Genomic DNA, 57,671 nt, shown 5'->3' on the forward strand with positions numbered 1-57,671 from the left:
CATCACCTCGCGCATGTTCGGCCTGACGTTCAAACCGCGCCAGGACGCGCCGGTGTGGCACCCGGACATCGAGGTGTACGACGTCTACGAGGGCGCCACGCTGCTGGGCCGCATCTTCCTGGACATGCACCCGCGCGAGAACAAGTACAAGCACGCGGCGCAGTGGGACTTGTTCAGCGGCAAGGAGGGAAAGACGCTCCCCGAGGGCGTGCTGATGTGCAACTTCCCCAAGCCCGGCGCCGAGCCCGCGCTCATGCAGCACAGCGACGTCGAGACGTTCTTCCACGAGTTCGGCCACCTGATGCACCACATCCTCGGCGGCCACGGGCGCTGGGCGGGCCTGTCCGGCACGCGCACCGAGCTGGACTTCGTCGAGGCGCCCTCGCAGATGCTCGAGGAGTGGGCCTGGGCACCGGAGTCGCTGCAGACCTTCGCGAAGCACTACCAGACCCAGCAGCCGCTGCCCATGGACATCATCGGACGGATGAAGAAGGCCGACGAGTTCGGCAAGGGGCTGTGGGTGCGCCAGCAGATGTTCTACGCGGCCACCAGCCTCAACTTCTACAACCGCGACCCGAAGGGCCTGGACACCACCGCGCTCATGAAGCAGCTCCAGGAGCGCTACACGCCCTTCAAGTACGCCCCGGACACGTACTTCCACCTGTCCTTTGGCCACCTGGATTCGTACTCGGCCGCCTACTACACCTATATGTGGTCGCTCGTGATCGCGAAGGACCTCTTCACGCCCTTCCAGACCGAGGGGCTGATGAGCCCCGCGCCCGCCATGCGCTACCGCCACGCCGTGCTCGAACCGGCCGGCACCCGGGATGCCGCACTGCTGGTCAAAGACTTCCTGGGCCGAGAGTACGGCTTCGAGGCCTATGAGCGCTGGCTGAACGGCACCTGAGGCTGGCCCGGTGCGTCGTCGCCCCGCGTCGTAAAAAAGCGGGGCCCCGTGCCGTCAAAGGCGCGGAGCCCCGCCAGTGTCAAAGCGTGAACAGCGCCTCGCCCCAGAGGGCGAGACGTGCGCACGTCCTCAGTGAACGGTGGCCTCGGATACCTCGGGCTGCAGGGTGACGCCTTGAACTTCGTCCATGCGCACCTGCACCGCGATACCCTGCCGCCTGTACTGGGCCAGGGAGTCCGCCACGGCGTCCAGCATGCGCTGGTAGCGATCCTCGAGCTCCACAGCGATCAGGAGCATCGTCTCGCCCGCATCCTCGACGCCTGGCCGGTGCACCCGGCACCGCTGGAACCGCGCCCAGCGGCCATTCTCCATCTTCACAAGCTCGCCGTCGTAAGCCATCGCGCAGTCCCCCGTGGGTTGAGTGAGCTTCAGGTGGGGAGCACTGTAAGCACTTATTAACCCCGCGTCATCCCCCCTCTTGAAAATTCGTCAATTCCCTCGAATTTCAAAGGGTTGGAGGGCCACCCCGCACCTTCTTGCGATCCCTTTTGGCCATAGGAGGTGAAGTTTGTAAATTTGCCAGACTGTAAAGCTGTTGATGGCCGACCTGCCGCGTCAACTGGCCAACAAGCCAGTCGGGCGCCCTCCGACCCGCCGCTTGCTCCACAGGGGTGACCCCGAGGGGCGCATCCCTTAGATTGGAGGAATGAAGGTGCCACTGCTGTTCCGCCGCGACCGGAGCATCCTCAAGCGGCCGGACGCCCAGGATCAGATGGAGAAGCTGCTCGCGGACTCCCTGAGAACGCTCGGGCAGGTGTGCGCCAAGGTGGCGGACCTCATCGAGGCGCAGCGCCTGGAGCGCCAGGGCTACTCCCAGCAGAACGACTTCCTGCGGCGGCTGGATCAAGAACAGGAGCCGGGCCCGAAGAAGGAGTAGCCAGGCGCCCGCCCTCCCCATGTCCCTTTCCGACGAAGTCCCCACCTGCCTGGGAGCCATCTCCTCCTGGTTGGATCCACGCAGCCGCCCGGTGCCGCTGCCCGCGCTGAATGACGAGGAGGGGTTGAAGCTCCCAGAGGGGCTGCCGCCCGTGGTGGATGCCCATGTCCACCTGTTCCCGGATGGTGTCTTCGAGGCCATCTGGCGTTGGTTCGAGCAGTACGGCTGGCCCATCCGCTACAAGCTGCACACGCCCGAGGTGGTGGCCTTCCTGTTGTCGCGCGGGGTGAGCCGGGTGGTGGCGCTGGCCTACTCACACAAGCCGGGCATGGCGCGCATGCTCAACCAGTACATGGCGCAGGTGGTCCGCGCCGAGCCGCGCGTGGTGGGGCTGGCCACGGTGCTGCCTGGAGAAGAAGGCGCGGCGGACATCCTCGCGGAGGCCTTCGCCGCGGGGCTCCACGGTGTGAAGCTGCACTGCCACGTCCAGTGCTTCGCTCCGGACGCGCCTGAACTGCACGAGGTGTATGCCGCCTGTGCCCGGGCGGGCCGGCCTCTGGTCATGCACGCGGGCCGGGAGCCCTCGAGTCCCCACTACAAGTGTGATCCGCACGCCCTATGTTCGGCCGAGCGGGTGGAGCGAGTGCTGAGGGATCATCCCACCCTCAAGCTGTGCATCCCCCACCTGGGGGCGGACGAGTTCGACGCGTACGCGCGGCTGCTGGAGCGCTACGACACGCTCTGGCTGGACACGACCATGGCCATGGCGGACTACTTCCCCCTGCCCCTGCCGCGCCGGGCGCTGGACGTGCGTCCCGAGCGCATCCTCTACGGGACGGACTTCCCTCACCTGCCGTACGCGTGGGATCGAGAACTGAAGCAGCTGCTAGGGTTGAAGCTGGGGGACGAGGTGGAGGCGGGGCTGCTGGGGCAGAACGCACTGCGTCTTTACGGGGTGGCAGACTGAGGGGAACACCCCTGCGAGGCGAGTGGCTGTTGAAAATTGGATCCCCCCCTTCCGCTATGGGGAAATCGATCCCATCTTGGTCCCCATAGAATCACCACACCCCCGCTGCTTGTCTTACTGAGGCCTCACCATGTCCCACATCCTGGTCGTCGACGACGACGCGAGCCACCGCACGCTCATCTGCGATGCCCTCGAGGAACTGGGGTACCGCACCGTCCAGGCCTCGAACGGCCGGGAGGCGCTGGACCTGCTGGAGGGAGACATGCCCGCCGCGGTGCTGTTGGACCTGCGGATGCCCGTGATGAGCGGGTGGGGCTTGCTCGACGCGCTGAAGAAGATGCCGAGGGCGCGCAACCTCCCCATCATCATCATCTCCGGCTACGGCTTCGAGTGGGAGGCGGAGCTGGTGGGCGCCGCCGGCTACATCTCCAAGCCAGTGGACCTGGACAAGGTGCGGATGACGGTGCAGCAAATCGTCGGTCCGCCCGAGATGTCGCTGATGCACTGAGCCGCGCGCTCTGCGTGGGCCCGTCGGCTCGGCTTGTGTAAAGATCTCCTCTTCAGGGGTGCCGACGGGTAGCCCTGTCCGCCTGAATACGGGCACCCGGGAGACGACCATGACTTCAGAAGTGAAGACCAGGAAAGAGCCCGCCCTGCCTCGGTTCGGACGGCTCCTGCGCTACGAGGACGGCATGCTCCTGCGCGCGGCGACCGAGGACGAGCTGAACGCTTCGAAGAAGGCCGCGGAGGCCAACGGCGGCAAAGGAATCATCCGCGTCAACGGAGTCCGCTGCTACGTCGAGCCGTAACGCGCACGAAGCCGCAGTCTGGTTTGGCGACTTCACTCATTCCCAAACTCACCCTCGTCCAGGTTCGCGACACCCTGTGCAAGCCAGGCGCAGACGTGAACAAGAATCACTACCACGTCGGCCCGTACTGCAACCTCGTCGTGGATACCGCCGCGCAGGCACATCGGAGCCTGAGGCCGAAAGTCTCGGCATCCTGAATCTCGTGCTGGGCAGGCAACCGCACGAGGCACTGCCCGCCTCCTGAAATCCCAGGGGGATTGTCGGCAGGGGCTTGGTCGGCCGAGACTGGGCGTCACATGTCGCCCTCCCCCTCCGACCTGGCCGTCGACGCCCGCGGGCTCGTCAAACGCTTCGGCAGCTTCACCGCGCTCAACGGGCTCAACATCCAGATCCCCCGTGGCGCCTTCTACGCCTACCTGGGCCCCAACGGCGCCGGGAAGTCCACCTCCCTCACCATCCTCACCGGCGTGTATGGCCCGGACGCGGGCAGCATCCAGTTGCTGGGCTTGGATGCCGTCAAGCAGCCCATGGAGGTGAAGCGCCGCATCGGCATGGTCCCCGAGGAGCTCAGCCTCTTCGAGCGTCTCACCGGCCGGCAGTACCTCACCTTCTGCGGCCGCATGTATGGCCTGTCCGGAGACGAGGCCGCCGCTCGCGCCGTGGAGCTGCTGGAGCTCACCGAGCTCACCTACAAGGCCGGCGCGCTCGTGGCCGAGTACTCCAAGGGCATGCGCCGACGGCTGGCCATCGCCGCAGCGCTCATCCACGCGCCCGAGCTCGTCTTCCTGGATGAGCCCTTCGAGGGTATCGACGTACTCGCCGCCGGTGTCATCCGCGAGTTGCTGCGAGAGCTGAGCCGACGCGGCGTCACCCTGCTGCTCACCACCCACGTGCTGGAGATCGCCGAGCGCCTGGCCACCCACGCGGGCATCATCCGCGGCGGGCAGATGCTGGACCAGGGCACCGTGCAGGAGCTCATCACCCGCTACGACTCACCCTCCCTGGAGGCCGTCTTCGAGAAGCTCATCTCCGTGCCTGCGGCGCGCAACGCCCGCCTGTCCTTCTACGGAGAGGCCCCCGCCCCGGTGGTCCCCCTGCGCCGGGAGTCCGCGTGAGCCCGCCTCCTGTTCCTGGCTTCTTCCGCCACCTGTGGCTGCTATGGGGCCTGCGGCTGCAGATCGGCCTCAACCGTGGCTCCGGCCGCCCCAGCAAGCTGCTGGCGGTGGCCACGTTCCTCGGCTCCAGTGCCCCAGCGCTCTTCTTCGGGCTCATGTTCTTCGGGCTCATGCGGCTGCCTCCCGTGGCCCAGAGCAACGTGTGGCCGTACTTCATCCTCAACCTGCTGTGCTTCGTCACCGCCTCCGTGTGGGTCACCTGGCCGCTGCTGTCCGCCGGTGTGGATGATCACTCGGAGCTGAGCCGGTACGCGCCCTTCCCCATCTCTCCCTTCCGGCTTCTCATCTCCTCCAGCGTGGCCAGCCTCTTCGAGCCGCGCGCGCTCGTCTTCTACGCACCACTTACCGGTGCGGCCCTGGGATACGCCTCCGTCAACTCCATGCGTGCCCCATGGGTCGCCGTCGCGAACTACATCCTGTTCGCCCTGCTGTGCGCCGCATGGAGCCGCGTGGCCCTGCATGCCGTCATCAACGTGCTGCGCGCGAAGCGCAGTGCCGAGATCATCGGTGGCGGGCTGTTCGCCTTCCTGTTCGCCGCGTCGTTCATCCCCCCTGTCGACACCTCGTGGCTCACCGCCGTGGGCGAGGCGGGCGTGGGCGCGCTGAACATGGACCTCATCATCAACGCCGCCGTGGCGCTGAGCCGGGTACCGCCCGGCTTCTTCGGAGACTCCCTGGGACAGTTGGCCCACGGACGCCTTCGCCTGGCCCTCATCGAGTCCTTCGGGCTGGCGCTGTTCACCGCCATCGGGCTGGCGGTGGCCTATGCGCTGCTCCTGCGCTTTCACAGACAGGCGGGACGCGCCGGGCCCTCGATGAAGGAGTCCGGTGATCGGGATCCGTTCGCTCGGACGCAGACGCGGTTCCGGACGATCCTCACCCGGGAGGCATTGGACTTGTGGCGCAACCCGCGCGCGCGGCTGCTCACCGCCGTGCCCTTCGTGCTCGCCATCCTCCTGAAGCTGCTGTCCGGGCGGGATTTGTTCGTGTACATGCTCGGGCAGTCGGCGGATGCGTGGCTGATGGGCGGGCTGTCAGTCTATGCCGCCGTCGTCATCTCCTCCACCTTCTCGCAAAACACCTTCGCCTATGACGGGCAGGGCTTCGCCATCTTCCTGGCCGCCCCCATGGAGTTGGCGGATGTGCTCCGCGCCAAGAACCTAGTGCAGGGCGTGGCCGGCCTGGGCATGGCACTGGCGGTGGGCCTCTTCTACCGCTTCTACTTCGGCTTCGGCACGGGCGTGGACTTCCTGTGCTCCATGGCCTCGGTGGCTGCGCTCGTCCCCGTAATGCTCGCCGCGGGCAACTTCCTGTCGCTCTACTTTCCGGTGAAGTTCCACGCCAGCCTCAAGCGGCGCGACAAGCTGCCCCTCACCGCTTCCATGCTGGGCATCGTCGCCGCCAGCGTGGGCTGCATGCCTTTCGGCTGGGCCCTGCGGCTTGCAGGCAAGTCCGGGCCGACGCCGCAGACAGCGGCAATGATTGCCCTGTGCGCCGCGCTCTACGCCGTGCTCTACCGGCTGATGCTGCCCCTGGCCCTGCGTCTGCTGGATCAACGCCGGGAGATCATCCTGCGCGCCGTCACCCGCGAGTAGCCAGGCTGCCCAGGAGCTCCCCAAACACAAAGGGCCCGGCGCACAGAAGCGCCAGGCCCCGGGGTGTTGCTCGCCGACAGCGTACAGCTCAGTACTTCAGCCCGGGGATCAGCGCGCCGGACGTCCAGCCGCGGCCATTGGCGCTGAAGATGTCCACACCGTAGGCCTTGCCGCGCGCCTCGATGGTGCGCCCGTCACCCAGGCTGATGGCCACGTGGCCCGGCCGATAGAGCAGCGCGCCGCGCGTCTTCAGCGCCTTCTCCACGGAGATATCCGTCCCCTTCTGCTTGAAGTAGGGCACCTGGTTCATCGTCCCATCCGGCACATCCACACCCGCCTGGTGCGCAGCCCACTGAACCAGTTCCGAGCAGTCGAAGGTGTCAGGGTTGGGATCGTTCAGCTTGGTCTCGGCACCGAAGACGTACTTGTCGCCCCGCTGCGCCAGCGCCTTCTGCACGAACTCCTCGGCCGTGCCCTTGCCGGCAGGCTTCGGGGAGGAAGGAGTCGTCGGGCTCGAGCCGCCCGCGCCCTTCAACTTGCCCCAAGTCTGCGGGCCGACGATGCCGTCAACCGAGATGCCCTTGGCCTTCTGGAACGACAGCACCGCCGCCTTCGTCTTCGGTCCGAACTGGCCGTCCACGGGGCCCGGGTTGAAGCCCTTGCTCTTGAGCAGGTTCTGCAGATCACGCACCGAAGCGCCCTTGGAGCCCTCTCGCAGCGTCGGCTGGGAGGAGGTGGTGCGCGCCGTCAGCGCCGTGGCGCGGGAGGAGGAGAGAGGGGCAACCATGCCTGCAACCTCGTGTAGGAGATGACTTACACGGGTTATCGACGGCGAATTCTCAAAGTTGCGGAAAAAGGGCGGGATCAGCCACCGGCCAGCCAGCGCAGCCCCCATGCGGTCAGCAATCCCAGGTAATTGCCCAGAGCGATGCCCGCCAGGCCCAGCGTCAACCCGGGGCCCACCAGTGCGCGATTCTTCAGGGCCGCAGCCACCGGGCCAATCTGCGCCGGCCCGTAGATGGTGGCGGTAGAGCAGATGAGCGTGCTGTCCGCATCGATGCGCAGCAGCGCCGAGAGCGCCGTGTGGACGACGATGGCCAGCCCCATGACGCCCCAAACAAAGAGGACCAGGCTCGTACTCCCCCCGCCCAGCACGCGCGCGTCCGCCAGCGAGCCCATGGCCACACAGAAGATGAGCAACAGGTACTCGCCCAGCTCATAGGTGCCCGCCAGCGAGCGCACCCGCTGGGACAGGGACGCGGCAATGCCCAGGGTAGTAATGCCGAGTAGCGCCGGACTGGCCTCCAGCTTCCCGAACGCGAGCACCGTGCCCCCTACGGCCACCGCCGCGATGAGCACCGCGAGCCCGAAGCCCCGTCCCATGTCTCCAAGGTGGTGCCGCGTCCACCCAGAGAGCTGCTCGCCCGGGTGCTCGAAGGCCTCGTGGTGGGGCGCGGCGGTGAAGGGCCGCATGAAGCGCAGGAACAACCGCTGCGCGAAGGTCAGCAAAAAGATGAGGTACACGCCGCCCGCGATCAGGTCCGCCGCGTTGAGCAGCACGAACGTCTCGCTGCGAGCCTCCAGCACGCGCCCGATGGCCGCCATGTTGGCCGTGCCCCCCACGTACACGCCCACGAGCATGCCGGCGATCTTCCACCACTCGTCCGTCTGCCCCCGGAAGAACCAGCCCACCAGGCCGGCGGAGAACACCGCGGCGAAGCATGCCAGCACGAAGGAGATCAGCAGCGAGCGCGCCAGCCTTGGCCACTGCCTCACATCCGAGGAGAAGAGCAGCAAGGGGATGGCCAGGGGCACGGCGGCCTCGCTCACGCGCATGGACGCAGCCTCGGACAACCGCACTCCCGGCAGGTTCGCCACGAGGATGCCCGCCACGTAGCAGAGCGTCACCGGGCCGAAAAACTTCGCCGCGCGATAGCGCTCGCCCGCCCAGAGGGCCACTGCCGGAAAGAGGAGGCACCCCAGCACCTGAAGGACTGTCATCGGCACGCTCCCCGCTCAGCCGCGGTCGAACATCCCGTCAAGGAAGTCCATCAGGAAGCCGTCCACCTGCTTGCGATCAGGGATGGCGCCAACCATGCCGTACATCGCCGCGCTACCCTCGGGCGCTGGCTCTCCGGCCGCAAGCCGAGAGGACAGCTCTCGCAAATCCTTGAGCAGCGTGTCCGCGATGCGCTCGTGCGCAGGAGTGATCATGCAGTGCAGGGCAGGAGGGTTCTGCTGCCGGTCCAACTTCCACCCACAGGCCTCCATCGCGTCCGCCAATTCGTACACGTTGAGCGAGTCCGAGGCGAATGCGAAGACACCCACGTGCGGCTTGCCGAGCACCCGCAGGCCCGGGATGGCGTTGATGCCGGCGATCAGCTTGTCCGTCGTCGCGAGGACACGCCGCGCGTGATCCAGATAGCCCTCTTCCCCCAGGTAGTGCATCACCGCCCAGGCTGCGGCGATGGCGCCGCCGGGCCGCGTGCCCGTCATGGAGGGCGAGACATACAACCCTCCCGGCCACTCCGAGTAGGTGTAGAACTGGTGCCGCCGCAGCTCGCGGTTGCGGTGCAGCACCAACGATGCACCCTTCGCCGCGTAGCCATATTTGTGCAGATCCGCGGAGATCGTCGTCACGCCCGGCACCGAGAAGTCGAACGGCGGAATGTCCCGGCCGAGCTTCTTCGCGAACGGGAGGAAGAAGCCTCCCAGGCACGCGTCCACGTGGCACAGCAGGCCGCGCGACTGCGCCAGCGCCGCGAGCTCGACGATCGGATCCATCACCCCATGCGGATACGGAGGCGCGCTCCCTACGAGCATGGCCGTGTTGGGGGTGATGAGCCGCTCCACGTCCTGGAGATCCACCCGAAGGTCCGGCCCCGTGGCCGCGTGCCGGATCTCGATGTCGAAGTAGTGCGCAGCCTTCTCGAAGGCCGGGTGCACCGACAGGGGAGCGATGATCTCCGGGCGGGCAATGCCCTTCTCGTTGCGGGCCCACTCGCGCGCCGTCTTCACCGCCATCATGATGCTCTCGGTGCCGCCCGTGGTCATCGTGCCAACCACGTCGTCATCGCCGTGGAAGAGCCCCGCGGCCATGGACACCACCTCGGACTCCATGCGGCGCAGCGAGGGAAAGGCCATCGGCGACAGGCCATTCTCCGCCATGAACTCGCCGTAGGCTTCCTTCAGCAGACGGGAGTGCTCGTCGTCCACGTAATAGACAAGGCTGAACGTGCGGCCATCCTTCCACCGCGCGTCCTCGGTGCGCAGCTCACGCAACTCCTTGAGCACGTCATCCTTCGAGCGCTTCGACTTGGGCAACGACTTCGGCATCCAATCCTCCCGCACGGCCAGACCCGCGTGAGAGCCGAATACCATCAGCGCTCTGGGGGCACGTATCCCCTTTTCGCGTCTTCCGTCTCGGGGTTTCCCCTCATGAATTCCGTCAGGGTATCGACCACCTCCCGCAGGAACTCCTCCGGCACGGATGCCCTCATCCAGACTCCACCGGTGGTGTCTTCTTGACCCTCCCCTGGTGTATCCCCCTCGGGGAAGGGCGCGGGGAACAGGGATTCCTTCACGGGCGGGCTCACGGCTCGCACACCGTGGCGTGAGCACTCTTCACGCGCGCGGTGTTCCTTGTGGAGGCAGGAAGCAAAACCTGGCCCTGGCGCTTCGCTCGAGAGGAGGCCGGCCGCCTCACAGGCTTGCCTGTACTGGAGACCTCGACTCCTCGAGAGCCGGCAGCCCATTGGTGCCTGCGACGCAGCGCGCGAATGATGAGCCCCGCCACCACGGTCGCGCCCAGGCTGATCAACAGCACGGGCGGCGGCCGGGAGCCGGGGACGCTACGGGGAACAGCCATGAGGAGCCTCCAACAACAGGGGGGGACTCCCGCTCCCCTGCACCGGCGATGCCTGAAGCTGCCTCCAGGAAAATCGCGGTTCTACGGCTTTGAAAACCGGAAAGCGCCCTGAAATGGGGCCCCAGAATCGAGCATGCTTCGAATTGGGGCACCCGGGAGGTGCACTCGCCCCGAAGTGGGGCATACCATCACACCATGAGCGTGAATGGATGGCTCCAGGAGTTCCGGGCGCTCCACAAGCGGGCCCGGCAGAAGCAGCTCGGCGATGACGAGAAGCAGCTCTATCTCCAAGCGCGCGAGCAGTTCGCGCGCGCGCTGACCGCGGCCCAGGGCATGACGCTGAAGCCGGGGGAGATGGCGCGCCAGACGTTCCGCGTCGCGCAGGCGATGCAAATCGAACTCAGCCTCAACGCGGGCATCATGCGAGCGATGACGCTGGATGTCTCCAAGGGAGGCTTCTCGGTGGTGCTCGGCAAGCCCCCGGGCGAGAACGAGATGGTCGGCTTCACGCTGAGGATGCCGGATGGGATGGACCCCATCATCGGCCGGGCCAAGCTGGTGGCCTCCAAGAAGCAGATCGGCAACTACCGCCTCTCCTTCGCCTTCCAGGGCATGTCGGACTACGACCAGGAGCGGCTGGAGACGGTGCTGTTCGACGCGGCCCTCGCCCGCATCCCGGGCTGAGCCACGAGCCTGCTGGGGCTGGTGAACCGGCGCTCGTCAGGAACGAGGGGGCGAGCGCGTGGCTGTTCCTGCGCCTGGCAGTTGAGGCCTTACAAGCTCTCCGGTTTCGCTGGTTCGAATCCAGCTCCCTCCGCTTCATGGAGGGATGGCCGAGCGGTCAAAGGCATCAGACTTCAACTCTGACAAATCGACACCACGGCTTCATCACTCGGGCGCACCTTTTCCCTTCCTTCCGGCTCGCTGAGGCTCGCGGCGCCGCCTGCTCCAGGCGGGCACCCCGCCTCGCGCTCGTGACACGAAATGGTCGCGGCTGTTCTCCCGCCGCGCCACCTTCGGTATAGGTCAGGGCGCCATGCCGATGATCGCGTTCTCCACCATCAAGGGCGGAGTCGGGAAGACCACCCTCTGTGTCCATGTCGCCGCCGCCCTGGCCGATGCGGGCCATCGGGTGCTGTTGATGGATCTCGACCCGCAGGCCCATGCCTCACTCGTGCTGGGACTGGATCCCGCGGATGCGCCGTGTGTGGCGGACACGTTCGGCCCCCGGCCTCGCCACCGGATGGATGAGGTGGTGGTGGCCTCGCCCAAGCGCCCCAACCTCTTCATTGCCCGCGCCCAGCCGCGCATGGCGGCCATGGAGCGAGAGCTCTTCCAGTGGGGGCACCGCCTGCAGGCCGTCCCCCGGGCGCTCAAGACGCTGAGCTGGACGCCGGACGTCATCATCGCCGACACGCCGCCGAACCTGGGCGCCTTCACCGAGGCCGTGCTCCACCACGCCGATCTGGTCGTCGCCCCTGTGCCCACGGGTGCCTTCGCCCTGCAGGGCCTGGGAGAGATCGAAACCGCCTGGAAGGATGCTCGCGAGGAGGGCGGAGCGCTGGTGGCCGTGGTCAACCTCTGGGATCGCCGGACCACCGCCACCAACGATGCGATGGATGCCGCGCTCAAGGAGTCCACTGTTCCCGTGCTGCGCGCGCGCATCCCCCGCTCGGAGGCCATCAACCAGGCCGGACTGGGTTACGAGGTGGTGTTCGATACCAGTCCAAGCGCACCCGGTGTGGAGGAGCTGCGCGAGCTGGCGAAGGAGCTTGGCCGCCGTGTCGGGCTGCGCTGAGTCCAAAGCGCCCCGCTCGCATGGGTAGCACGCAGGGAGCCAAGCACCCCGGCCGGAAAATCCCACGCCGTCACATCCGCTGAACAGGCCCTTCTATCGCGGCGAGAACTCCGCCGATGTATTTGGCGGAGATAGCGGGTGGGGACTCACGGGAGCCGTGTGCCCTCGCCAGGGAGCGTGGCCCCATGATGCAAGCCCAATCCTCCGCCCCGCCTGGCTATACCGAGAGCGTCGTGCCGTTCCGCGCGGGGGACGGCCGAGCACTCAACCTGCACCACATCCGTGGACCGCGAGAACCCACTCAAGGGCCCGTGGTGCTCATCCACGGCGCGGGCGTGCGCGCCGACATCTTCCGCGCTCCCGTGAAGCAGACACTCGTCGATGCGCTGCTGGCAGCGGGCTACGACGTGTGGCTGGAGAATTGGCGCGCGAGTATCGACGTGGAGCCCAGCGAGTGGACGCTCGATCAAGCGGCCGTCCACGATCACCCGAAGGCCATCCAGACGATCGTCCGGGAGACTGGCCGGGACGAGGTGAAGGCTGTCATCCACTGCCAGGGCTCGACGAGCTTCATGCTGTCGGCCATGGCGGGGCTCGTCCCCCAGGTGAAGCTGATCATCAGCAACGCCGTCTCGCTGCACCCGGTGGTGCCGCGCAGCGCCCGGCTGAAGGCCCGCTACGCCGTGCCCGTGGTGTCACGGCTCACGCACTACCTGGATCCGCAGTGGGGCCTGCACGCGGAGGGCTTCACGCCCCGGGTCATCACCCTGCTGGTGAAGGCGACCCACCACGAGTGTGACAACACCGTGTGCCGGCTGGCGAGCTTCACCTATGGCACGGGGTTCCCGACGCTCTGGCGCCACGAGAACCTCAACCCCGAGACGCACGAGTGGCTGAAGCACGAGTTCGCCAAGGTGCCTCTCACCTTCTTCCAACAGATGGCCGAGTGCCTGCGCGCCGGGCACCTGGTGCCGGTGGAGGGCTACCGCGAGCTGCCCGAGGACGTGGCCGAGCGCCCACCCGAGACAGACGCCCGGTTCGTCTTCCTCGCCGGAGCGCTGAACCAGTGCTTCCTGCCCGAGAGCCAGCGGCGCACCTATGAGCGATTCTCGAAATACCGGCCCGGCTACCACGCACTGCATGTGATTCCGGACTACGGGCACCTGGATGTCTTCATGGGCCAGGACGCGGCCCGAGATGTGTTCCCCCTGATCCTCGCCGAGCTGGGCAAGCCGGTGTGACGGAGACCGCCATGTGGATGATGCCGAGGCGAATCAAGCAGCAGACCGGACGCTTCTCGAAGGTGGACGGCATTCCCTATGAGCTGCCCATCAACTCGCGCTCCTCTCCGGCGTTGATGGCGGCCTTCACCCTGGATGTTCGAAAAGCCGCGCAATTGCTGCCCGGCAATGAGGTGCACCCGCTGCGGCTCTGGGGCAACAAGGGCGCACTGCTCGTCACCGTCATTGACTACCGGGACACGGACATCGGTCCCTATATCGAGTTCAGCGTGGCCATCGCCTGTACGCACGGCCGCAAGCCCGCGCCTCCCGTGCTGCCCCTGCTCTTCCAGAAGCACTATGGGCTGGGCCAATACGTGGTGGATCTGCCGGTGAGCTCGGAGATCTCCGTAAAGGGTGGCAAGGGCATCTGGGGCATGCCCAAGCACCAGGCGAACCTGGACTTCCGCATCGGCGAGCGCACCATCAGCAGCCAGTACGACCAGGATGGGAAGCTCGCGGTGCGCATCGAGATCGACCGGCCTGGGAAGGCCTGGCTCCCCTTGCGTGCCAGTGGCGCCAACTACTGTCAGTTCCGCGGCATGCTGATGAAGTCCTTCATCTACTTCCGCGGCAAGTTCGCCTTCTGTCTCGGAAAGAAGGCCTCGGCCCGACTCACCCTCGGAGATCATCCGCGCGTGCAGCCGCTCAAGCAGTTGGGCCTCGCCTCCAAGCCCTTCTTCGTGGGCTTCTTCCCCCAGTCGAGCGGCGTGCTGGACGACCACTTCGAGGCCTGGTTCCTCAGCCATCCTCAGCTCCCCGAGAGCCAACCAGAGGGACTCGAGAGCGTGGTAGGGCTCGGCCTGAGTCAGAAGTGGCTGGCGCCTCCGAGTGCCGAGGACCGGCAGCCCACCGTCGCGCCCCTGCTTCCCTCGGCGATGGGCGCGCTGGAGCAGGTGGACGCGCTGGAGGAGCGAGAGTCCTCCGAGCAGCGCCGGGTCGACGCCCCCGCGGATGACGCCAGCCAGGGAGCCCACCCATGAGGCGCACGCTCCTGCACACGCTCAACGCGTGTCTGCTGTTCCTCTGTACCTCCATGTATCTGGGGACGGGCTGGTCGTTGGTGCTGTTCTCGTTCCCCATCGCGCCCCAGCTCACGGTGGACAACTACTATCTCCAGTTCGTCCCTCAGGTGACCGCTGCCACCCGGTTCTTCACCTGGATGACGCTGGTGATGCTGGTGTCCGCGGTGGTGCTGTTCCTCTTCGAGCGCAAGAGCCCCCTGCGCTGGTATCCCATCGCCATCTTCCTCGCCGTGGTGGCCGCCACGCTGCTCACCCGGTTCCTCATCTTCCGGTACAACGCGGAGATGGCCTCGGGCATCCGCGATCCCGAGCGCCTCCGCGAAGTGCTCTCCGCGTGGATGACGACCAACCGCATCCGCGTGGGGCTGTGGACCGTCCAATGGCTCGCGATGATGGGCTACTTCGCCCACAAGGTGCTGCGAGCCGGACAGCCCGTGCGCACCCAGACCTCGGCGCCGACGCGTGAGGTGTCAAGCCTCCGTCCGTGGAAGGAGGCTCGCTCATGAACGCACGCGCTGAGCGCTGGCTGCGCCGGATCCTGGGTGCCATCGCCCTGGCCACGGTGGTGAGCGGCGCAGTCCAGCTCGTCGTGCCTGGCTTCGAGCTCGGGTTCCTCCAGGCCGAGTCCACTCCGACGAGCCGCCACTTCTTCGCCATCGTCGGCATGTTCATGGTGCTCTTCGGCGGCCTGCTGCTGCACGCACTGGTGCGTCCCAAGGAGAACCCCGCCGCGTTCCTTTGGGCCGGCCTCCAGAAGCTAGGCGCGTGCGCGGCGGTAGGCCTCGGCGTAGCGAGGGGAATCTTCTCTCCACTCGCCCTGGGCGTCGCGGGGTTTGATTTCGTCTCCGGCGTGCTCGTGCTGGGCTACCTCGCCCACATGCGCCGCGCCGAGCAGCTGGCCGAGGCACCTCCGCCGCTCAAGTCCGCCCCCGCGGCAACGCCTCCCCCTGAGCCACGTCCGGCAGTTCCTGCGAGTATGGGCTCCTCCGAAGCAGAGGGGCGCAAGCGAGCACTCATCCTCGCGGGCGGAGGCATGCGCGTGGCCTGGCAGGCGGGTGTCCTGCGCGCCATCCAGGAGGAGGGGCTCCGCTTCACGCACGCCGATGGCACCTCGGGCGGCATCATCAACCTGGCAATGCTGCTCTCAGGCCAGTCGCCTCAAGAGATGTGCGATCGCTGGCGGACGCTGCGCGTGAAGGAATTCGTCTCCTTCGTCTCTCCCGAGAAGTACCTCCGGGCCTGGGACATCGAAGCCCTGGGCGACGCGGATGGAATCACCCACTACGTCTTCCCTCACCTGGGCATCAACTTGGACGCCATCCGAGCCAGCACCGGGATGGAAGGCACCTTCAACGTCTGCAACTTCACTCGGAAGACGAACGAAGCCATTGCCCACTCCCGCGTGGACCTGGACATGCTCGTCGCGGGCATCTCGCTGCCCATCTTCATGCCTCCGGTCCGCAAGGATGGAGCGCTGTATATGGACTCCGTCTGGATCCAGGATGCCAACCTGCTCGAGGCGGTGAAGCGCGGGGCAGACGAGCTGTGGGTGCTGTGGTGCATCGGCAACACGCCCGCGTACCAGCGCGGTGTGTTCCACCAATACGTCCACATGATCGAGCTGAGCGCCAATGGTGCCCTCTTCGCGCAGCTCGAGCGCATCCAGGAGATGAATGAGCGCATCCGCGCCGGAGAGGTGGTCCATGGCCACAGCCGGCCCATCGTGGTCCACCTCGTCAAGCCCGAGCGTCCCCTGCCGCTCGATCCGGACTTCTACGCCGGCCATGTCACCGCCGGCACGATCATCGACTGGGGGTACGCGGACGCATGCCGCTACCTCGCGAACCGCAGCGACGCAGGCCTCCCGCTCACACCGGAGATTACCCAGATGAACACTCCCGCACCCGACCTCACCTTCCGCGAGATGATGTCTGGCCCCCTCGCACTCAACGAGACCGACCCGACCGTGGGCGCTGGCAAGGGCCGCCATACGCCCTTCACCTTCCACGCCACCATCAGCGTGGATGACATGGAGGCCTTCATCAGAGACCCCGCCCACGCGGCCCGGCTCTCAGCCCACATCTCCTACCCACCCTTCGGAGAAGACATCCCCGCGAAGCGCGGGAGCTTCAACCTGTTCAAGTCCGGCGATGACCCGAACACCCGGCTGATGACGTACGGCATGGCCTTCGAGCACGACGGCCGCGAGTACTACCTGGAGGGCACGAAGACGATTCATGACGACCGGGGACCAGACCTGTGGCGAGACACCACCCGGCTGTACTGCCGGCTCCACGAGGGCTCGGACGAACGCGGCCCGGTGGTGGGCGCGGGCGTTCTCAAGCTGGGCCTGGGAGACCTGCTCAAGCTCGTCTCCAGCATGCGCTCGTCCCGAGAGGGAGCCGAAGGCGTCCGAGCGGTGATGCATTTCGGGCAGTTCTTCCTGGGCACGCTCTGGGACATCTACGCCCCCATGGCCCACGAACCCGATGCCGTGGCGCCCGTCTCCCCTCCGTGAGCCAGGAGCCCTGCCATGAACCCGAGACGCGAACACTTTGATGCCATCATCGTCGGCTCCGGCTTCGGCGGCTCGGTGATGGCCTGGCGGCTGGCCGAAACGGGCCTGCGCGTCTGCGTCCTGGAGCGCGGCAAGGCCTATCCGCCCGGCTCGTTCCCTCGGAGCCCCTACGCCATGCGCCGCAACTTCTGGGATCCCAACCAGGGGCTCCACGGGCTCTTCCACCTGTGGTCCTTCCGGGGGCTCGGCGGCGTGGTGGCGAGCGGGCTGGGCGGGGGCTCGCTCATCTACGCCAACGTGCTGCTGCGCAAGGAAGAGAAGACCTTCGTCCGAGAGAACCTGCAGGACGGCGGATACGAGTACTGGCCCGTCACCCGCGAGGATCTCGATCCGCACTACGACACCGTGGAGGCGCTGATCGGGACCCAGCGCTACCCTTTCGAGCACGAGCCCTATCGCCACACCGCGAAGACGCTGGCGATGAAGCTCGCGGCTGAGCGGATGGGGCGCCAGGATGACTGGCAGCTGCCGCCACTCGCGGTGACGTTCGCCAACCCGGGTCAGGCACCCATCCCGGGCGAACCCATCCAAGAGCGCTACCCGAACCTGCACGGACGCACCCGGCTGACGTGCCGGCTGTGTGGCGAGTGTGACCTCGGCTGCAACTACGGCAGCAAGAACACGCTGGATTACACCGCGCTGTCGGAGGCGAAACGGCTGGGCGCGGAGCTGCGCGTGCGGTGCGAGGTGAAGCGGTTCTGGTTCGAGGACGGAGAGCACGTCGTCGAATACGTGGACTACTCGGAGGTGCGCGAAGGAGAGCGGCCCGAGATTCCCACGTCGATGCTGCCGCGCACGGTCATCTCGGCGGACAAGCTCATCCTGGCGGCGGGGACGTTCGGATCGGCGTACCTGTTGCTGAAGAACCGGGACGCGTTCCCCGGGCTGAGCGAGCAACTGGGGACACGGTTCTGCGGCAATGGAGACCTGCTGGGGTTCCTCTTCAAGTGCATGGATGCGAGCAAGGGCAAGCGGGAGCCGCGCATCCTGGATGGAGGCCATGGCCCGGTCATCACCAGTGCGCTCCACATCCGCGACGCCACGGAGGGAGGCACGGGCCGGGGCTACTACGTCGAGGACGCGGGCTACCCGGAGTTCATCAACTGGCTCTACGAGGGCAGCGATCAGTTCGCCCTGCTGAGGCGCTTCGCGCGCCTGGGGCGGAAGATCATCAAGGGGTGGCTGGGCCTCAGCCAGGACACGGACACGAGCGCGGAGATCGCCCAGTTGCTGGGGGATTGCGTGGGCTCGGCCAGCTCGCTGCCGCTGCTCGCCATGGGCCGGGACATCCCCAATGGACGAATGACGTTGAACCGTGACGGGATGCTGGACGTCGACTGGCGGCTGAGCAGCTCCTCCAGCTACTTCCAGCGCGTGCGCCAGACCATGGCGGAGATCGCGGACGCGCTGGAGGGAAAGATGATCCAGAACCCGCTGAGCTACCTGAGCCGCGTCATCACCGTACACCCTCTCGGAGGCTGCCCCATGGGCCGCACGGCCTCGGAGGGAGTGGTGGACTCCCATGGAGAAGTCTTCAACCACCCCGGGCTGTACGTGGCGGATGGCGCGGTGATGCCAGGGCCCACGGGACCCAATCCCAGCCTGACGATCGCCGCCCTGGCCGACCGCTTCGCCGAGCACGTCATCGAGCACTCCCGGCGCATCACTCCTTCCCGCATTCCTGCCCCGGAGGCGACATGGTCTCCACCACCAATGTGATTGTGGCTCCCGCTCCGCCGAAGCCCCCGCGGCGCAAGCGCCACCCGGGCCGGCCAATGGTGTCGTGGCTGGATCCGCTCATGCTGGCCCGAGCAGGTGTCCAAGCCGCCATCTCGTCCACCATCGGCAAACAGGCTGACCGCCGACTGCTCGATGCGCTGGCGGCTCCAAAGGTGGAGCCGTCTGACTTCTCCGTGGATGACGAGGGCAAGCCCCGCGAGGAGCTGTGGCTCGACTACGTGTCGGACATGGGGGACGGCTGGGACTCCACGTACGCGGTGGCCCAGACGGTGGCGTGTCCCACGCTCACGCTGCGGGACGAGACGGGCGCCACGCATGAGACGCGAGGCGGAGAGCTGCTCGTGCTCGGCGGAGATGAGGTGTACCCGACCGCGAGCGTGAAGGCCTATGAGGAGCGGACACTCGAGCCCTGGCGGGCGGCGATGAGCCGACAACGCCCCCCGCCCCATGTCTTCGCGGTGCCTGGGAATCACGACTGGTACGACGGACTGGTGTCCTTCACCCGCCTGTTCTGTCAGGGGCGAACCCCCGCAGGCTGGCAGACACACCAACGGCGCAGCTACTTCGCGGTGAAGCTGCCTCATGGATGGTGGCTCATTGGTACGGACATGCAGCTCGAGTCGGACATCGACGAGCCGCAGGTCAGCTACTTCCAGGAGATCGCCCGGCAGATGCGCCCCGAGGACCGGGTCATCCTCTGCCTGGCGGAACCAGCGTGGCTGCTCGCCCAGGTGCGGCCGCTCGATGGCCGCTCCTATCTGGAGAACAACCTCACGTTCCTGGAGGATGAGGTGTTCGGGAAGAAAGTGAGCGTCTTCCTCGCGGGAGACCTCCACCACTACCGGCGCCACGCGGACGACGACGGCCGGCAGAAGATCATCGCGGGCGGAGGAGGCGCCTTCCTGCACCCGACCCACGTGCCTCGGAAGGAGCAGGCGCTGCAGGATGGCTTCACCGCTCGCAAGAGCTTTCCTGAGGCCAGGGACTCGCGGCGGCTGAGTTGGCGCAACCTGGGGCTCGTGATGAGCAACCCGCGGTTTGGCGTGCTTACGGGCCTGCTCTACATGCTGCTGGCCTGGGCGCTCGCGGTGAACATCGGCTCGGCGAACGTCCCCAAGGCGCTGGGGCTCGTGCTGAGCACGGCGCTGTCGAGCCCCGGCATCGTGCTGCTCTCCACGTTTGTCATCCTGGGATTGATTGCCTTCGCGGACACTCGCTACGGGCGGTGGCGGTGGCTGGTGGGGCTGCTGCACGGGCTCGTGCACATGACGGCGGCGTTCCTGATCGCCTGGGGCGTGGCCCACCTGATGGGCTCGGAGCTGGCACTGTCGTTCCGCAATCCCGTGAGGGACATGCTCAGCGCCGTGCTCATCTTCGCCGGTGGCTTCCTGGCGGGGCCGACGATCATGGGGCTCTACCTGCTCATCTCGTTGAACGTCTTCAGCGCCCACCCCAACGAAGCCTTCTCCTCACTGGCCATCCCAGACTGGAAGAACTTCATCCGGATGCGCATCGCGCCGGACGGACGCCTGTGGATCTACCCGATCGGGCTCCGCCGGGTGCCTCGCGCATGGAAGCCGGGAGAAACGGCTCGAGACCCTGAGTGGGTGGCGGACCCGAAGGACACGCGGGCCACGCCACCCTCGCTCATCGAGCCGCCGCTCGTCATCCCGTAGCTCAAATCGGAGCGGGGGGCATCAGGTACTCCAACAGGGTCCACGCCGTCTTCCATTCGGGCGAGCGCTGGGCGATCAACTGGTGCAGCCACTGCGCGAGCTGCGGCGGTGGAGGTACACCCCGGGGCTCGAGCGCGACCTTCGTGCTGGCCAGCAGGCGCGGGATGCATGCCGGCGGCGCGCTCCACACCTGGCTCAACCCCTTCTCCCACTGCCCCTGACGGAACAGAGCATCGATCTCCTCTACGAAGACCTCGGGCATGCGCTGCCAGAGTTCCTTGCGGATCGCCGGATCGTGCCCGTCCGGCCGCCCGGCCTGGATGGCCTGCCGGACCTGATCAGGAGGAATCCGCTGCCAGAGCGCGCGGAAGGGCTCGAAGCTCCAGGGCTCCATCTGCTGCGCCCACACCCGGACGAAGGCCTCCCAGTGCTCCGGCCGGAAGTACTGGCTGACCTCCTTCTCACCCAGCAGGAACCGGAAGCGCTTGGTGGCCAGCACCTCGATCGCCTGCGTCGGCAGGAACTGCCAGAAGATGGCGGCGTGGCCCTCCTCCGGGCGCAGGAACTGGGGCAGCTCCGCGGCACCCGACGCGAACCAGGCCGTCCAGATCTTCCGGACACACTCCTCCCAGTCCACCCCTCGCCGCCGTGCGTACTCCGGCAGCATCGCGCCCAGCGCATGCCAGGACACGCTCTGATTCAGCTCGTTCAACTGGAACGTCTGCTGCTGAAGCTGCCGGAGCAGGCGCTCGGGCTGGAACAGGAGCGGAACCACCGTCGAGGGCACCGTCGGCGGGCCCATCCCCTCCAGCAGCCTCCCGCCCAGCAACAGCAGCGGCATGAGCCACTGCTCCGGCATGCGCCGATCGTGTGTCGAGCGGTACGAGGCCATGTACACCAGCCACCTGCGCGCCTCTGAGGACGGCTTCGTGCACCAGGAGTCGAGCGACAGATTCGACCCCGGAGGCAGGGACTCGGACAGCGCCAGGAGGGCGCCGTACCAGATGCGGCGATCGACCAGCGGAGACTCCCGCATCGGAGCCACCTCATAGGCGATGCGAGGCCGGGGAAGGCCCGAGGCGTCCGGCACGACAAGGGCCCGCTGCAACCGGAGCGCGCCCAGCCGCAGCTCGTCCGGCACGGCGCGGCCCTCGAGCACGAGCAACCCGAGCACCCGGAAGCAGGCCTCGATCGCGGCGACCCAGGCGGGAGAGCGCGGGTCGGGCTTCGCGAGGACACCTCGCACGAGCTCGAAGTCGTTGCGCCGACAGCGCTCGATCAGCGCCTCGAACACCGTCGCCGCGTGCTCCTGGCGCAGGAGGATCTCTCCCCATGCATGGGGCCCCTGCTCCAGCGTCTCGAGGATGCACTGGGTGAGAACCCCCTCGAGTACCCACGGGGGCTGGAAGGCATACTGCTGCGGCTGACGCTCGCGCAGCAGCTCGAGCTCTCGCAACGTCCTCACCATCCGGAACGCATCCAGCGGCAGGCGGTTGCGAAGCTTCTCCATGCTCGTCCGATCCACCTTGAGCCCCTGGCGCTCCAACTCCTGTACCCACTCGAGGTCCGTCTGGTCCGGCCGTGAATGCGACAGCGCGTGCCAGGCATCCAGCGGGCGCGCCTCGAACCAGGGCACCTCGCTGTTCAGGAGCAGGCGCCGGCCCAGGGTCTGAAGCTCCTTCCAGAGCAGCTCCTGGGGCAGCTCGGCACCCTCGGCCAGTTGGATGCGCATGCGCAGGAAGAGCCGGACCATGTCCGCCGAGCTGCGCGCCTTGGCCAGCGGCCCGGAGGGATCTCCGCGCCGGGCAAAGGTAGCGAACAGGCCGATGAGCCCCAGGGCCGTGCCCGGGTTGTCCACCATGGCGAGCACGCCCGGAGTCTCCTGCAACCACCGCTGGCAGGCCTCCGCATCGAAGCCGTCGACAGTGACGCGCTCGGCCACCCACTCCACCAGCTCGCGCAGCCACGAGTGGACCTCCGGGCTGTGCACCACGGTCCACGGCTGAGAGAGCCCGGAGAGCTGCGCATCAACGAGATCGCGCACGCTCCGGTTGACGCGCTCTGCCTCGGGTTCCGGGGCGCGCGGGGGGGCCACCTCGGTGGCCACGCAGACCTTGAGATCGAACGGCCACGGGGCTCGCAGGGGAGCCCCTTCCGCGGAGGCCAGCTTGAGGAAGACGGCGCCGCGCTCGGGGAACAGCGCCTCGGCCTCGGCCCACGTCTGGGCCTGGATGAAGACAGCCAGCCCCCGGGCCTCGAGCCACTGGCCGACAAGGGTCCGCCCCGAGCCGATGGGAGCCTGCCACCAGAGCGGCCACGTGCTGGGATCCCTCACCTGGGCGGGGATGCCCGGGGGCAGCGGCTCGCGACGCAGATCAATGGAGCGCGTGGGCACGTCGCGGAGACGGATGCGCGAGCCACTCTGGGCCCGGGACGGCTGGAGCTGCGTGAGCTGCGCGTCCACCTCTTCCCGAGTCGTCTCCAGGACTTCGGCGAGGGCCTGACGGGCGCCGGGGCGCTGCTCGAGCCACTCCAGGGCCTCGCCTCCGTCGAACTTCCCCAGGTACGTCGCGAGCGAGGTTTCCTTGATGCGCTCGTTCCGAGGCCACGACCGGGCCTTCCTCAACTGCTGAGCCAGCTCGACGAAACTCTGCACAGGTACCTCCAGCTCCTCCATCCGGTCGCGAATCCAGCCCATGTGGAGCTCCTCCCCAGGGAGCACTATATTCAAGCCATAGCCAATTGATAGCCAATTGACTCCAGATTGGCCACGAAGCTGACGCACGGAGTGGCTCCCGGCGGGAGGCCTCGCTCACCTGGACTGAAGGAGAGGCGGGATCAGAGGGCGGAGCTGTTGATGCCGGTGCGCAAGGCGGCCTTCATGGCCAGGAGGAGCCGGTTCGAGAGCTGCTCGTACACCTGGGCGTCCGGGCCATCGAAGCCCATGTCATTCCACGAACCCATCCCGCCAAACACATCCGACGCCAGGGCGGCGTTGACGAGCTGCACGGCCGGCACGGGCAATTTCTGGAGCAGCAACAGCTCGAGGACATCCTCAAGCGGTTGGGGTTCGAGGGACAGGCGCAGCAGGCAGCGGCGGAAGTGTTTACTCCAGAACTTCAGCTCACGCTGTTCGGCGAACGTCTTCACGGCCTGCAGCGCACTGGCGAGCTCGGCCCGGCAGGAGTCGACGTTGCGCTCGGCCAGGGACGCGTCGCCCGGGCCCACGGGGAAGTACTCGAAGGAGAGGCTGGTGGAGCCCGGGGCAGGGGTGAAGAACGTGTTCCACTTCACCGTCTCGTCGGGCTCCACCTCGTGGCCTTCGCCTACGGGCTCCACCTCGACGCTCAGCGGCATGGCGCGCTGGATGATCTCCTGCATGTCGTCGAGCGAGCGGGATTCGAGGAAGGCGCGGAGGCTGCGTCCCTGGAGCTCGGAGCCCAACTCGCGCGTGAGCGCCGCCTCCCAGGCCTTCGCCTGCCGGCGGCCGAGAAGGAACTCGAGCAACTGGGCGCCGGAGATTTCATAGAGGCGCGGACGCACCTCGCCGGGCATGAAGCACTCGGAGCGCTGTCCCTGGGTGAAGAGGAGGAGCCCCACGCCGCCGCCGCCCATGAAGCCCTCCCGGATGTGGGCGGGCAGCTCGCGGACGCCCTGCTGCGGGTGGGTGTCCCAGGGGCCTGGAGCGAACCACAGGCGAGCTTCGGGCGAGGCCCGCGCCTGGAGCCACTCCTGGAAGGACATTCTTCCGCCCTGCTCGTCCCGCATCGTCACCCGCGAGTACAGGCGGCTCTGCGCGCGCAGGCCGATGCTCATGAAGTCTTCGACTTCTTCCCAGCGAGCCGAGCCCGGCTGGCGCAGCGCTCGGTTGCCGGTGGTGACAAGGACCGTGGTGCAGACATCGGTGGGGCGCATGGGCGAACCTGTACCTCCTTGGAGAGCCATCGACGAGCGTCAGCACGACCTGTCAGCCCTGACGCTCCGGCAATCCGAGCGCCTTGCGCACCTCAACCGTCGAGCGCCCCGCCCAGTGGCGGCGGTGGTTCTCCACGAGGGCGAAGCTCCGCGTCTCCATCCGATCCAGGTAGAGCGTGCCGTCCAGGTGATCCACCTCGTGCTGGAGGATGCGCGCGTACCAGCCCCGAGCCGAGATGGAGACAGGCTTGCCGTTCTCATCCAGCGCCTCCACGCGCACGCCGCGCGCCCGAGCCACCAGCGCCGAGTACCCGCTGACGCTCAGGCAGCCCTCGAAGAACTCCACGGGCGTGGGATCCTCCACCACCAGGCGCGGGTTGATGAGCACATGGAAGTCCACCGGCTTGCGCTCGCGTGCGGCCAGCTCTTCCGGAGAGACACCCGCCTGATACTCGGCCCGATCCTCCACCACGACGACACGCAGCCCCATCCCCACCTGCGGTGCGGCCAGCCCCACCCCGGGCGTGTCCCGCATCGTGTCGCGCATGAGCGCAATCAGTGATTTCACCTCGGGGTTGGCAATCTCCTCGGGCGTCAGCTCCCGGGCCCGCTGCCTCAATACGGGCTCTCCCGCCTGGACGATCTTGAGCACCATCGGCATCGCAGCGCCTCCGCGTGTACGTGTGGAACTGGCAAGAGCCTGCGCCGTAGCTGACCTTCAGCGTGCGTGCAATGCCATACACTCTCCGGCGCGGTTGTCATCTCCCGGACGGCGAGGTGTCCGCCTCACGCCCAGCGGTGATCTGCTAGAAGGGGGCCATGCCCATCGCAGAGCTCAATGGACAGGGAATCTTCTTCGAGGATTCGGGAGGCCCCGGCCGCCCCGTCATCCTGGCGCACGGCTTCCTCATGGACAGCCGGATGTTCGACCCGCAGGTGGAGGTACTCGCCCCCGAGTTCCGCGTCATCCGCTGGGACGCGCGAGCCTTCGGGCGCACCCGGTGGGATGGCAAGCCCTTCTCCCTGTATGACCTGGCCGCCGACTGCGTGGCGCTGCTCGATCACCTGGGCATCGACAAGGCCGTGGTGGGTGGCATGTCGCAGGGAGGCTACTGCGCGCTGCGCATCGCCCTGCGCTACCCCGAGCGCGCGAAGGCGCTCGTGCTCATGAGTACCCGCGGCACGAACGATGACGAGCAGGCGAAGGCCAGCTACGTGCAGGCGGCCCAGGTCTGGTCCTCGGTGGGCCCCGAGCCCATCGTCCAGGCTCTCGCGGGCCCCCTCCTTGGCGACCCGCGCCTGTTCCCCACGTGGCTGGAGCGCTGGCGTCAGGTGCCCTCGGCGAACTACCTGGCCGCCGTCCGCAACCTCACCGACCGGGACGACATCACCGCTCGGCTGAAGGAGATCCGCTGCCCCGCCTTCATCACCCATGGGCTGGAGGACACCGGAACTCCCCCTTCGGATGGCGAGTTCCTCCACAAGACGCTGCCGGGCAGCGTCCGCTTCGTCCCCGTGCCCCAGGCCACGCACGCGGCCAACCTCTCGCACCCGGAGGTGGTCAATCCGCCGCTGCTCGAGTTCCTGCGCACCTACGCATGAGCCGGGGAACGGCGTGAGCCTCGCCGCCCGAGCCCTCAGTAGGCCACGCCATACGTGGCGGCCTGAGTCCTCACGCTCTTCATCACGTTGTCATCGAAGCTGTCCGACTTCTCCGCCACGTTCTTCTCACGCCACGTGTCGCGGTCCGCCGCCAGCTTCGCCGCCTTGGCCTCCAGCACCTTGCGCTCATCGGCGAGCTGCTTCACCTTCGCCGCCTGCTCCTCCTTCTTCAGCCCCTGCAGCGCCGCCGGGAGCTCCGCCGACTTCACCGAGGCCAGGGCCTCGGGCTTCTCCACCAGATCCACCGCCCCGCCCACGGCCACGGGCGCACTGCTCGCCGCCGGAGCGGCCATGGCCGAGCCCCCGGAGCGCGCCTTCTTCATGTAGCTGATGCGCTCGGCGGCCTGCTCCGGCGCCAGCGTGGCCATCTGCGACGCGCGGTCCATGTTCTGCGCCTGCACGTCCGCCGTGCCCGTGTACAGCGTCTTGGTGGCGATCTCCGCGTTCACCTTCGCCAGCTCCGCGTCATACGGCGTCGCCACCGCCAGCATGCCGCCCTCCTGGCCAATGGTGTCGAACGTGCCATCCGTCAGCTTCGCCGCGTACCTCCACGCCGTCGCCGTCTCCTCATCCCCGCCGCAGCGCACCGTGTTCACCACGATGTGGCGCTCCTTGGCCTGCCTCGACCAGGACTTGAAGCTCCACTTCTCCTCACGCGCGGCCGGCGGCGCATCGCCCACCAGGAAGATGACCTTCATCGTCTCGCGGTTGTCGCTCCAGCTCATCTTCGACACCGCCTCGCCCAGCCCGCGGCCCACGTGCTCGGGAGTGTCCCCACCGCCATCCGCGCTGAACTGGCGCAGGTGGGTGAACACCGTGTCCAGGTCCTCGCTCAAGTCGAAGCGCTTCGTCACGTACTCGTCCCCCACGTCCCGGTAGCCCACCAGCCCCACCTTCAGCCGAGGCGTCGGCTTGCCCGTGGCGATCCGCGAGGCGATGGAGAAGATCTTCTGCTTGGCGCCCTCGAGCAGCCCGGACATCGAGCCCGTCGTATCCAGCACGAAGACCACCTCGATCTGCGGCCGGGCCTCCTTCTTCGGAGCCTCCTCGGGCGCCTTCACCTGCGCGGGCTGCTCCTGCTTGGGAGCGGCAGCCGCGGCGGGAGTCTCCGCGAAGGCCAGGGGAGCAGAGAGCGTAACAGTGGCGAGCGCGGCGGCCAGGACAGGCCGCGCGAGGAATTTCAGGGACATGGAAGGCTCCAGGGGAAGTGTTCCCCAGAAACGGACGAGGGCGCGGAAAGGTCTATGCCCTCCCGCGCCCTCCTATCTCCGCCTGTCTCACGCTGGCGCTCAGGCCAGATCGAAGAGCAGCGCCTCCACCGGCTCGTTGGCCGTGAGGACCAGCGAGCTCTCGTTGGAGATCGCCGCGCCGTCACCGGCGTTGAGGGCCACGCCGTTCAGCGTGGCCGAGCCCCGAGCGATCTGCACCCAGGCGTGTCGGCCGGGATTCAGCGTGTACTCGGCCTTCTCGCCCTTGCCCAGCAGCGTGCTGTTCAGCGTCATGTCCTGGTGGACCGTCACCGAGCCTTCACGCCCGTCCGGAGAGGCCACCACGCGGAACCGGCCCTGACGCTCCTTCTCGGAGAACGCCTTCTGCTCGTAGCTGGGCTCCAGGCCTCGCCGCTCGGGGATGATCCAGATCTGCAGCAGGTGCAGCTCCTGATCAAAGCGGTTCTGCTCGCTGTGCAGCACACCCGTACCGGCGGTCATGCGCTGCACCTCGCCCGGACGGATGACGCCGTGGGTGCCCATGCTGTCGCGGTGCTCCACCTGCCCACCCAGGACGTAGGTGATGATCTCCATGTCCCGGTGCGGGTGGGTGCCAAACCCGGTGCGCGGCGCCACGCGATCCTCATTGATGACGCGCAGGCTGCGGAAGCCCATGTTGTCCGGGTCGTAGTAATCCGCGAACGAGAACGAGTGATAAGTATCGAGCCAACCGTGGTTGGCGTGGCCTCGGGCTTCAGCGGGTCGAACGTTGATCATAGGGTGCTCCTTCGTGTTGCCTGTCTGAGATGCCCCCGCCCTCTTGGCGTTGCGGGCCGCTCAGGCTTCCCTGGCGACACCCCGTACAAGAGCAAGCCCATTGCCAACCCATAACCCCCTGAATTCAGGCTGAAACGAATCAGCCCCATCCGCCCACACTCTCAAATTGAGAGAGAGAACCTCTCCAAGCGAGAGCGCCCCACCCAGCAGGGGGCCAACCGTGGGCCGAGGCGCCTGTGCCCTCCGGGAGGCCAGCCTCGTCCCCCCCGCAGTGCCTGTAGCACCGGGATTGACGACACCGGAGATGCGCCGCGAACGCCCCGATTGCTTGGAACAAAGCCACCAGACGTAGCACGTCGTTTCTATTCGGTGCGAGCGCGGTGATCGTCTCTCGTTGGCCAGGAACCGGCCCTTGGGCGATGCCCGTGGGACCAGGGCGCAGGGTCGTGACAGTCGGGATCACACCACGAAAGGCGTACAGGAGCACTCCACATGAGAGCGAAGGCCTATCAACTCGTCGAGTGGCAGAAGCCGCCGGAGCTGCGCGAGGTGGATGTTCGAGACCCCGGTCCGGGCGAGGTGCTGCTCAGGGTGGGAGGTTGCGGGGCTTGCCACACGGACCTGACGATCATGGGGATCCCCCCGGGGTTCATGCCGTACAAGCTTCCGTTCACGCTGGGGCATGAGACGGCGGGATGGGTGGAGGCGGTGGGGGCGGGAGTGACGGGACTCGAGCGCGGGCAGGCCATGCTCGCGTATGGCCCGTGGGGCTGCGGTCGCTGCAAGCCGTGCAGACAGGGCAGCGAGAACCACTGCGAGCGAGTGGTCGAGCTGGGCTATCACGGAGGAGGGATGGGGCGAGACGGAGGCATGGCTCACTACGCCATCGTGCCGTCGTCCCGGCTGCTGGTGCCGTTGGGCTCGTTGGATCCGCGGGACTGGGCGCCCCTGGCGGACGCGGCGCTGACGCCGTACCACACCATCAAGAGGATGCAGCCACAGCTGGTGCCAGGCACAGCGGCGGTGATCATCGGTGTGGGAGGGCTGGGGCAGATGGCCGTTCAGCTGCTGCGCGAGCTGACGCCCGCTCGCGTCATCGCCGTGGACATGTCGGCGGAGAAGCTATCGCGGGCGAAGGAGCTGGGCGCGGACAACGCCGTGCGCGCGGACGACAAGGCCCAGGAGCACATCCGCGAGCTGACGCAGGGCCAGGGCGCGGAGCTGGTGATGGACCTGGTGGGCTCGGATGCGACGCTGAAGCTGGCGGCCAGCGTCGCGCGAGCGCGGGGGCTGATCGCGTTGATCGGCCTGGGAGGTGGCGTCCTTCCCTTCCACTTCTTCGGCGTGCCGACCGAATGCCAGGTGGTGGCGCCTTTCTGGGGAACGCTCCCCGAGATGCTGGAGGTGGTGGAGCTGGCCCAGGCGGGCCGCCTCCGCATGACGGTGGAACGCTTCCCGCTGGAACAGGTGGCGGACGTCTACCGACGCATGCATGAGGGGACGCTGAAGGGGCGCGCGATCATCACCCCGCACGGATGAGCCCCGGTGCGCAACGCCGCTCCAAACGCTAGGGTACAGCCCACATGAGCACCTCCCCCGCCCGCCGACAGGCCGCACTGGCAGCCCTCGCGCTCGACGACGAGGCCCTGCTGAAGGCCTGCGACGTGGAGTACTTCATCGCCTCCGGCCCCGGCGGCCAACACCGGAACAAGACCGAGAGCGGCGTGCGCCTCACCCACCCGCCCACTGAGCTGTCCATCACCGCCACCGAGCGCCGCAGCCAGATCCAGAACAAGGGCGTGGCGCTCGAGCGCCTGCGCGAGGGTCTCAAGGCGCTCACCTTCGTGCCCAAGGTGCGCCGCGCGACGAAGCCCTCGAAGGGCTCGCAGAAGCGCCGCCTGGAGAACAAGAAGCTCACCGGCCAGAAGAAGGCCCTGCGCGGCAAGAAGGACATCTGGTGAGCCCCCCGCGCACGCTCGAAGACGCCATCGCCCTCGCCGTGGAGGCCCACCGGGGCCAGCGAGACAAGGCCGGGCAGACCTATATCCTCCACCCGCTGCGAGTGATGATGCGCCTGGAGACAGACGCCGAGCGCATGACGGCCATCCTCCACGACGTGGTGGAGGACACCCCGTACACGCTGGAGCGCCTGCGCGAGCTGGGCTACCCGGAAGAGGTGCTCGGCGCGCTGGACTGCCTGACAAAGCGCGAGGGCGAGTCCTACGAGGGCTTCATCGAGCGCATCCGCCCTCACCCGCTGGCACGCAGAGTGAAACTCGCGGATCTGGAAGACAACATGGACGTGCGCCGCCTGCTGACGGTGGGTGCCAGGGAGACCGAGCGGCTGGCCCGCTACCGCGCCGCCTGGGCTCGCCTGAAGGAGGCATGAAGTCAGCCAGTCCGTCGTCCGCCACCAGCCCGCCTACCCTTGCTCAACCCTCCCCCCATTGAGACCTTTCTACCGAGGTCTCCCGGTAGGGGAAGTGAGCCAGGCCATGTCTCGGAATGCTCCAGGGTGGATGGGTGTCGGCAGGGCTCGGAGCACTCCCAGGAGCGCGTGGAGGTGACCGAGTCCGGCGCGAGCCCTCCTTCGCTGGAGGTGGTCGGGGGAATCACCGAGGAGCAGTCGCGCTTCTTCCTGGAAATCATGGTGGCCAGCGCACCGATCGGGCTGGCCTTCGTGGATCTGGATCTGCGCTTCGTCTACATCAACGACACCCTGGCGGAATACAACGGAGTGCCCCGCGCCGCGCACCTGGGCCGCAAGGTGAAGGACATCGTCCCGCGGATCTGGGAGTTCATCGAACCGCACTACCGTCTTGTCGTGGAGCAGCAGAGGCCCGTGCTCAACCTCCAGCTCACCGGAGAAACCTCCCGAGCCCCTGGCGTGCGCCGCTCGTGGCAGTGCAGCTACTACCCCGTCCGGGACGCGGCGGGCACGCTGTGCGGAATAGGGACGGTCGTCACGGAGGTCACCGAGCAGCGCCGGGCCGAGGAGGCACTCCGGGCCAGCGAGCGGCGCTACCGCTGTCTCGTGGAGTCCATGCACCAACCGGTGTGGACGCTCAATCTCCGCGGAGAGATCGTCGAGCCCGCTCCGCGCTGGCGCGAGTTCACGGGCCAGCAGGATGACGAGTACGTGCGCCATGGGTGGCTCACCGCCATCCACCCCGATGACCGGCCGCGGATGATGAGCGAGTGGCGCCACGCACTGGCAGAGCGCGTGCCCTACCAGACCGAGCTTCGGCTCCAGCGCCACGATGGCTTGTGGCGCGACGTCATCCTGCGGTGCGTCCCCGTCCTCCAGGAGGAGGGCTCCGTGATCGAGTGGCTGGGCGTGGCCGAGGACATCAGCGCGCGCAAGCGGGCCGAACGTGCGCTCCAGCAGGCCACCACGGAGCTCCAGCACAGCGAGGAGCGCTACCGCACCTTCATCAACCAGAGCACCGAGGGCATCTGGCGCATGGAGCTGGCACCCCCCATCTCCGTGGCGCTCCCCGAGGAGCAGCAGCTCGAGGCCATCTTCCGCAGCGCGTACCTGGCCGAGTGCAACACCGCCATGGCGAAGATGCACGGCCTGCAGGCGCCCATCTCTCCAGTGGGGCGGCGGCTGGACCAGTTCCTCACCCGCTCCAACCCACGTGACGTGGAGTACCTCCGCGCCTTCATCCGCAGCGGTTACCGGCTGGAGAACTCCGAGCTGAGGCAGGTGCACTCGGATGGCAGGCCCCAGGTGTTCCTCAGCAACCTGGTCGGCGTGGTGGAGGACGGCCATCTCGTGCGCGCCTGGGGGACCCAGCGCGACGTGACGGAGCAGTACATGGCTCAACTGGCCCTGGAATCCAGCCAGGAGGAGGCCCGGCACAACGCCCAGCAGCTCCGCGTCATCACCGACGCCTTGCCAGCACTCGTGAGCTACGTCGATCGCGACGAGCGCGTCCTGTTCTGCAACCAGGCCCATGAGAGCTGGTTTGGCGCCAGGGGGGAGCAGTTGGTCGGCAGAACAGTGCGGGAGATCTTCACTGAGCGCTACCCACGGGTGAGGGAGTGGGTCCGCAGGGCGCTCTCGGGCGAGACCGTGCGCTACGAGGCCGCCTACACACGCAAGGACGGACAGCCTGTCTATGTGCAGGCCACCTATATCCCCAGCCGTGACGCCCGAGGCGAGGTGCAAGGCTTCGTGGCTCACCTCCACGACATCACCGACCGCAAGCGGGCGGAGCTCGAACTGGAGGCACAGCGCTCCCGGCTCGAGGACATCCTCATCAACTGCCCGGCCCCCATCTGCATCTTGAGCGGCCCCCAGCAGGTCTTCACCCTGGCCAATCCCATCTTCCAGAAGCTGTCAGGGATCCCGAAGCTCCTGGGGACCTCCATGCACGAGCTGATGTCGGACGAGGATGGCCGCTCCTATTCCGAACGGGTCCGCCGCGTCTACGAGACGGGAGAGCCCCTCTTCCAGAAGGAGTTCCGCGCGCGCGTCGGTGCCTCGAGCCGGCACCCCGGTGCGTCCGATGGCATGGAGGAATACCGGCTCTTCGACATCCTGCTCCATCCCCTGCGTGACGCCCAGGGACAGGTGGACTCGGTCATGAGCTTCTCCATCGATGTGACGGAGCAGGTGGAGGCCCGGCAGAAGATGGAGGAGTGGGCAGCCCACCTCTCCCACCAGGAGCAGTGGCTGCGCTCGGTGCTGGACGTCATGCCCGTGGCGCTGCTGCTGCTGGAGCCTGGCACCGGGCGGGTGCTCTTCGCCAACCAGACCGCCCACCGGATGGCGGGGGGGACCTTCCCTATGGGGGTGCCCTCGACGCAGTACGGCACGGTCTACGAACTGCTGCACGAGGACGGCACTCCCATCCCCACGGAGTTCGTCCCCGGAGTGAGGGCGGCGCGAGGAGAACAAGTCCGAGGCGCGTCCTTGACCTGGGTGACGCCCGCGGGGCGCTACTGCCTGCTCATCGACTCCGAGATACTCCCGGCGGCCCATGGTCACCCGTCCACCGTCCTGCTGACGCTCCAGGACGTGAGCCAGCTCAAGCACACGCAGGACCAGCTCCAGAAGGCCGTGCAGCTCCGGGACGAGTTCCTCACGGTGGCCTCGCACGAGCTGAGAACGCCGCTCACTCCCCTGCAGCTCAAGCTGCAGTCCCTCATGCGAGACTGCGCGGCCGAGCTGCCTCCCGAGCAACTGCGCGAGCGCGTCCGCAAGACGGCCGCGAGCGCCACCCTGCAGATCCACAAGCTCGTGGAACTCATCGGCGATCTGCTCGACGTCTCCCGGCTCTCCGAAGGCCGGCTGTCCCTGTTCATCGAGCCGGTGGACCTGGCGGACCTGGTCCGGGAGGTGGCCGAGCACTTCGAGTCCGAGTCCCGCCGCGTCCGGGCACCGCTCGTCATCCTGGCCGAGGCGCCCGTCATCGGGTTCTGGGATCGCCTGCGGCTGGAGCAGGTCGTCGACAACCTCCTCTCCAACGCACTCAAGTACGGGCCGGGCAGGCCCGTCACACTCCGGGTGGAACTCCGGGGGGACAGGGCCCAGCTCACCGTGAGCGACGAGGGCATTGGCATCGCGTCCGAGAGCCTGCCGCGCATCTTCGAGAAGTTCGAGCGGGCCGTCTCCCCCCGCCACTACGGCGGCCTGGGCCTGGGCCTGTACATCACCCGACAGGTCATCCACGCGATGGGAGGCACCATCCAGGTGGAGAGCCAATTGGAGCGAGGGGCCACCTTCACCGTGGAACTGCCGCTCACGGGGGCCGGAACCCCACCCAGGGGGGCCGCCAGCGCTCCTCTCCCGGGCCGGAAGGCCTGAGAGCGTGCCATCGGCAGGCGCCTTGCCGCAACAGCGCTCTTGTCCTTCGGCCCGAGCACGGCTAACTCGCTCCCCCGACTTGGAGCAAGGGAGAGCGCCATGCAGGTGGTCAGTGTGAAGAAGGCCCTCGCGGGCTCGGTGCCCGCGGGCTCGAAGGTGGAGATCCGCGGCTGGGTGCGCACGCGCCGTGACTCGAAGGCCGGCATCAGCTTCGTCAACGTGCACGATGGCTCGGTGTTCGATCCCATCCAGGTGGTGGCGCCCAACACGCTGCCCAACTACGAGAAGGAGATCCTCCACCTCACCGCGGGCTGCTCCGTCATCGCCCGTGGCACGCTGGTGCAGTCACAGGGCAAGGGCCAGACCTTCGAGGTCCAGGCGGATGAAGTCCAGGTGCTGGGCTTTGTGGATGACGTGGAGACCTACCCCATCCAACCCAAGCAGCACACGCTGGAATTCCTCCGTGAGGTGGCGCACTTGCGCGTGCGCACCAACACCTTCGGAGCCATCACCCGGGTGCGGCACTCGGCGATGCAGGCCGTCCACCGCTTCTTCCACGAAGAGGGTTTCTTCTGGGTGAACACGCCCATCATCACCGCCAGCGACGCCGAGGGCGCCGGGCAGATGTTCCGCGTGTCCACGCTGGACGCCGTCAACCCGCCGCGGACTCCCGAAGGGAAGATCGACTGGCACAAGGACTTCTTCGGCAAGGAGGCCTACCTCACAGTTTCCGGCCAGCTGAACGTGGAGGCCTACTGTCTAGCCATGTCCAAGGTGTACACGTTCGGGCCCACGTTCCGCGCGGAGAACTCGAACACCACGCGCCACCTGGCCGAGTTCTGGATGATCGAGCCAGAGATTGCCTTCGCCAACCTCAACGACGACGCGGATCTGGCCGAGCGCTTCCTGAAGTATGTCTTCAAGGCCGTGCTGAACGAGTGCGCGCCGGACATGAAGTTCTTCGAGGAGCGCGTGCAGAAGGGCGTCACGGAGCGCCTGGAGAAGTTCATCAACTCGAGCTTCGAGCGCATCGACTACACGAAGGCCATCGACATCCTGAAGGGCGCGAAGAAGAAGTGGGACTACACGCCCGAGTGGGGCAATGACTTGCAGACGGAGCACGAGCGCTACCTCACCGAGGAGCACGTGGGCCGGCCGGTGGTGGTGATGAACTACCCGGAGAAGATCAAGGCCTTCTACATGCGCATCAACGAGGACGGCCAAACCGTGGCGGCCATGGACGTGCTGGCGCCTGGGATTGGCGAGATCATCGGCGGCAGCCAGCGCGAGGAGCGGCTGGATGTGCTGGACCAGCGCATGGCGAAATTTGGCCTGAAGCCCGACGGCTACCAGTGGTACCGGGATTTGCGGCGCTACGGCACGGTGCCGCATGCGGGCTTCGGACTCGGATTCGAGCGCCTGATCGTCTACATCTGCGGCCTTCAGAACATCCGTGACGCCATTCCCTACCCGCGCGTTCCGGGCTGGGCGCAGTTCTGAGGTGGCTGTAGTATCCGGGCCCGTCAGGGTCCGGATGTTGGACTGGCATTGAGGGGGGACATGTGGCTCGTGAGCATCGGCTCGTCTTCGAGCTGCAAATAGGACCGCTCGCGGCGGCGGATGTCGTCGCGACGCGGCTGACGGGTGAGGAATCTCTCTCCGAGCCCTTCAACTTCCAGCTCGACTTCTTCCCCGTATCCCAGGAGCCGCTGGACACGAGCGAGCTGCTCGGCACGCAAGCGAGCCTCTCGGTGAGAAATCCCGAGGGGGCCGAGCGCTTCGTGCACGGCTGGGTGGAAGAGGTAGAGGATCTCGGCCCCCGGAATGGGCGGCCTGAATACCGCGTCCGGCTGGTGCCCCAGCTGAGGCAACTGCGACACATCCGGCGCAGCCGCATCTTCCAGCACCTCTCCGTTCCGGACATCGTCTCCAAGGTCTTGAAGGCGGGACAGGTGGATTACCGCCTGGCGCTCTCGGGCAGCTATCCGGCTCGGGAGTACTGCGTGCAGTACCGCGAGTCGGACCTGGACTTCGTGCGCCGGCTTCTCGAGTCGGAGGGCATCTTCTTCTTCTTCGAGCACGGCCCGGACTCACACGTGATGGTGCTGGGAGACGCGGCCGGCGCGCACGAGCCGCTCGCGGGAGAGTCCACCCTGCTCTTCCGCGCGGAGACGGGCCAGGCGCCCACGGTGGGCGAGCACATCACCCACGTGGCGCGCACGCACCGTCTGCTGCCGGGAAAGGTGGCGCTGCGGGACTTCGACTTCGAGCGCCCCACCCTGGACCTGACGACACAGGCCCAGGAGAGCCAGGAGGTGACGGGGCTGGAGATCTACGACTACCCGGCTGACTACGTGCAGCCGGGCGAGGGCAAACGGCTGAGCAAGGTGCGGCTGGAGGAGCTGCGCTTCGGGGTGCGGACGCTGGCGTGTGCTGGGACGTGCCACCGACTGCTGCCCGGAGCCACCTTCTCGCTGGCCGAGCACCCGGAGGCAGAACTCAACGGGGACCTGCTGGTGGTCCGAGTCCGCCACCAGGGCCAGCGCCAGGAGATCGCCGGGGATGCGGAGGCAGTGGAGGGCTCCTATCGCAACGAGTTCGAGACATTGCCGGCGGGAGTGCCGTACCGGCCGCGGCGCAACACTCCCCGCCCTGTGATTCCTGGCATCCAGACGGCCACGGTGGTGGGGCCCGCGGGCGAGGAGCTGCAGCCCGACTCACACCACCGCATCAAGGTCCAGTTCCACTGGGACCGAGAGGGGCAGCGGAACGAGCAGAGTTCCTGCTGGGTGCGCGTGGGGCAACCGTGGGCGGGCGAGGGCTGGGGTTCGAGCTTCATCCCCCGCGTCGGGCAGGAGGTGGTCGTCCGGTTCCTGGAGGGCAACCCGGACCGGCCCCTGGTGGTGGGGGCTGTCTACAACGGGAGCAACCCGCCCCCGGTGGCGCTGCCAGGCGAGAAGACGAAGAGCACGCAACGCACGGACTCCAGCCCTGGGGGCGGAGGCTTCAACGAGGCGCGCATCGAGGACGCAGCGGGCGAGGAGGAGGTCTACCTCCATGCGCAGAAGGACGAGAACCTCGAGACGCTGAACGACAAGACCCAGACCGTCCGTGGCAACGAGACGCTCCTTGTGGAGAAGGACCGCTCGCGGCAGGTGAACGAGAACCAGTCGCTTTCGGTGAAGCTGGAGGATGACTCCACCATCGAGGGCAACCAGTCGCTGAGGGTGACGGGCAACCGCGAGACAAGGGTGAAGGAGAGCCACTCCGAGGAGGTGGACGGCAGCCAGAACATCACCGTGTCGATGGCCCACACGCTGAACGTGAAGGAGGCTGTCGCGATCAACGTGGGTGCGGCGGCGGCGCTGACGATTGGCGCGGCCTACTCGGTGAACGTGGCGCTGGCCTACAACAAGGCGGTGGGAGGGGCCCGGCTGGAGCAGATTGCTGGATTGAAGAGTGAAGACGTGGGGGTCGACCGAACGGAGACGATCGGTGGCAACCGCGGCAGTGATGTTCTGGGCGAGGTGGAGGAAGTGGTGAAGGGCAAGCTGGTCCAGGAGGCGGGCCAGGATCGCAAGGACGAGTCGGGCCGACACACCTTCACCGAGGTGAAGCAGGAGACAGGTTTCAGCTCGAAGGAGATGAAGTTCAAGGCGGACGAGTCGGCCGTGGTGGTGGGCGACGAGCTGGCTCTGCTGATCGACAAATCCGGCACGGTAAAGATCTGGGCGAAGGACCTCACGGTGGACGGCTCGAAGATCAAGCTCAAGGGGAGCCAGATCGAGAAGAAGTCCGGTGGTGGCAACCAGAGCAAGTCCTGCCAGGAGGTGCTGGATCCCTCGGTAGCGGAAGAGCTGGAGACGCATGGCCCTGGCAACAAGGGTCCGCTCTCGCCGCAGGACGCCGCGGCCTTCAAGGACGGCAAGTACACCGTGAAGGTGCTCACCAAGGACGTGCAGGTGGAGCGGCTCCATGGCGGCGGAGCCTTTCCGCAAGGCCGTTGGGTGACGGGTGGATCTCGGCCTCTGGGGTTGGAGGGGAAGATCCGCATGGCGCTCCGCCCCGAATGGGGGAATGCGGCCTCTCAATCCAGCTCCTTCACGCTCAAGGCCGGCACCAAGGTGTACGAGGGCATCGTGGCCGGCCAGGGCACGGGCTATGCCGGAGGCGCGACGCAGATCCTCGTCCACGTGCCTCAGACCATTCTCGACAAGGGAGGTGCCGCGACAGGTGCCTTCCTCAAAGCAGTGTTCCTTTAGGAAAGGCGGGCAGACGTGGGATTGCTACCCAAGCGTTCCATCCTCTCCAAGCTGCACTCGGGCAAGCAGTTCGATTCGCTCGACGAGGTGCAGGAATTCGAGAGGAGACTGGCGGCTGAGTTGGAGAAAGGCACGGTGGAACGCATCCCCGTGGGGAAGCTGTATTCCCATACCACGCCCGAGGAGTGGTACCGGGAGCGGGAGGCCGGAATCGTCTATCGCTACATCCCTCCCGAGTTCCCCCTCAAGGGGCGTTGGGAGCGGGTGGAGAATCCAGAGGAACGCTCCTACTTCGAGCAGTTGAGCCGGGAAGATCAGCCCACGCAGGAGCAATACGCGCAGCTGTCAGCGGAGCTGGAGGAGCGCTGGCGCCGCGGCGAAATCGAGCGTGCGCTGAACACGAACTCGAAGATCGCGGGGACGTGGATCTACCACCATCCCCCCTCGGACGAGACGTTCGAACTCTATCCACCATTGCAGTCCACGAAGCGAGCCATCTGGCAGAAGATCTTCCGCTCCGAGAAGGATGGGAGCTGGCCCGGAGAGTTGAAGAAAGACATTCCACCGGCCCGGGGCGGGACCGAGCGCGAGAGGAAATGAACCATGGCCATTGCCACTGCGCCGTTGGCGGCAAACCAAGCGGAGTTCGAGTTCGAGTGCGGTCCCCACCCGGCTGGAGAGCTGGCCGTGCTGGGCTTCACGGTGGAGGAGTCGCTCTCGGCGCCCTATCAAGCGGAGATCGATCTGGTGCCCGGGCCGGACATCGAGGTGGACGGTGCGGGCCTGCTAGGACAGGACGCTCTGCTCACAATGCAGTTGGGAGATGGCTCGGCGCGCTTCGTCCACGGCATCATCGGCCACGTGCGTTGCTGGGACGAGGGCACGGGACCGGAGCGCAAGCGCTGCCGGGTGCGCGTGGTGCCGAAGCTGTGGACACAGCGCCACGTGCGCCGCAGCCGCATCTTCCAGGAGATGACGGCGCCGGACATCGTGAAAAAGCTGCTGGGAGAGGCGGGGGTGGCGTACCGGCTGGCGCTCTCGGGCAGCTACCCGAAGCGCGAGTACTGCGTGCAGTACCGCGAGTCCAACCTGGACTTCATCTCCCGGCTGCTGGAGGAGGAAGGCATCTTCTACTTCTTCGAGCACGAGCAGGGCGCGCACACGCTGGTCCTCGGGGATTCGCCCTCCGCGCACGAACCGATCCTCGGTGAGGCGCGACTGCTCTTCCGGGACAGGAGCCAGATGGTGGCGGAGTCCGAGGCGGTGAACGCGTTTGCGTCACGCCACGAGGTGCAGCCCGGCGCGGTGATGCTGCGCGACTACAACTTCCTGCGGCCCACGAGTGACTTGAGCGCGGATACCACTGCTGAGGGAGGGGATGCGGCGCTGGAGGTGTACGACTACCCGGGGCGCTATGACGAGGTGGGGGCCGGGCGCAATTATTCGAAGATCCGCATGGAGGAGCTGCGCGCCCGGGCGGAGACAGCTTCGGGTTCGAGCGTCTCCCGCCGGATGACGCCGGGTTATGTGTTCGAGCTGGCCGAGCACCCGACGGGCGCATACGACGGCGAGTACCTGGTGGTGTCAGTGACGCACCGGGGCTCGCAGCCGGAGGTACTGCCGGGAACACAGGTGCGGCAAGAGGGCGAGAGGCAGGATCCCTACCGCAACCACTTCACGTGCCTGCGCAAGGCGGTGCCCTTCCGGCCGGAGCGGAGGACGTCACGCCCGTGGCTGCCGGGGCCCCAGACGGCGGTGGTGGTGGGTCCCGCGGGAGAGGAGATCCACACGGACGAGCACGGCCGCATCAAGGTCCAGTTCCACTGGGATCGCGAGGGCAAGGGGGACGACAAGAGCTCGTGCTGGATCCGGGTGAGCCAGGCGTGGGCAGGGCCGGGCTGGGGAGCGCTGTACCTGCCGCGCATCGGGCAGGAGGTGGTGGTGGAGTTCCTGGAGGGGGATCCGGACCGGCCGCTGGTGACAGGAGGCGTGTACAACGGGCACCACCCACCGCCGTTGGAGCTGCCGGGAGAGAAGACGAAGAGCACGCTGCGTTCGAGTTCGAGTCCGGGCGGAGCGGGATTCAACGAGCTGCGCTTCGAGGACGCGGCGGGCTCGGAGGAGGTGTTCTTCCACGCGCAGAAGGACTTCAACATCGTCGTGGAGAACGACAAGTCCCAGAAGGTGGGCGGCAACGAGAAACTGCTGGTGGAGAAGGACCGGAGCCGGGAGGTGCACGGCAACCAGTCGTTGGAGGTGAAGAGGGACGACTCATCGGTCATCGGCGGCAACCAGACGCTGGACGTGACGCAGAACCGATCGACGACCGTGGGGGGCAACCACACGGAATCGATTGGAGGGCACCAGTCCGTGACGGTGGGCGGCGCGCAGAGCGTATCGGTGGCGCTGGCCTCGGCGGAGAACATCGGACTGGGGAAGGCGGTGAACATCGGCGGGGCCTACGCGGTGACTGTGGGCGGCGCAATGAACGAGTTGGTGGGTGGATTGAAGTCCGAGCAGGTGGGCGGCGCGAAGGTGGAGATGGTGGGCGCCAAGAAGTCGGAGACGGTGAAGGGCAACCGGACGTTGAGCGTGGGCGGGGACTACTCGGAGACGGTGAAGAAGAAGCGCAACCTGAAGGTGGACCAGGACCACCTGCTCAACGTGGGAGGCAAGTTCCAGATTGTCGCGAAGGAGAGCTACGCCATTCAGGGCAAGGAGCTGGTGCTGGCGGCGGAGGAGTCGTTCACGCTGCAGGTGGGCAGCGCGACGATCCAGGTGAAGAAGGACGGCAAGGTGGTCATCAAGGGCGGGAAGATCGAAGTAACGGCCTCGGGTGACATGGTGCTGAAGGCCTCGGAAATCAAAGAGAACTGAGCCCCGGCCGTCATGCCCAACCTCGAGAACCTCACCCGCTTCAGTGCCGTGGACCTACCCTCGATGAACAAGGAGGGTGAGGAGTTGCTGGTCATCTGCGTGGCCGGACGCTTCGACCTGCCGCCAGCGGGGAGACCCTTGAACGAGCCACCCAAGCCTAGCGAGGAGCAGCGTCCACCAGTAATGGAGGACGTCTACTGGGGCGAGCCTGGAACCTCCAGCCTGCGCTACGAGGGCCAGACTGCGTACACCCGGCCAGGAACTGACATCTACGTCTCGGGCCACGCCTGGGCGCCGGGCGGCAAACCCGTCTCGGAGATGCTGGCGGCAGTGAAGGTGGGGCCGTGCCAGAAGGGCATCCGCGTCTTCGGAACGCGTGTCTGGTACCGAGGTGCACTGGGCCTCAAGGCCTCTGCACCGCGGCCCTTCGAGTCCATGCCGCTGCGGTACGAGCGGAGCTTCGGAGGAGCAGCACAAACCACGGGCAAGGAGCCCCCGGCGTCAGAGCCGAGGAACCCAGTGGGCCTGGGCTTCTACGGCTCGGCCAAGGAGGCCATCGAGCAGCCGCTACCGAACCTCGAGGATCCGCTCCACCTCATGAGAAGTCCAACGGAGCGAGTACAGCCTACGGGCTTCGGTCCCATCGCTCGAGGTTGGCAGCCACGACTGGGCTTCGCTGGCACCTACAATGAGGCCTGGGTGGAGAACCGGGCCCCTCTCTGGCCTCGCGACTTCGATCCGCGCTTCTTCCTTGCAGCCTCCCCTGGACTCGTGGCGTCACCAGGGTTGAAAGGAGGAGAGCCCGTGGTGCTCTCGGGCTTCTCGCCTGATGGGCAGATCGCGTTTCCCCTCCCCCATCATCGATTGATGGTGAAGACCGTGTTCCGCCACCGAGTCGACCGCCGTGAGATGGAACTGGATGCAGTGCTGCTCGAATCTGAAGAACGGGCACTAACGCTCATCTGGCGCACGACGGTTCCGACCCATCGAGAACTCACTCAGCACGAATCCAGCATCGTCCGGGAGTTGGAGTCCTGGGAGGAGTCGCCCACATGAGCACGCGCGATCGAGGAACGGATGAGATAGCGATCGTCGGCCTCGGAATGTGCACGCCTCTTGGGCTGACTGCCAGAGCCACCCAGGTGGAACTCGCCGCAGGGACGGTGCGCTTCTTTGAAACGGACGTACTGGATGGTACCGGCGAACCGGTCCGAGGCTCCGTGCTGACCCTGCTCGAACCAGGGCTCACCCGAACGGAGCGAATGGCTGCACTGGCGGTCACCGCGCTTCATGAGCCCCTCGCGGACCTTGCCTCGTTGCAAGTCGAGCACCTGCCATTGCTTCTGGCTCTGCCAGAACCAAGGAGCGGCTCGCCCTTCGAGCTGGCAACAATCCTGGAGGCGCTTCAGAGTGCTTCAGCCCCAGTGCGGATAGAGTCCTCCGAGGGCACTGTCTTTCATGAGGGGCGCGCCGGGTTCTTCCACGCACTGTCCCAAGCCTCTCGGCTCTTGAGGACGCGCAAGTTCCCCTGGGTCCTCGTCGGTGGAGTGGATTCGATGTGTGATATTGGCTCTCTGGCCTACCATTCAAGGAACGGACGGACGCTGGGGCCGAGCACGCGAGACGGAATTCTGCCTGGAGAGGGGGCTGGATTCTTCCTCCTGGGCTACCACGTGCCGTCAAGCAAACGCGCGACATCGCCTCTGGGCTGGATCGTGAGCTGCGCCCTCTCGCATGAGCCCCACTCCTTCCTTCAACTGAGCCCCAATCTGGCTGAGGGGTTGACTGCAGCCTTCCAGCAACTGAGCGCGCACCCAGCCGCGGGGACTCGGCGGGTGAACCACGTCCTGTCATGCCAGACGGGAGAGTCCTTCTGGGCGCAGGAGTTCAATTATGCCTACCTGCGCAACGCGCAGCTGATGCCTGAACCCCTGACCCTCAGCCTGATTGCTGACAGGCTGGGGGATACAGGAGCTGCGGCGGGGGCAATTCAGCTTGGAAGCGCACTGCATCAACTCAAGAAGCGATCTGCCGCACCCGGAGAGGTGGCCCGTGCTCTGATATATGGATGTGCAGACGCGGGACAGGTGGGCGCCTGCATCATCGAGGGGGAAACATGAGCAAGGTCTACGCCAACGGCCGCTCGGTCGTGCACAAGGGAGATGGCCAGGTCAACACCTGCGCAGTGCCGGACGTGTGCAAGACGCCCTCTCCGGGAGGGCCAGTGCCCATTCCCTACGTGAACGTGGCGCGAGACGGAGATCTTGCCCAGGGCAGCACATCCGTCAGCATCGAGGGCAATCCAGTAGCGCTCAAGGACTCCAACCTGAGCACGAGCAGTGGCGACGAGCCAGGCACCGCAGGAGGGGGCCTCGTCTCGTCGAAGACGAAGGGGAAGATGACGTGGGCCAATGCCAGCATCGACGTCAAGATCGAGGGCAAGGGTGTCGTCCGCTTCATGGACCCCACCCAACACAACGGCAACACCTTCAACACCGCCTTCATTCAACAAGGAGGAACAGGTTTCGCCTACGGTGACGACCGCGATCCCACAGGCCCCTGCGATCTCTGCGAGAAGCCGAAAGAAGAACATCGCATCCTCGAACATGACAGCACCAAAACGAGCACCCAAGACCTGGTGAAGAAACTCGAGGAGATGCGAAAGAAGGAATCAGGACTCCAACAGACCCGGCAGTTCCTTGAAACCACACTCGCGGTTTTGAAGGACAAAGGGGAGGACACCAAAGCACTGTCGTCGCAGATTCGCACGCTGGACCAACAAATAGGCGACTCGCGCGTACTCAGAAAAACGGCGGATGGCGGTGGCTACATGATAGGTGTCTTGGTCTGTGAATGTGGCACCGAGATCTTCGCTGCGATGTCCGGTACCGAGACACGAGGCTTTCCCCTGGCTGTACAAGCACTGGGCTGGAAACTGGCCACTGCGCCCGGTTCCCCGCTCCTCAACGGGAATGGAGAAATCCCTGCTGAAGAAGAGCAGCGCCTGAAGAATCTGCCCAAGTCCTTGCCAGGCAAGAACAACAATCCTTTTGGCGTATGCGCGGCACCCAAACTCATCCAAGCCATGATGAAGGCCGGCCACAAACCGCTGCTCATGACCGAACAGCTCTACTCGCCCGCCAACACCCAAAAGCGAGTCAAGGTGCGCTACCGGAAGAATGGCCGGATGGTCAAGCATCAGTTCAGAGGTGGAGATACAGTCCCTTCATGCCGGACTTGCCAGAACACGCTCCCATGCCTGCTCTGCAATCGGCCCCCCTGTCCCTAATCATCTGAAAAACGGGAACGCATGCTCCAGGATCTCATCGCGCTCATAGAACGATACGAACCGGATTACTCTCGAACCATCCAAGGAGCCAGCCTTCCGGAGGTTGCTCATCTCGAACGGCTCGTGGGCCGAGAGCTCTCCAGGTGCCATCGGGAGTTCCTCGCTCTTATGGGAAAGAGCATGGGAACCCTGCAACTGGAAGGTGTTGACTTTCAACTCAGTCGAGTCATCGAATTCTATGAGAGCGGTCATTGGACTCCACCTGATGGATACATCCTCATTGGAATACAAGACGAGGATCCTTGTCTCGACTACTATCTGGAATGCCCCTCTGCGGTTTCAACGGACTGCCCTGTGGTACGGTTTCCCAGCGACGGTGAGTTCTCCCGTGGGCCGTATTTCTATCCGCTTGATCCCTCGCTCAAGGACTTCCTCCTCTCCCTTGCTTTTTCGGAGAAGCGCATGGCTGCACTCGAGCAAGAGCGAGTGTTCACCTGCTCCACCCGCAAGAGTCAGACTGGGGGGCTCATCACCGCTCCCGCCGAAATCCTTCGTGTCGTCGAGGAGAGGGCACGACAACTCGGATTCGAGCGCGTCGCTCCATCCAGCACGGCCTATCGTTTCCACGACCAGAGCGATGCGGCCATTTACATCCGCTTCGACGAAGCAGATGGCAATCTGGCCATGACCCTCGGGACTCGGAAAGCGCGCGATCTCGAAAGAATCGCTGACATTCTCTGCAATGGAACATCTCTTGTAGTGACTTGACCCTCTCGATGAGATGCCCGTGCCCCTCTCCCTCCTCCATCATCCGGGTGCATCCGCATTCCTCCGCGACTTTCACGAGGAGCATCTCTCGGAGATTGAGTTCCTTCTTCAACAGCGCACCCGGTACCTACGTGATGCGGAGCGCTCCTGGGTCGATCTCTCCAATGTAGAAGAACGTCTCGAGGTGCACCGCGAAGCATTGCACGCGGGAGGAGTGCTCTCTCTCGAGTTGGCTCGCGAAGCCATGCTGGGAGGTGACGACGCACAGATGTTGGCGGGGGCCTACATTGTTGCTTCGGTTCAAGAGCGGGATGGCACAGAGGAGCTCGGCGAGGTGCTCCGAACGCTCGAGGAGGTGGCGGCAGATCTCTTGGGGATCTGGGAGGAGGTGCTCGTGCTGTCGGAGCATCCGAAAGTCTCGGAGCGAACCAGTCCCCTCTTGTCATCCCCTCGCCCTGAAGCGCGCGCGGTGGCGGCTCGCATTCTCGGGCGGCGCCACGAGGGCAATGCCGAGCGCATCCTCCCACTCCTCGGTGACGACTCTCTCGAGGTCCGCAGTGCTGCGGTCATGGCCCTGGCCCGGCTGAACTACCGCCCTGCCGTCACTTCTATCGAGAACCTGCTCCAGTACGTCCCCGTGTCCGAGTGGGAATCGTTGACGTTCGCCGCGCTCTGCCTGGGCTCTCCCCGCGCGCTTCAGCATTGCCGCAAGGTCTGCCAATCCGGAGGAGACATTCCATCAGGTTTCCCTCGGCTCCTGGCCATCTCTGGCGACGAGCGAGATCTCCCCGTCCTCCAGAAGCTCTGTGCCCACACGAAGCTCGCCTCTCGTGCCCTCTCGGCCGTGGGCATCCTGGGCCTTCCCTCCTCTGTCCCCTTCTTCATTGAGCACCTCACCTCTAATGCACTCGAAGTCCGGCTGGCGGCGGGGGCCGCGCTCAACCTCCTCACCGGGGCGAATCTCCGGGTGACAACGCGAGCCCTGGAGGAAGGGGCCGAAGGTGACGAGCCCGGCCGGGTCATCCACCTCCCCAACACGGACGCCACCACCTGGTCTCAGTGGTGGGACGGGCACGTCCCCCGTTTCGCCGGCTCCCGGCGCTTCCGGCTCGGCAAGCCCTTCTCCCTGGGCGTCTGCATCGAAGAACTCGCCAGTCCCAGCAGCCCCTTCGAAGCCCGTGAGCGCGCCGCCCACGAACTCCGCATCCACTCCGGACAGGCTATCGGCTTCGAGCCGGACTGGCCCGTCCGCCGCCAGCAGGCCGCTATCGCCCGATGGCAACGCTGGTGGACGGACCATGGGTCCCCTCGCTCCCACCGTCCGTAACCCCGCAAGCGAAACGGCCCGGCATCCCTCCCTCGGGACACCGGGCCGCCTGTCACTTCACTCGCAACCTCGCGCTACGCCTTGGCCAGCTGGCGCAGCACGAACTGCAGGATGCCTCCGTGGCGGTAGTAGTCGAGCTCGTTCGGCGTGTCGATGCGGCACAGCGCCTTGAACTCCTTCGTCCCGCCCTCGCCCTCCACCTTCACCGTCAGCACCTTCTGCGGCGCCAGCCCCTCCGCAATCCCCGCGATGGAGAACTTCTCGTGGCCCGTCAGCCCCAGCGACTGCGCGTCCTGACCCGCCTCGAACTGCAGCGGCAGCACGCCCATGCCCACCAGGTTCGAACGGTGGATGCGCTCGAAGCTCTTCGCGATGACCGCCTTCACGCCCAACAATTGCGTGCCCTTGGCCGCCCAGTCACGGCTCGAACCCGTGCCGTACTCGGCGCCCGCCAACACCACCAGCGGCGTGCCCTCCTGCTGGTACTTCATCGAGGCGTCGTAGATGGTCGTCCGCTCGCGCGTGGGGATGTGCACCGTCACGCCACCCTCCACCCCCGGAACCAGCAGGTTCTTCAGGCGGATGTTCGCGAACGTGCCGCGCACCATCACCTCGTGGTTGCCGCGCCGCGCACCGTACGAGTTGAAGTCCTTCGGCTCCACGCCCTCGGCCATCAGGTACTTCGCCGCCGGGCTGTTCTTCGCGATGTTGCCCGCCGGAGAAATGTGGTCCGTCGTCACCGAGTCGCCCAGCAACGCCAGCACGTGCGCCCCGTTGATGTCCTTCAGCGCCGCCGGCTCCTTCGGCAGGTTCTCGAAGAAGGGCGGCTTGCGCACGTAGGTGCTCTTCGGCTCCCACTGGAAGGTGTTGCCCTTGCTCACCTGCAGCTGCTGCCAGAGCGTGTCGCCCTCCATCGCGTGCGCGTACTGGCGGCGGAACTGATCCGGCTTCACCGCCGTGCGGATGATCTCCTGGATCTCCTCGTTCGTCGGCCAGATGTCCTTCAGGTACACCGGCTTGCCGTTCCGGTCATGCCCCACCGGATCCGTGTCCAGGTTGCGGTTCACGTCCCCAGCCAGCGCGTACGCCACCACCAACGGCGGCGAGGCCAGGTAGTTCATGCGCACGTGCGGGTTGATGCGACCCTCGAAGTTGCGGTTGCCCGACAGCACCGCCGCCACCACCAGGTCGGCCTCCGTCACCGCGTTGGCCACCGGATCCGGCAGCGGGCCCGAGTTACCGATGCACGTCGTGCACCCGTAGCCCACCACGTGGAAGCCCACGCCCTCCAGGTACGGCAGCAGGCCGGCCTCGTTGAGGTACTCGGTCACCACGCGGCTGCCCGGCGCCAGGCTCGTCTTCACCCACGGCTTCGCCGTCAACCCGCGCTCCACCGCCTTCTTCGCCAGGATGCCCGCGCCCACCAGCACCGCCGGATTCGACGTGTTCGTGCACGAGGTGATCGCCGCGATCACCACCGCGCCGTGCCCCAGCTTGTAGCTCTGGTTGCCCGCCGTCACCGTGGCCGTCTGCGCCAGCCGCTCGGGAGGCACCGGCGCCGCGGGCGCCTTCGCCTTGCCGCCGCCCTCGTCGTCCTCGCCCTTGCTCTTGCCCGCCGCCAGCATCTCCACCAGCGACTTGTCGTAGGCGCCCTTCATGTCCTTGAGCGGCACGCGGTCCTGCGGACGCTTCGGACCCGCCAGGCTCGGCACCACCGTGGACAGATCCAGCTCCAGCGTGTCGCTGAACACCGGCTCCTGCGCCCCGTCCACCCGCCACAGGCCCTGCTCCTTGCAGTACGCCTCCGTCAGCGCCACCACGTCGTCCGGACGGCCCGTGAAGCGCAGGTAGGCCAGGCTCTCCTCATCCACCGGGAAGAAGCCGATCGTCGCGCCGTACTCCGGCGCCATGTTCGCGATGGTCGCGCGGTCCGGCAGCGACAGGCTCTTCAGGCCGCTGCCGTAGAACTCGACGAACTTGCCCACCACGCCCTTCTTGCGAAGCATCTGCGTCACGGTGAGCACCAGGTCCGTCGCCGTGGCGCCCGCCGGCAGCTGCCCCGTCAGCTTGAAGCCCACCACCTGCGGAATGAGCATGGTGATGGGCTGGCCCAGCAGCGCCGCCTCGGCCTCGATGCCGCCCACGCCCCAACCCACCACGCCGATGCCGTTGATCATCGTCGTGTGGCTGTCCGTGCCCACCAGCGTGTCCGGGCAGGCCACGTTGCCGTTGCGGAACGTCACCTGCGCCAGGTACTCCAGATTCACCTGGTGGCAGATGCCCACGTCTGGCGGAACCACCCGGAAGCCCTTGAACGCACCCTGGCCCCAGCGCAGGAACGCGTAGCGCTCGCGGTTCCGGTCGAACTCCAGCTCCGCGTTCTCCTTGTACGCCGCCGTCGTGGCGAACGTGTCCACCTGCACCGAGTGGTCAATCACCAGGTCCGCGGGGTTGCGCGGGTTGATCTTCGCCGGGTCTCCGCCCATGGAGCCGAGCGCCTCGCGCATGGCCGCCAGGTCCACCACCGCCGGCACGCCCGTGAAGTCCTGCAGCAGCACGCGCGCCGGGTGGAAGGAGATCTCCGTGTCCGGCGTGGCCTTGGGATCCCACGCGAGCATCTTCTCGATGTGCTCGCGCTTCACCACCCGCCCGTCCTCGTGACGCAGCAGGTTCTCCAGCAGCACCTTGAGCGAGACTGGCAGCCGGTTCACCGCCGCGTTCGCCTTGGCCAGCTTGCTCAGGCTGTAGAAGTCGTACGTCGCCGAGCCCACCTTCAACTGGCTCTTCGTGCCGAAACTGTCCGTCATTTGCGTTAGCCGTCCTTCCGCACAGATTCGCGGTTCTTCTAGGCGCGCATCGGTCGGCTTGCAAAGGGTTCCTGCACGCGAATCCAGGGGTCGACGGTTACCCCGTACAGACGCGCAAGAGGCCGAGCTCTCTGGCTCTTTTCCGACGCTTCCGCTTCAGAGGATCTTCCGGAAGAAGTACAGTACCCGTTCCAGCACCTTCTGCCAGAGCGGCCGGCGGCGGAACTCCTCCAGGCTCACCTCGCGGCAGCTCCCGCAGTCGTTGCGGAACGAGTCCTCCACCCTCTGCCCCAGCTGCGGATCCGCGAAGACGGCGTTCACCTCGTGGTTGAAGGCCAGGCTCAGCCGCTCCAGGTTGAACGAGCCGATCGTCCCCCACACCCCGTCCACCACCGCCGTCTTCGCGTGCAGCACCCCGCGCTGCCACTCGAAGATGCGGACCCCCGCGCCCAGCAGCTTCTCGTAGAAGGCCCGCGTGCAGTGCTCCAGGAAGGGGTGATCGCTGCGGCCGTTGAGCAGCAGGCTCACCTCCACGCCGCGCTGCGCCGCCTCGCGCAGCACCGCCACCATGCGCCGATCCGGCACGAAGTAGGCCGCGGCGATCAGCACGCTGCGCCGCGCCCGGGCGATGGAGTGCAGGTACGCCCGGTGGATGCTCCGGCGGCTCGAGAGCACTGACAGGCACACGCTCCCCCGGCGAGGCCCCGGCCGCCTCAACTGCCGCAACTGGTGCAGCCGGTTGCGCAAGCGCCCCAGGCCCCCCTGGAAGGCCATGCGCCAGGTGGCCAGGAAACGGCGCTCCAACTCGTGCACCGCTGGCCCTTCGATTCGCAGCACGTCGTCGCGCCAGCCCGCTCCCTTGCCCTGCCCCACCGGCGCCCAGTGCGCGGAGATGTTCACCCCGCCCACGAAGGCCACCTCGCCGTCCACCACGAGGATCTTCCGGTGGTCCCTGCGCAGCAGGTACCGCAGCCCGCGGCTCAGGCTGAAGGGCTTGAACGGCCGGATGTCCACCCCGCGCTGGCGCAGGAACTCGAAGAAGCCGCGGCGGCTCGTCCACGAGCCCACCGCGTCATAGAGCACCTTCACGTGCACGCCGCGCTCGGCCGCCTCGGCCAGCACCTGGCCGAACAGCTCGCCCACCGCGTCGCTGATGAACATGTACGTCTCGAGCCGGACGTAGCGGCGTGCGTTCCGGATGGCCTCGAGCATCGCCGGATACGCCTCGACGCCGTCCCTCAGCAACTGGCAGGCATTGCCCTGCAGCACCGAGTGGCTGCGCGGCAGGTAGTAGCGTGCCAGCAGCCGGTTGGGAACGCTCGGGCTCCAGACGACCCCGTGCTCCGGCACGGGCCCCGCGTGCCCTCGTGACGCTTCCTCAGAACGCGGCTCGTTTCGCGCCTCGATCCGCGCCAGCCCCGCCTCCTCGCTCCCCACCCCCCGCTCGTACATGGCAAGGGTACGTTGCGAACGGTGGGCCAGACCGGCAACCCGCGAGCGGCGCCACCGGCCCTCCACGCGGCGTTGCTTCGTTGGCTGGACGACGGTGCGGCTAGAACCCGTACTCCGAGCGCTTGTTCTCCGCGTGCGTGGCGCAGGGCTGATCAAACTCCGGGAAGTACTCGCGGATGTACTCGAGCGTGTGCTTGGCCGCCGCGAAGTTCTTCTGGTTGTAGTAGCCCTCGGTCTCCAGCAGCAGCTTGGCGCACGTCTTGTCCAGCTCCTGCTGCGCGTCCTTCATGCGATCGCGCGCCTCGAAGTAGAGGTCCGGCTTGGGCTCTGGGTGGGCCTCCAGCAACAGCCACGCCTCGCGGAAGGACTTCCACGCCTCGTAGCGGTTGCGCGCGCCCACGTCCGCACGCTGGAAGTTCTGCCGGCCTCGCTGATAGGCGTTGCGAGCCTCCACCTCCAACTGATCCGGCGGCAGATCCGGCAGCAGCGCCTTCTCCACCCACACGTTCCAGATGCGCCACTCGTCCTCGGCGGGAGGGTTCTTCGTGTTGTCGAAGGTGATGCGGTTCACTTCGCCCTTCTTCAACAGGTTGGGCGGGACCATCAGCTCCAGCGAGCGATCGCGGCTGGCCAGCGTGTCCGGAGGCACCTGGCCCACGTCCACGCCGTTCACCGTCACCACCACCTCGCCCTGGGAGATGTTCTGCGCCTGGTAGTGGACGATGACGACGGCGCGCGTGGCGGCCGCGTACTCCCAGGTGAATGTCTTCAGGTCCGCGTGCTGCCACCTGACGCCCTGGCCCAGGCCGAACACATCCGAGATGGGCTGGGTGCCAAGCACCGAGGGCTCGTTGCCCAGGTTCAGCATGGCGGGCTGGCTCATCACGAACCAGTACGCCCCACCCACGGCCAGGAGCGCCATCGCGACGAACCCGCCGATGATGCCGCGGCGCACGTTGGTGCTGGCCTCGAGCCAGAAGAGCTTGATCTGGGCGATTCCGCCCGGAGACTCGCGCTTGATGCGGGCACGCTCGGCGGCGGACAAGGCCGCGGCCCCCGCAGGCCGGGGCGGCGCCGCACGCTCCACGGCCGCAGCGCCCGAAGTAGCGGGACGCCGAGGCGCTGGCGAGGCAGGAGCGGCCCGCTCGATGGCCGCGGAAGAGGCCCCCGCACGCGAGGCCCCCGCGCCCGGGCGCGAGCGCACCGAGGGCATCGCGCGGGTGGAAGAGCGCTGCAGGTTGGCCAGGTTCTCCGGCTCGGCGTCATTGCCCTCGGGCTTGAGCGCCTCGGCCTTGTTCTTCTGGCGCGGCTTCACCTTGTCCGCGGAGACGATGCGCGTGCTGCCCTCGCCCTCCGGCGGAGGCGCCTGGATGGCCGCGTCCGTGTTGGGCTCGGGAGCCGGCTCCTCCTCCTCCATGGCTCCGAAGACGAAGACCACAGGGCCCAGGGTGAGCTGATCCCCGTCGCTCAGCGACTGCTTCCGGGTGATGGCCGAGCCGTTCAGCTTGGTGCCGTTGGAGCTCCCCATGTCCTCGATGAGGAAGCGGTTGCCCTCACTGAAGATGCGGCAGTGCTTGCGAGACACTCCCGCGTCGTAGAGGACGACATCGCACTCAGGAGTTCGCCCGATCAGGACCGAGTCCTGATCGAACTCGAACTCCTTGCCCGCGTCCTTACCCTCGGCGATCTTCAGCTGGAAGCCCATGGAATTCCTAGAATCCTAGCGAGGCTTGGGCCGCGCGGGCAACGGCGGCGCGTGCCGAGGCCGGTTCCACGACTTCAGCCTCTCCTCCGAAGGACAGGATCCATTGTGTCAGCCAACGCTCGCTGTCGCCAGCAACGCGCACCTCGACCCCTCCGTCAGGGAGGGGCCGAGCGTCCGACCCGAAGCGCTCCGTGACGTAGGGCGCCACGAGCTTGGAGAAGCGCACCCGGACTCCCGCATCCGTGCGAGCCGGATTGGGCACCGCGGCGCGCGCGTCCGCGGGAGGCTGGAAGGGAGTATCCGTGACGGCCAGGTTCTCCATGCGATCCAGCCGGAACAGGCGCGCGTCCTGCCGCGTGTGGCAGAAGCCCTGGAGGTACCACTGGCCTCGGTGGCTGAGCAGCTCGTAGGGGCGCACGCGGCGCGGCTCGGAGGTACGGCCCGGGCTGGCGTAGTCGAACGTCACCTCGCGCCGCTCGAGGATGGCGCGGGTGAGCGGCCCCAGCGACTGCGGGGCCTCCGAGGACGCGTCGATCTTCCGGTACATCTCCCGGTACCGCTCGCGAGCGGCGGCGGGGAGGATGCGCTCCAGCTTCTGGAGGGCGCTCTGCAGTGCGTCACCCGCGGCCGGGCGCAGCAGCTCCGCCGCGGCAGCCAGGGCCGCGGCCTCACCTGCCGTCAGGCGCGGCGGGCGGGACAGGCGCTGATCCAGGTCGACGTAGACGCGATCATTGTCCACGTAGATGTCCACGTAGTCGTCCGGGTTGAAGGGCGGCCGGCCCACGCAGGTGAGCAGGTCCAGCTCCTCCAGCAGGTCCTCGCGCTTGACGTTGAGGGCCTTGGCCAGGTCGTCGACGGTGACGCCCGGGTGCTTGGAGACGTAGGGCACGAGGAACAGCAGGCGGCGAAGACGCTCGTGAACAGTGCTCATGCGGTCACCTTCTTCTCATCGGTGGCGGCGTGGCGCTCGAGGATGCTCGAAGCCATCTGCCGCACGCGGGTGACGGCGGGCTCGGGGGACTCGACGCGGCAGTCGGGCCCCAGCGCCAACAAGAAGCGCAGCAGGCCTTCCAGGAACGTGACGCCCAGCCGGACTCGCGTGCCCTCGGTGGCGGGCTCCGCGGTGGCGCCGGGGAAGAGACTCGCGGCCCGCGGGGCCAGCTCTCCGCGCAGCAGCAGCGTCACCTCCATGGGCTCATGGAAGCGGTGCTGCCACGGGTAGTACGCCACGTGTGAGTCCAGCGAGAAGTCCGCGGGCACCTCGAAGTCCGGCGTGCGCGGCTTGGCGGTGTTCACCTTCAGCTCGCGGATGCGGTGCACGTGGAAGGTGCGCAGGCCTTGCCTCAGGTGGCAGTAGCCCACGAGCGTCCACACTCCGCGCCGCAGCGCCAACCCGTACGGATCCACCTTGCGGTCCGTCACCTCGGAGCGCTTCGGCGAGCCGTAGGCGATCTGCACCCACTTGTGCGTGGCGCAGGCCTCCCAGAGCTGCTCCAACCGCGAGGAGAGCTCCGGATCGCTCTGCGCGGAGCCCAGCTCCATGCGCACGCGCGGTGAGGGCAGCGCGTCTCCGCCGAAGAAGCCGATCTTCCGCAGCGCATGGGCCAGATCGTCCCGTCCCGGGAAGGCGCCCGAGGCGAGCGCGGCGCTGCCCGCGGCGTACAGCACGGCGAGTTCCTCCTTCGTGAGGTTCGCCTCCGGCAGGTAGTACGCGCTGCGGTCGACGATGTATCCGTCCTTCCGGTCATCGTCTCCCTGGATGTACGTCAGCGGCAGGCCGAGTTCGAGCAGCTCCGCCTTGTCTCGCTCGAACTTGCGTTCGGCGGCATCGTCCGAGATACCTCCGTAGTCAGCGGGGAAATGCTCGCGCAGTTCGGCCCACGAGATGGGCTCGCGCGCGTCGAGCAACAGGGCAACCAGGTCCAGGAGGCGTTCCGTACGGTCCATGTCAGGAGGGCGGCGACGATGGCGAATCCGGGTACGTGGGGTCAAGGCGGGCATGGTCATGGTTCGAGAGGACGGCAGGGACAGTGAGGTGTGTCTGGATCGGATATCCACACCCCACTGAACGCGCAAGCAGGTAGACCGCCGTAGTCAAATCAACTACATTCAGCAAGCAGACAGTGGGGCAAGGGGGACTCGCTCTTGAGCCTCGACTGGGATATTCCTTACAAAGGGACCGGAGACGCCCAAGCAGGTTGGGGAATGGGGATAGGACCGGGCGGCGTGGCGCGAAGGTTGCTAAGGCGAGGACTCACCGTGAACCGCACCCTTCTCAGAAGCGTGATTGCCGGGCTGGCGTTGGTGGGCCTCACCACTTCTCTGGCGCCGGCGAGAGCCGAGGCCGAGCCGCTCTACTTCGCGCTGGAGGTGCGGCGCGAGGGACGGCTGGTGGCCCAACCCAAGCTATTGGGTGAAACGGGCCGCACCCTGCGGGCCGAGCGCCGCAAGCCGGGCGCCAACCAGGCGGATTACCAGCTGATCCTCACGCCCATCCTCGAGGGGAACACCTACCACCTCTCGCTGGAGCTGACGCTGCCGGAGCTTCGAGGGCACTCGGAGCTGGCGCTGCTCCATGGCCAGCAACGCAAGCTGCAGCTGGGCAAGGTGCCAGGCGAGCTGGAAGTGTCCCTCATGCTGATGAAGGTGGACTCTCCCGAGTTCCGGGCGCTGATGGATCTGGCCGCCGACAGCGAAGGCCAAGCCGGCTCGCGCCCCATCTGACGTCCCAGTTCCGGCACCGCTGATCCCACGGCTGGGATTCAGGCAGGGGCCTGACTGCTCCCCTGCTTCCGGCTCGCTGCCAGTTCGTCACTCAGGGAACCTGGAGCACTGCCAAGTCGTCCCGGTGCACGGCTTCGTCGATATAGCGGTAGCCGAGGATGGACTCGATGTCAGCGCTCTTCCGGCCCGAGATGCGGCGCAGCTCCGCATCCTCGTAGGCGCTGAGTCCCCGGGCGAACACCGTTCCCTGCTCATCCACCAGGTCCACCGGATCCCCCCGGCCGAAATCTCCCTCCACCTGCTTGATGCCCGACGGGAGCAGGCTGCGCTTGGATGTGACGATGGCCTCGCGTGCCCCAGCGTCCACCACGAGCCGGCCCTTGGGGCGCAGGGCATGGGCGATCCACGCCATGCGCGCGCTGCGGCGGTTCTCCCCCGCTTCGAAGAGCGTGCCCACTGGCTCACCCTGGAGCACCGAGCGCAGCCGGCCGGGAACGGCTCCCGAGGTGATGACGCAGCGGATCCCCCGCTCGGCCACGCGAGCGGCAGCGCGGATCTTCGTGGCCATGCCGCCCGTACCCACCGTGCTGCCACTGCCACCGGCCAGGGCGAGCAGCTCCGGCGTCACCAGCTCCACCTGGCTCATCAGCTTCGCCTGGGGATCCTTGCGCGGATCCGCCGTGTAGAGGCCCTCCACGTCGGACAGCACCACGAGCACATCCGCCTCGATGACGCCCGAGACGAGGCCCGCCAGCGTGTCGTTGTCGCCGAACTTCAGCTCGTCCACGGAGACGGTGTCGTTCTCGTTGATGACGGGCACCACGCCCACCTCGATGAGCCGCTCCAGGGCGTGCTTCACGTTGAGGTAGCGCCGCCGGTCCTGCACGTCCTCGTGGGTGAGCAGCACCTGGGCCACGCGCCGGTCCGCCCGGCCAAAGGCCTCCTCGTACGCTCGCATCAGGCGGCTCTGGCCCACCGCCGCGCAAGCCTGCTTGCCGGGAATATCCTTCGGGCGAGCCGGCAGCCCCATCCGCTCCACGCCCAGGGCAATGGCGCCGCTGGACACCACCACCAGCTCACGGCCCTCGGCGGCCCAGAGCAGATCCTCGCTCAGAGCATCGAAGTGGGCCCGGTTGAAGCGCCCCGTGGCGTTCGTCAGGGCATTCGTCCCAATCTTCACCACCACCCGCTTCGCGGCGCGGATGGCTTCTCGTCCAGAAGTCGTCACGGACCCCAGACTAGGACGGAAGCTGCCGCCGCGCCCGTGTGTTCCCACCAGTCCCCTTTTCGGGCCAGGAGCCGTGAATCCTGGCTGGCAAGTCTTTAGACTGGGGACAGGTATGGACGCGGGCCCGGCCCGCGCGGGAGAAGGACGAATTTGAAGGAAATCTACGGCAATACCCTGGGTCTCAAGCCGAGCGAGCAGCAGCGCCTGCGCAACACCTACCGCCGCCGCGTGGCCCCCCACGAGATCGTCTCGGCGGAGCTCGCCCGTCACCTCACCGAGCTGTCGAGTGAGACCAACCGGCAGATCGGTGTCCTCATCAATCGCAAGGGTGACATCGAATACGTCGTGGTCGGCAATGCCCACAAGTTGGAGCTGCCGGACATCGGCCGCGCCCGTGCCGGGCAGATCCGTTTGCGTGGTCTGCGCCTGGTGCACACGCACCTCAAGAGCGAGCCGCTCACGAAGGACGACCTGACGGACCTTGCGCTGCTGCGCCTGGACATGGTGGCCGCCGTCGGCGTGGGCCGCGAGGGGCTGCCCGGAGTGCTGCACTACGCGCACCTGGTGCCGGAGAACGGCGCCAACGAGTTCTGGCGCGTCACCACGCTGCCCAGCGTGCACCAAGACCAGCCGGACCTCATAGACACCCTGGAGGCGCTGGAGCAGGAGTTCAATCGCAAGGCCGCCGCGCGCGCGGTGGGCGGGCGGGAGAAGGCCATCCTCGTGGCGGTGTGCCTGGACGGCAACCGCACCCATGCCGAGTCCAGTCTGGCGGAGCTCAAGGAGCTGGCGCGCACGGCGGGGGTGGAGGTCATCGACAGCGTGCTGCAGATGCGGCGCGAGGCGGATCCTCGCTACCTCATCGGCCGCGGCAAGCTGGAGGACCTGAACCTGCGCTCCATGCAGTCCATGGTGGACCTGATCATCTTCGACAAGGACCTCACGCCCTCGCAGGGCCGGCACATCGCCGAGGCCACCAGCCTGAAGGTGCTGGACCGCACGCAGCTCATCCTCGATATCTTCGCCCAGCGCGCCCAGAGCGCCGAGGGCAAACTGCAGGTGGAGCTGGCCCAGCTGAAGTACCGGCTGCCCCGGTTGGTGCAGAGCGATGACTCGCTCAGCCGGCTCGCGGGTGGCATCGGCGGCCGAGGCCCTGGCGAGACAAAGCTCGAGATCGATCGCCGCCGGGTGCGCGAGCGGATTACTCACCTGGAGAAGCGCATCGACGCCATTTCGCGCGAGCGCAGCGTGCGGCGGGCCCAGCGCAATCGGCGCGAGCTGCCCGTCATCTCCATCGTGGGCTACACGAACGCGGGCAAGTCCACCCTGCTCAACGCCATCACCAACGCGGAGGTGCTGGCCGAGAACAAGCTGTTCGCCACGCTGGACCCCACCAGCCGCCGCCTGCGCTTCCCGCAGGAGCGCGAGGTCATCATCACCGACACGGTGGGTTTCATTCGCGACCTGCCCAAGGACCTGGTTGCGGCCTTCCGCGCCACG

46 protein-coding genes (2 of these 46 running past the window's edge) are annotated in these 57,671 nt (G+C 66.9%); 30 read left to right on the plus strand and 16 right to left on the minus strand.

What is annotated here, in order from left to right:
* Positions 1-907, plus strand: partial view of a M3 family metallopeptidase gene (locus KY501_RS25760; protein ID WP_224366090.1) — the final stretch only. Its footprint begins 1,160 nt before the window's first position; only the last 907 of its 2,067 coding nucleotides appear in the window; the start codon falls outside the window, past its left edge; it ends in the stop codon at positions 905-907.
* A 129-nt stretch (positions 908-1,036) separates the two neighbouring features.
* Here the strand turns inward: KY501_RS25760 and KY501_RS25765 are convergent, their stop codons facing one another.
* A complete protein-coding gene (locus KY501_RS25765) occupies positions 1,037-1,306 on the minus strand; it encodes a hypothetical protein (protein ID WP_224366091.1) in 270 nt (89 codons plus the stop codon).
* A 307-nt stretch (positions 1,307-1,613) separates the two neighbouring features.
* On the opposite strand from KY501_RS25765, the gene KY501_RS25770 reads away from it, so the two are divergent.
* From KY501_RS25770 to KY501_RS25795, 6 genes are all read left to right on the plus strand, one after another.
* Positions 1,614-1,844, plus strand: a complete 231-nt coding sequence (locus KY501_RS25770) for a hypothetical protein (RefSeq protein ID WP_224366092.1) — start codon at positions 1,614-1,616, stop codon at positions 1,842-1,844.
* A gap of 19 nt (positions 1,845-1,863) precedes the next feature.
* Positions 1,864-2,811 carry an amidohydrolase family protein gene (locus KY501_RS25775; protein WP_224366093.1) on the plus strand — a complete coding sequence of 316 codons (948 nt, stop codon included), beginning with the start codon at positions 1,864-1,866 and terminating at the stop codon, positions 2,809-2,811.
* Between the two features lie 130 nt (positions 2,812-2,941).
* Positions 2,942-3,319 (plus strand): response regulator, encoded by a 378-nt coding sequence (locus tag KY501_RS25780; RefSeq protein ID WP_044190286.1) that lies wholly within the window; start codon positions 2,942-2,944, stop codon positions 3,317-3,319.
* A gap of 109 nt (positions 3,320-3,428) precedes the next feature.
* Positions 3,429-3,620, plus strand: coding sequence for a hypothetical protein (locus KY501_RS25785; protein ID WP_224366094.1), 192 nt, complete (start codon positions 3,429-3,431; stop codon positions 3,618-3,620).
* A 296-nt stretch (positions 3,621-3,916) separates the two neighbouring features.
* Positions 3,917-4,735, plus strand: coding sequence for an ABC transporter ATP-binding protein (locus tag KY501_RS25790; RefSeq protein ID WP_224366095.1), 819 nt, complete (start codon positions 3,917-3,919; stop codon positions 4,733-4,735).
* Entirely contained in the window at positions 4,732-6,390 is a 1,659-nt protein-coding gene (locus KY501_RS25795) for a hypothetical protein (RefSeq protein WP_224366096.1), read from the plus strand. Before KY501_RS25790 ends, KY501_RS25795 begins: the two co-directional genes overlap by 4 nt.
* An 88-nt stretch (positions 6,391-6,478) precedes the next feature.
* Here the strand turns inward: KY501_RS25795 and KY501_RS25800 are convergent, their stop codons facing one another.
* The 4 genes from KY501_RS25800 to KY501_RS25815 form a co-directional block, all read right to left on the minus strand.
* Entirely contained in the window at positions 6,479-7,177 is a 699-nt protein-coding gene (locus tag KY501_RS25800; RefSeq protein ID WP_224366097.1) for a C40 family peptidase, read from the minus strand.
* Positions 7,178-7,254: 77 nt separating this feature from the next.
* Complete coding sequence (locus KY501_RS25805; protein WP_224366098.1) at positions 7,255-8,391, minus strand: DUF819 family protein; 1,137 nt, start codon at positions 8,389-8,391, stop codon at positions 7,255-7,257.
* A gap of 15 nt (positions 8,392-8,406) precedes the next feature.
* Positions 8,407-9,726: a pyridoxal phosphate-dependent decarboxylase family protein gene (locus tag KY501_RS25810; RefSeq protein WP_224366099.1), complete on the minus strand. Its 1,320-nt coding sequence runs from the start codon at positions 9,724-9,726 to the stop codon at positions 8,407-8,409.
* Between the two features lie 44 nt (positions 9,727-9,770).
* Complete coding sequence (locus tag KY501_RS25815) at positions 9,771-9,974, minus strand: hypothetical protein (protein WP_224366100.1); 204 nt, start codon at positions 9,972-9,974, stop codon at positions 9,771-9,773.
* 479 nt (positions 9,975-10,453) lie between these two features.
* On the opposite strand from KY501_RS25815, the gene KY501_RS25820 reads away from it, so the two are divergent.
* From KY501_RS25820 to KY501_RS25855, 8 genes are all read left to right on the plus strand, one after another.
* A complete protein-coding gene (locus KY501_RS25820) occupies positions 10,454-10,942 on the plus strand; it encodes a PilZ domain-containing protein (RefSeq protein ID WP_224366101.1) in 489 nt (162 codons plus the stop codon).
* A gap of 352 nt (positions 10,943-11,294) precedes the next feature.
* On the plus strand, positions 11,295-12,056 hold the full coding sequence (locus KY501_RS25825; protein ID WP_224366102.1) for a ParA family protein: 762 nt from the start codon (positions 11,295-11,297) through the stop codon (positions 12,054-12,056).
* Between the two features lie 185 nt (positions 12,057-12,241).
* The gene (locus KY501_RS25830) at positions 12,242-13,297 is read left to right on the plus strand and encodes an alpha/beta fold hydrolase (protein WP_224366103.1); all 1,056 of its coding nucleotides are present in this window, start codon (positions 12,242-12,244) and stop codon (positions 13,295-13,297) included.
* A gap of 17 nt (positions 13,298-13,314) precedes the next feature.
* Positions 13,315-14,319: an acetoacetate decarboxylase family protein gene (locus tag KY501_RS25835; protein ID WP_224366104.1), complete on the plus strand. Its 1,005-nt coding sequence runs from the start codon at positions 13,315-13,317 to the stop codon at positions 14,317-14,319.
* Positions 14,316-14,867, plus strand: a complete 552-nt coding sequence (locus KY501_RS25840; RefSeq protein WP_224366105.1) for a hypothetical protein — start codon at positions 14,316-14,318, stop codon at positions 14,865-14,867. Before KY501_RS25835 ends, KY501_RS25840 begins: the two co-directional genes overlap by 4 nt.
* The gene (locus KY501_RS25845; protein ID WP_224366106.1) at positions 14,864-16,879 is read left to right on the plus strand and encodes a patatin-like phospholipase family protein; all 2,016 of its coding nucleotides are present in this window, start codon (positions 14,864-14,866) and stop codon (positions 16,877-16,879) included. Before KY501_RS25840 ends, KY501_RS25845 begins: the two co-directional genes overlap by 4 nt.
* Positions 16,880-16,894: 15 nt before the next feature.
* Positions 16,895-18,658, plus strand: coding sequence for a GMC oxidoreductase (locus KY501_RS25850; protein ID WP_224366107.1), 1,764 nt, complete (start codon positions 16,895-16,897; stop codon positions 18,656-18,658).
* A complete protein-coding gene (locus KY501_RS25855) occupies positions 18,637-20,355 on the plus strand; it encodes a metallophosphoesterase (RefSeq protein WP_224366108.1) in 1,719 nt (572 codons plus the stop codon). The genes KY501_RS25850 and KY501_RS25855 overlap by 22 nt, the downstream gene beginning before the upstream one ends.
* 1 nt (position 20,356) lies before the next feature.
* On the opposite strand, the gene KY501_RS25860 is transcribed toward KY501_RS25855, so the two are convergent.
* The 3 genes from KY501_RS25860 to def all read right to left on the minus strand — a co-directional run bounded on the left by KY501_RS25860 (position 20,357) and on the right by def (position 24,925).
* Positions 20,357-23,053 carry a hypothetical protein gene (locus tag KY501_RS25860; protein ID WP_224366109.1) on the minus strand — a complete coding sequence of 899 codons (2,697 nt, stop codon included), beginning with the start codon at positions 23,051-23,053 and terminating at the stop codon, positions 20,357-20,359.
* A gap of 140 nt (positions 23,054-23,193) precedes the next feature.
* Complete coding sequence (locus KY501_RS25865; RefSeq protein ID WP_224366110.1) at positions 23,194-24,270, minus strand: hypothetical protein; 1,077 nt, start codon at positions 24,268-24,270, stop codon at positions 23,194-23,196.
* A 52-nt stretch (positions 24,271-24,322) separates the two neighbouring features.
* Entirely contained in the window at positions 24,323-24,925 is a 603-nt protein-coding gene (gene def / locus KY501_RS25870; RefSeq protein WP_224366149.1) for a peptide deformylase, read from the minus strand.
* Between the two features lie 164 nt (positions 24,926-25,089).
* On the opposite strand from def, the gene KY501_RS25875 reads away from it, so the two are divergent.
* Positions 25,090-25,872, plus strand: a complete 783-nt coding sequence (locus KY501_RS25875; RefSeq protein ID WP_224366111.1) for an alpha/beta fold hydrolase — start codon at positions 25,090-25,092, stop codon at positions 25,870-25,872.
* 35 nt (positions 25,873-25,907) lie between these two features.
* On the opposite strand, the gene KY501_RS25880 is transcribed toward KY501_RS25875, so the two are convergent.
* Both KY501_RS25880 and KY501_RS25885 read right to left on the minus strand, forming a co-directional pair.
* Entirely contained in the window at positions 25,908-27,122 is a 1,215-nt protein-coding gene (locus KY501_RS25880) for a vWA domain-containing protein (RefSeq protein WP_224366112.1), read from the minus strand.
* A 99-nt stretch (positions 27,123-27,221) separates the two neighbouring features.
* The gene (locus tag KY501_RS25885) at positions 27,222-27,917 is read right to left on the minus strand and encodes a pirin family protein (protein WP_224366113.1); all 696 of its coding nucleotides are present in this window, start codon (positions 27,915-27,917) and stop codon (positions 27,222-27,224) included.
* A 492-nt stretch (positions 27,918-28,409) separates the two neighbouring features.
* Here KY501_RS25885 and KY501_RS25890 point away from each other — a divergent pair, with 492 nt between their 5' ends.
* From KY501_RS25890 to KY501_RS25945, 12 genes are all read left to right on the plus strand, one after another.
* Positions 28,410-29,456: an NAD(P)-dependent alcohol dehydrogenase gene (locus tag KY501_RS25890; protein ID WP_224366114.1), complete on the plus strand. Its 1,047-nt coding sequence runs from the start codon at positions 28,410-28,412 to the stop codon at positions 29,454-29,456.
* A 44-nt stretch (positions 29,457-29,500) separates the two neighbouring features.
* The gene (locus KY501_RS25895; protein ID WP_224366115.1) at positions 29,501-29,878 is read left to right on the plus strand and encodes a peptide chain release factor family protein; all 378 of its coding nucleotides are present in this window, start codon (positions 29,501-29,503) and stop codon (positions 29,876-29,878) included.
* Positions 29,875-30,306: a GTP pyrophosphokinase gene (locus KY501_RS25900; RefSeq protein ID WP_224366116.1), complete on the plus strand. Its 432-nt coding sequence runs from the start codon at positions 29,875-29,877 to the stop codon at positions 30,304-30,306. Before KY501_RS25895 ends, KY501_RS25900 begins: the two co-directional genes overlap by 4 nt.
* 126 nt (positions 30,307-30,432) lie before the next feature.
* Positions 30,433-33,732 carry a PAS domain-containing sensor histidine kinase gene (locus KY501_RS25905; protein ID WP_224366117.1) on the plus strand — a complete coding sequence of 1,100 codons (3,300 nt, stop codon included), beginning with the start codon at positions 30,433-30,435 and terminating at the stop codon, positions 33,730-33,732.
* A 99-nt stretch (positions 33,733-33,831) separates the two neighbouring features.
* A complete protein-coding gene (asnS, locus tag KY501_RS25910; protein ID WP_224366118.1) occupies positions 33,832-35,232 on the plus strand; it encodes an asparagine--tRNA ligase in 1,401 nt (466 codons plus the stop codon).
* A 62-nt stretch (positions 35,233-35,294) separates the two neighbouring features.
* Positions 35,295-37,994: a type VI secretion system Vgr family protein gene (locus KY501_RS25915; protein ID WP_224366119.1), complete on the plus strand. Its 2,700-nt coding sequence runs from the start codon at positions 35,295-35,297 to the stop codon at positions 37,992-37,994.
* A gap of 15 nt (positions 37,995-38,009) precedes the next feature.
* Positions 38,010-38,594: a hypothetical protein gene (locus tag KY501_RS25920; protein ID WP_224366120.1), complete on the plus strand. Its 585-nt coding sequence runs from the start codon at positions 38,010-38,012 to the stop codon at positions 38,592-38,594.
* A gap of 3 nt (positions 38,595-38,597) precedes the next feature.
* On the plus strand, positions 38,598-40,871 hold the full coding sequence (locus tag KY501_RS25925) for a type VI secretion system Vgr family protein (protein ID WP_224366121.1): 2,274 nt from the start codon (positions 38,598-38,600) through the stop codon (positions 40,869-40,871).
* 12 nt (positions 40,872-40,883) lie between these two features.
* Complete coding sequence (locus KY501_RS25930) at positions 40,884-41,927, plus strand: DUF2169 family type VI secretion system accessory protein (RefSeq protein ID WP_224366122.1); 1,044 nt, start codon at positions 40,884-40,886, stop codon at positions 41,925-41,927.
* Positions 41,928-42,987: 1,060 nt separating this feature from the next.
* Positions 42,988-44,160 carry a DUF4150 domain-containing protein gene (locus tag KY501_RS53260; RefSeq protein ID WP_255636833.1) on the plus strand — a complete coding sequence of 391 codons (1,173 nt, stop codon included), beginning with the start codon at positions 42,988-42,990 and terminating at the stop codon, positions 44,158-44,160.
* Positions 44,161-44,181: 21 nt separating this feature from the next.
* Positions 44,182-44,928, plus strand: coding sequence for an SMI1/KNR4 family protein (locus KY501_RS25940; RefSeq protein ID WP_224366123.1), 747 nt, complete (start codon positions 44,182-44,184; stop codon positions 44,926-44,928).
* A gap of 19 nt (positions 44,929-44,947) precedes the next feature.
* Positions 44,948-46,255 carry a HEAT repeat domain-containing protein gene (locus tag KY501_RS25945; protein WP_224366124.1) on the plus strand — a complete coding sequence of 436 codons (1,308 nt, stop codon included), beginning with the start codon at positions 44,948-44,950 and terminating at the stop codon, positions 46,253-46,255.
* Between the two features lie 74 nt (positions 46,256-46,329).
* Here KY501_RS25945 and acnA read toward each other — a convergent pair whose 3' ends face one another.
* From acnA to KY501_RS25970, 5 genes are all read right to left on the minus strand, one after another.
* A complete protein-coding gene (acnA, locus tag KY501_RS25950) occupies positions 46,330-49,062 on the minus strand; it encodes an aconitate hydratase AcnA (RefSeq protein WP_224366125.1) in 2,733 nt (910 codons plus the stop codon).
* Between the two features lie 156 nt (positions 49,063-49,218).
* Entirely contained in the window at positions 49,219-50,514 is a 1,296-nt protein-coding gene (locus tag KY501_RS25955; RefSeq protein ID WP_373691638.1) for a phospholipase D-like domain-containing protein, read from the minus strand.
* 100 nt (positions 50,515-50,614) lie between these two features.
* A complete protein-coding gene (locus KY501_RS25960; RefSeq protein ID WP_224366127.1) occupies positions 50,615-52,219 on the minus strand; it encodes an FHA domain-containing protein in 1,605 nt (534 codons plus the stop codon).
* Positions 52,220-52,226: 7 nt separating this feature from the next.
* Entirely contained in the window at positions 52,227-53,150 is a 924-nt protein-coding gene (locus tag KY501_RS25965; protein ID WP_224366128.1) for a WYL domain-containing transcriptional regulator, read from the minus strand.
* The gene (locus tag KY501_RS25970) at positions 53,147-54,166 is read right to left on the minus strand and encodes a helix-turn-helix transcriptional regulator (RefSeq protein ID WP_224366129.1); all 1,020 of its coding nucleotides are present in this window, start codon (positions 54,164-54,166) and stop codon (positions 53,147-53,149) included. Before KY501_RS25970 ends, KY501_RS25965 begins: the two co-directional genes overlap by 4 nt.
* Before the next feature lie 312 nt (positions 54,167-54,478).
* On the opposite strand from KY501_RS25970, the gene KY501_RS25975 reads away from it, so the two are divergent.
* The gene (locus tag KY501_RS25975; protein WP_224366130.1) at positions 54,479-54,943 is read left to right on the plus strand and encodes a hypothetical protein; all 465 of its coding nucleotides are present in this window, start codon (positions 54,479-54,481) and stop codon (positions 54,941-54,943) included.
* A gap of 91 nt (positions 54,944-55,034) precedes the next feature.
* On the opposite strand, the gene proB is transcribed toward KY501_RS25975, so the two are convergent.
* Positions 55,035-56,171, minus strand: coding sequence for a glutamate 5-kinase (proB, locus tag KY501_RS25980; RefSeq protein WP_373691639.1), 1,137 nt, complete (start codon positions 56,169-56,171; stop codon positions 55,035-55,037).
* Positions 56,172-56,321: 150 nt separating this feature from the next.
* Here proB and hflX point away from each other — a divergent pair, with 150 nt between their 5' ends.
* A protein-coding gene (gene hflX / locus KY501_RS25985; RefSeq protein ID WP_224366131.1) for a GTPase HflX crosses the window boundary here: on the plus strand, positions 56,322-57,671 show its 5' portion. The gene runs 303 nt beyond the window's last position; the window shows 1,350 of its 1,653 coding nt (coding positions 1-1,350); the start codon lies at positions 56,322-56,324; the stop codon falls past the right edge of the window.

It is taken from the genome of Hyalangium versicolor (genome assembly GCF_020103695.1).
Taxonomy (GTDB): Bacteria; Myxococcota; Myxococcia; order Myxococcales; family Myxococcaceae; genus Hyalangium; species Hyalangium versicolor.

Bases quoted from the DNA above. Each gene is read 5' to 3' on its own strand.
- KY501_RS25785 (WP_224366094.1), top strand. From the start codon at position 3,429: ATGACTTCAGAAGTGAAGACCAGGAAAGAGCCCGCCCTGCCTCGGTTC.
- KY501_RS25805 (WP_224366098.1), bottom strand. From the start codon at position 8,391: ATGACAGTCCTTCAGGTGCTGGGGTGCCTCCTCTTTCCGGCAGTGGCC.
- KY501_RS25840 (WP_224366105.1), top strand. From the start codon at position 14,316: ATGAGGCGCACGCTCCTGCACACGCTCAACGCGTGTCTGCTGTTCCTC.
- KY501_RS25810 (WP_224366099.1), bottom strand. From the start codon at position 9,726: ATGCCGAAGTCGTTGCCCAAGTCGAAGCGCTCGAAGGATGACGTGCTC.
- KY501_RS25955 (WP_373691638.1), bottom strand. From the start codon at position 50,514: ATGTACGAGCGGGGGGTGGGGAGCGAGGAGGCGGGGCTGGCGCGGATC.
- KY501_RS25875 (WP_224366111.1), top strand. From the start codon at position 25,090: ATGCCCATCGCAGAGCTCAATGGACAGGGAATCTTCTTCGAGGATTCG.
- KY501_RS25865 (WP_224366110.1), bottom strand. From the start codon at position 24,270: ATGCGCCCCACCGATGTCTGCACCACGGTCCTTGTCACCACCGGCAAC.
- KY501_RS25790 (WP_224366095.1), top strand. From the start codon at position 3,917: ATGTCGCCCTCCCCCTCCGACCTGGCCGTCGACGCCCGCGGGCTCGTC.
- acnA (WP_224366125.1), bottom strand. From the start codon at position 49,062: ATGACGGACAGTTTCGGCACGAAGAGCCAGTTGAAGGTGGGCTCGGCG.
- KY501_RS25940 (WP_224366123.1), top strand. From the start codon at position 44,182: ATGCTCCAGGATCTCATCGCGCTCATAGAACGATACGAACCGGATTAC.
- KY501_RS25765 (WP_224366091.1), bottom strand. From the start codon at position 1,306: ATGGCTTACGACGGCGAGCTTGTGAAGATGGAGAATGGCCGCTGGGCG.
- KY501_RS25780 (WP_044190286.1), top strand. From the start codon at position 2,942: ATGTCCCACATCCTGGTCGTCGACGACGACGCGAGCCACCGCACGCTC.
- KY501_RS25960 (WP_224366127.1), bottom strand. From the start codon at position 52,219: ATGGGCTTCCAGCTGAAGATCGCCGAGGGTAAGGACGCGGGCAAGGAG.
- KY501_RS25855 (WP_224366108.1), top strand. From the start codon at position 18,637: ATGGTCTCCACCACCAATGTGATTGTGGCTCCCGCTCCGCCGAAGCCC.
- KY501_RS25965 (WP_224366128.1), bottom strand. From the start codon at position 53,150: ATGAGCACTGTTCACGAGCGTCTTCGCCGCCTGCTGTTCCTCGTGCCC.
- KY501_RS25800 (WP_224366097.1), bottom strand. From the start codon at position 7,177: ATGGTTGCCCCTCTCTCCTCCTCCCGCGCCACGGCGCTGACGGCGCGC.
- KY501_RS25930 (WP_224366122.1), top strand. From the start codon at position 40,884: ATGCCCAACCTCGAGAACCTCACCCGCTTCAGTGCCGTGGACCTACCC.
- KY501_RS25770 (WP_224366092.1), top strand. From the start codon at position 1,614: ATGAAGGTGCCACTGCTGTTCCGCCGCGACCGGAGCATCCTCAAGCGG.
- KY501_RS25830 (WP_224366103.1), top strand. From the start codon at position 12,242: ATGATGCAAGCCCAATCCTCCGCCCCGCCTGGCTATACCGAGAGCGTC.
- KY501_RS25775 (WP_224366093.1), top strand. From the start codon at position 1,864: ATGTCCCTTTCCGACGAAGTCCCCACCTGCCTGGGAGCCATCTCCTCC.
- KY501_RS25860 (WP_224366109.1), bottom strand. From the start codon at position 23,053: ATGGGCTGGATTCGCGACCGGATGGAGGAGCTGGAGGTACCTGTGCAG.
- KY501_RS25835 (WP_224366104.1), top strand. From the start codon at position 13,315: ATGATGCCGAGGCGAATCAAGCAGCAGACCGGACGCTTCTCGAAGGTG.
- KY501_RS25895 (WP_224366115.1), top strand. From the start codon at position 29,501: ATGAGCACCTCCCCCGCCCGCCGACAGGCCGCACTGGCAGCCCTCGCG.
- KY501_RS25850 (WP_224366107.1), top strand. From the start codon at position 16,895: ATGAACCCGAGACGCGAACACTTTGATGCCATCATCGTCGGCTCCGGC.
- def (WP_224366149.1), bottom strand. From the start codon at position 24,925: ATGGTGCTCAAGATCGTCCAGGCGGGAGAGCCCGTATTGAGGCAGCGG.
- KY501_RS25925 (WP_224366121.1), top strand. From the start codon at position 38,598: ATGGCCATTGCCACTGCGCCGTTGGCGGCAAACCAAGCGGAGTTCGAG.
- KY501_RS25890 (WP_224366114.1), top strand. From the start codon at position 28,410: ATGAGAGCGAAGGCCTATCAACTCGTCGAGTGGCAGAAGCCGCCGGAG.
- KY501_RS25825 (WP_224366102.1), top strand. From the start codon at position 11,295: ATGCCGATGATCGCGTTCTCCACCATCAAGGGCGGAGTCGGGAAGACC.
- KY501_RS25845 (WP_224366106.1), top strand. From the start codon at position 14,864: ATGAACGCACGCGCTGAGCGCTGGCTGCGCCGGATCCTGGGTGCCATC.
- KY501_RS25880 (WP_224366112.1), bottom strand. From the start codon at position 27,122: ATGTCCCTGAAATTCCTCGCGCGGCCTGTCCTGGCCGCCGCGCTCGCC.
- KY501_RS25970 (WP_224366129.1), bottom strand. From the start codon at position 54,166: ATGGACCGTACGGAACGCCTCCTGGACCTGGTTGCCCTGTTGCTCGAC.
- KY501_RS53260 (WP_255636833.1), top strand. From the start codon at position 42,988: ATGAGCAAGGTCTACGCCAACGGCCGCTCGGTCGTGCACAAGGGAGAT.
- KY501_RS25885 (WP_224366113.1), bottom strand. From the start codon at position 27,917: ATGATCAACGTTCGACCCGCTGAAGCCCGAGGCCACGCCAACCACGGT.
- KY501_RS25820 (WP_224366101.1), top strand. From the start codon at position 10,454: ATGAGCGTGAATGGATGGCTCCAGGAGTTCCGGGCGCTCCACAAGCGG.
- asnS (WP_224366118.1), top strand. From the start codon at position 33,832: ATGCAGGTGGTCAGTGTGAAGAAGGCCCTCGCGGGCTCGGTGCCCGCG.